Here is a 56,603-nt window from a genome sequence, read left to right as displayed (position 1 = left end):
GACTTGATGGAGCGGCCTACGGCTTCTTCGTTGCCGTAGGCGGCGGCGGTGTCCAGCAGTCGGTAGCCGGCGGCCAGGGCCTCGGAGACGGCGCGCTCGGTGTCCTCAGCGGGGATCTGGTAGACGCCGAAGCCGAGGAGCGGCATCTGGACGCCGTTGTTGAGGGTGACGGTCTGCATGAGGGAGATGTCCTTCGCTGCGCGGGGGTCAGGGGCGGATGAGGGCCTTGAGGACCTGGCGGTCGGCCATGGCCCGGTAGGCGTCCGAGGTCTGGGCGAGGGGGAAGGTCTGGTCGAAGACGCGGCCGGGGGTGATGGTGCCGTCCAGGACGTCGGCGAGCAGTTCCGGGATGTAGGCGCGGGCGGGGCTGGCGCCGCCGGTCAGGGTGACGTTGCGCATGAACTCCGCCGGGCCGATCGGACCCTGCTCGTACTGGGGAACGCCCAGGCGGCTGATGGTGCCGCCGTCCAGGACCGCGCCGAGTGCGGTGTCCAGGGCCTGGCGGGTGCCGACGGCCTCGATGACCTTGTCCACTCCGCCGGTCAGCTCGCGGATGCGGGCGATGCCCTCCTCGCCGCGCTCGGCGATCACGTCCGTGGCGCCGAACTCGCGGCCCAGGCCGGTGCGGGCTACGTGGCGGCCGGCGAGCACGATCCGCTCGGCGCCGAGCCGCTTGGCGGCGATGACCGCGCACAGGCCGACCGCGCCGTCCCCGACGACCAGTACCGCATCGCCGGTGCCGACGCCTGCGGTGACGGCGCCGTGGTGGCCGGTGGTCATCACGTCAGAGAGGGCCAGCAGCGACGGCAGCAGCGCCGAGTCGGCGGCCACCGGCAGTTTCACCAAGGTGCCGTCCGCGTAAGGGACGCGAACAGCTTCGCCCTGGCCACCGTCGACACCGTCGAAGCCGTACCGGCCGCCGTTGCGGCACGAGATGTGCAGGCCCTTGGCACAGTAGTCGCAGGTGTTGTCGCTGTAGGTGAACGGGGCGACGACCAGATCACCGGCCTTCAGGCCGGTCACGTGCGCGCCGGTCTCCTTGATGACGCCGAGGAACTCGTGGCCCATGGGGCGACCGGCGTCGGTGGCGGGCATGGACGCGTAGGGGCCACAGGTCGCTGCCGCACACGCACGCGGCGAGCGTGCGCACGACCGCGTCGTCCGGTTGGGCGATCTTCGGGGCAGGCCGGTTCGCGACGCGGACGTCGCCGGCTCCGTACATCACTGCTGCACGCATGAGGGTGCTACTCCAAGCGAGGATCGTGCTGGGGTCGGTACGACGGGTTCAGCGTTCGAGCATGCGGGCCTGGGCCTCGGTGTGGGTGTCGCCGTAGGCAGGCGGCAGACTGCTCAGCCTGTCGAGCTGCTTGGCGGTCAGCGTGACGGCGTCGGCGGCGGTGTTCTCCTCGACCCGGGTCACGCGCTTGGTGCCGGGGATCGGAGCGATGTTGTCGCCCTGGGCGAGCAGCCAGGCCAGCGCCACCTGGGCGGGCGTGGCGCCGACCTCGGTGGCCAGGGCCTTGACCTCGTCAGCGAGCGCCAGGTTGCGCTGGAAGTTCTCGCCCGTGAAGCGCGGGTTGTCGCGCCGGAAGTCGCCTTCGTCGAACTGGTCGGTGGAGCGGATGGTGCCGGTCAGGAAGCCGCGTCCGAGTGGGGAGAACGGCACGAGGCCGATGTTCAGCTCCCGCAGGACGGGCAGCACGTGCCCCTCGATCCCGCGAGTGAACAGGGAGTACTCGGACTGCACCGCGGTGACCGGCTGCACTGTGTGGGCGCGGCGGATTGTGTCCGGGCCCGCCTCGGAGAGGCCAAAAGCCCGTATCTTGCCCTCGGTGATCAGCTCGCCCACCGCGCCGGCGGCCTCCTCGATCGGTGTGTTCGGGTCCACCCGGTGCTGGTAGTACAGGTCGATGTGGTCGGTGCCCAGCCGCTTGAGGGAGCCCTCGACCGCGGTGCGGATGTTGGCCGGGCCGGAGTCCAGGTTCCAGGCACCGTCGCCGGCGTGCGAGACCAGGCCGAACTTGGTGGCGAGCACCACCTTGTCCCGGCGACCCTTCAGTGCCCGCCCGAGCAATTCCTCGTTGGTGTAGGGGCCGTAGATCTCGGCGGTGTCGATGAGCGTGACGCCCAGCTCCAGCGCCCGGTGCACGGTCCTGATCGACTCCTCGTCATCGGCGCCCGAGCCGGTGTAGCCGTGGGACATGCCCATCGCGCCCAGCCCGATCCGGGAAACCTCCAGGTCACGCAGCTTGATGTACCGCATCTCGCCCTCTTCCGATCATGGGTCTCGCCTGGTCTCTCACTCTCGCCCGGCCCAGCAGGTCGTGCCCGTCGCAGTTCGGGCGACGAGAGGGTCCGGCGTCTTCCTCTTTCACCTTCGCCTTGATTGCTCCGGTGTGGCAGGGCGGGCTCTTCGGGGGTAATGACAGGGCCCCTCTCCCGCCCGCGAAACAGGTGCCCGGCGGGTGAGACTGGAGTCATGGCATCGACGAGCGCGCGCAGCGAGGGCGCCGAGCTGGGACGTTTCCTGCGTGCCCGCCGCACCCAGACCAATCCCGAACACGTCGGCCTCACCGTCGGCGCCGGCATCCGCCGCACCCCCGGCCTGCGCCGCGAGGAGCTGGCCACCCTCGCCGGGATCAGCATCGACTACTACGTACGCCTGGAACGCGGCAAGGAGACCCGCCCCAGTCCCGCAGTGCTCGACTCACTCGCCCGCGCTCTGCACATGGACGACCAGGAGCACCAGCATCTGCGTGAGCTCGCCGCACGTGCCGCCCGCTACGCGCCCGAGCCGCCTTCGGCCCCGAGCCGCACTGTGCGCCCCCACCTGAAACTGCTGCTGGAGTCACTGCGGCCGAACCCGGCCTACGTCATCAGCCGCAGCATGGACATGCTCGCCTGGAACCCGGGCGGTCTCGCCCTGTACGCGGGCCTGGAGGACTGGCCGGCCAAGCACCGCAACCTGGCCCGCTACATCTTCCTCCACCCGGCCGCGCGAGATCTCTTCGGTGACTGGGACCGCCAGATCACCGGCTGCGTCGCCCGGCTGCGCGCTGTCGCCGGCACCGCCCCTGACGCTCCTGACCTGACCAACCTTGTTGGCGAGCTCCTTCTCAAGAGCTCCGACTTCGCCCGGCTGTGGGAGCGTTACGAAGTGACCGGCCGCAAGCCCGCGCAGAAAACCTTCCAGCACCCCCGCGTCGGCACGGTCACGCTCACCTCCCAGTCCATGCACCTGGAAGGCACCCCCGGCCAACGCATCGGCGTCTACACCGCCGAACCCGGCACACCTGACCACGACGCCATGCTGCTGCTCGACATGACTGCGCCCGTGGCCGCACCCAGCACGGATATTCCGCACACGTCACCCTGACCGGCGACAGGCGAGGAACGCGGGGCCCGCTGCGCGCCGGCTGCTGCGCTGCGGCATGAGGGAGAGCGTTCCATGCTGCCCGCCCGCCAGATACGCGGGCGCGCAGGTTGCCACACGGAACTGCGACTGAGGCCCGCGTTGCACGGCTGTACTGGGCAGACACCCGAGTACCTGCACTGCGAGCGGGCGTCATTGCAATCTGAGCTTTCTGCGATGGCCGTCCGATCCGTGCCCGCATGGCGGAGCGTGGCGAGGAAGGCGAAAATGGGATGGCCGGACAGGAGATGCCCGACCAGCGGGCACGGCACTCGCTCTCAGCGCGGGGATAGCGCCAACCCATCCCCAGCGCCGTTGAAGCAGTCCCGGCAGGGAGCGTTGGCGTAGCAGACAGTGACCGGCGACTCGATGAAAACTCCGGAAACCGGGTGCGGGCCGTCAACGTATTTCCGCGTGTGGCAGGTACAGGTAGGACAGGTGGTCGCTCATGTGCCGATGGCTTGCATACTCGGGAACGCCCTTGCTGCTCGACACCATCCTGTACAAACCGGCCCACTCGCTGATCGATCAGAGCCTCCACTCAAGACTGGGTGTCGAGACGACGAACGGCGACGGTTTCGGCATCGGTTGGTACCCGGCGGGAAGCATCGACACCCCGGCCCTGCTCAGGGACCTCGGCCCCGCCTGGAACAACCGCAACCTGCGGGAGATCGCGGATCATGTCCGCTCCCCGTTGTTCTTCGCCCACATACGGGCGTCGACCGGCACGGCGGTGCAGCAGACGAATTGCCACCCGTTTCGGCACGGCCGCTGGATGTGGATGCACAACGGTGCCATCACAGGTTTCCACGTCATGCGACGCGAGCTGTCGCTGCTTGTCGACCCTGAGATGTACCCCGACATCGAAGGAACGACGGACTCGGAGGTGATGTTCTACCTGGCGCTCACCTTCGGCCTGGACCAGGATCCGCCGGGGGCCGTGGCCCGGATGGTGGGAGTGGTGGAGCGCAGCGGCCGCGACCACGGTGTGGAGTTCCCGCTCCAGATGACGATCGCCGTCACTGACGGCGAACGCGTATGGGCCTTCCGCTACTCGAGCCAGGGCGCTTCCCGGTCATTGTTCTACAGCACTCGCGTGGACGCGCTGCGCAAGCTGCACCCCGACATGGCATTCCTGCAGGAAGTGTCCGACGAGACCCGCCTCATCGTGTCCGAACCTCTCGGTGATCTGCCTGGTGCCTGGAACGAGGTACCCGAGAGCAGCTATGGCGTCGTACATGCAGGCGGAGCGGCCGACGAACTGCATCCCTTCGCTCCAGAACCGGCCTGACACGCCGGCTGTCTCTCAGTCGTGGCACTTCCAGGGGGCCGCAGACTACGACGGGGGGTGCCCCTAGGTCTTTGGTCAGATAAACGGGGGTGCGTTGCCGCTGGGGGCCGGGCAGCATGGCGGGGTGGCTGATCTGCTGTGGGCTGACGTGCGCGGCTTCTTCGACCCGGACTTGATGGGGGCGCCGCCGGACGTGCGTGTCCCGAATACATCGGTGGCGGACTGGCAGTTGGTCCTCGATCTTGTCGCGGAGAAGGGCTGGAAGAGCCAGTACTCCGAGGGAGAGACGGTGTTTCCGGTGCCCCGGGCTGAGGCTGTGCTGTCTCGTCCGGCGGATGCCGAGTGCTCGGACCTGCAGGTCTGGCTGCCTGCCGATGTAGTGGCGATCTTCCGCTTCCATACCCACGATGAAGTCGACGTCGACCTGCGGGAGTTGCAGGGTCAGGAGCGACTTGATGTGTTCTGCGGCTTCCTTCGGGAGATCGGGCGGCGGCTGGGCAAGCCGGTGCTGATGGATCCGGAAGGCGACTATGGCCGTCCGGTGCTTGGCTTCGACGTCGAGGCCGACCGAGTCGTTCTCTTCGCAGACTCGCAGACTCGCAGACTCGCAGACTCGCAGACTCGCAGACTCGCAGACTCGCAGACTCGCAGACTCGCAGACCCCCGCAGGTCAGGTGACGAGGGCTGACGGCTGCGGTTTGTAAAAGGTTCCGTCACGGAGCATCGCGAGCACGTCGGCCGCCACCTGCGTGGTGGGTGTACACCCTGACCGCAGGCCCGACCACGTGCCGCATCCCCCCGGACCATGCAGGTCAGTGCACCGTCGAGCCGACCCGCATCTGCGTGCCTCGCAAGACCGAAACACGACCAACTCGCCCTGCCCGCCACCAGCTTCGTCCGGTCCCTGCGGCGACGGAGAGTTGGTGCCTCAGCTGAGCACAAGGTTTTGCCGTTCCGTGACGAGAGAAGCGGGCTGCAGGCAATGCCGTTGCATTACGGGTCTGCGGGTTGGGGTCGTTTGATGCGGATGGCTCGGGTGCCGGTGCGGGTGGGCTGCGGCCACGCGTGGTGCTCGGCCCGTTTGAGCCAGTAGTTGGACATTTTGCACTTCACGACAAGGACCCATCTGGCACTACGCCGCAAACTGCCAAGAGAGTTAATCGGATTCCTCCGAGACGCGCACGAGAACCGCGGTGTGCTGCGACAAGTCGGATCGGTGTATCAGTTCCGGCATATCGACCTGCAACGTCACCTCGCGCAGCCCGTAAGGGCGCGTAACACGATCTGGTGACGTCAGATGCTGCATCGCCGACACACGGCTGCCTACTCGCTCGCGATACTTGAACTATGGACAGTTGCGAGGGCACCGCGACGCTTGAGTGGTGGGCCAACTGATCGACGTGTCTGGGCAGGCTTCGTGTGGAGGTCGCATTCTGTGTCGCCAGAGACAACTGGATGTCCGAGGCGACCTTTGAATCCACCCTGGCCGCGGAGCACAGGGAGAGCTTGGACTTCCTGATGCAGCTCGATCCGCACTTCACCCTGCGTTTTGACGACGCGAGCACGCTGCTGGTCAAGGTCGTCGAAACAGGAGTCGGGGGACGGCTCATCTTCACCGCGGCCGAGGCAGACGCTGCAGAGCCAACCGGAACCAGGAACGCACCGCACCGGTAGTCCCAGGGCCTTGCGAGGTGCTGCACTGCCCGTGATCGATTGGGGGCGGGATCAGGAGTGGGTCTTCTTGAGGCGTGTCCAGCAGATGCGGCTGCAGGCCAGGGAAACGAAAGGTGGCGTGGAGTTCGATGCGGCGTCCCCAGCGAACGGCGAGCCGGCGAACTTATGGAACAGGGCGAAAGTCTGCTGCACGACGTAGCGGAGCTTGCCCATGCCTTTGATGTTCGGTGATCCCTTGCGCGAGATGGCAGGCAGGATCCGCCGTTGTCGCAGCTCGTTGCGGTGGGCATCGGAGGCGTAGCCCTAGAGCGCTAGATCCTTTGCCACGTCCGAGCCGGGCAAAGGGGACTGCCGGCTGACTGCCATGCCCGCATTATGGCCGCCCGCGCAGGGTGGGGCCGGCGGTTGTCCGGGGCTGTTGAGGAGAGTGACGTCGGCGGGGAGGGGGCGGTACGCCGTCAGGACTGCCGCTGCGGCGGGTAGGCACCCGTCCGTCCGTTTGCTAGTCACTGATACCGCTACCTAGCTATGGTGGTAGGTATGGCGAAGCAGACGAACATCAGACTGGACGACGCTGTCAAGGCGGCTGCCGAGGACCGGGCCAAGCGTCGGGGTCTGAGCTTGCAGGGATACGTTGCCGACTTGATCAAGGCCGATGTGGACCAGACACGTGCCGCCTTCATGGCCGGCGCCACGACGTTCCTTGCCGGGTACGCGGACGCGTTCGAGGCGGAGGTCGGTGAGGACAGGTACCCCGGTCTTCCGGAGGGACTGGCGGAGAGCGAGCCGAGGGACGCCGCGTGAATCTCCGTGTCGATCTCGCCTGGATCCTGGCGGTGGCGCAGCAGATCCCGGGCGATCCCCAGGTCGTCGACTACGGCGTACCGGTCGCTGCGGAAGCGCGTCATCGCGCGGAGGTCCTGGACCATGAGGTGTATCCCGAACCGCATCACAAGGCCGCGGCGCTGTTGTGCGAGCTGGCGAGGAACCCCAGTCTGGAGGTGAGGAATCTGCTGTTCGCGGCCACGGTGGCTGCGGCCTACCTCTCGGCGTGCGGCCTCGCGGTGAGCCCCGGTTTGGACACCGTTCTTCCCTTGGCGCGCGCGGCCCGGGATGGGCTCCCGGTGCGGGAGGTCGCCGCTCAGATCAAGACCTGGACGAGCTGATCCAGCAGGCTCTTCCCACCGTGCCGTGTCAGGGTTCCGGGTCGTCAGCGAGCGCCGGTCGATCCAGCCGGAACGATGTGGCGTTCTACCAGGCCCAGCAGGGGCCCAATAGGGCCGGCCGCGGTCTGCGGAGCCGGGTAGCCGTGCCAGCCCATCACTTCCGGAACCGGGCCGCACGCCACCGGTAGCGTGAAACCAGGTGACTCGGCTCCGCTCTGCTCGGAGCACTCCCGAGTCTCGCTCAAATTCGGAACGGTTCAATGATGATGTGAGTCCGGTTGCCCGGGAGCGAGTTTGTTGAGTTCAAGGGTGATCTCGAAGGGGACGGTTTGCTGGAGTGTGTGGCGGAAGATCCGTGCCGGTGCGTATGAGCCGGACCCCGCTGGGGGGGGCCTCTACGTCTTTCGTCAAGCGAGGCGTGGGGTTCGGGGTTCGTAGAGGGTGCCGACGCGGAGCATCGCGAACAGCACGTTGATCCGTTGTCGGGCCAGGCGGAGAAGCGCCTGGGTGTGGGTCCTCCCTCGGGCCCGGCATTTGTCGTAGTAGGTGCGGGAGGCGGGATCGTGCAGGGCGGCGAACGCGGACAGGAACATCGCGCGTTTGAGTTGCCGGTTGCCGTCTCTGGGTGCGTGTTCGCCGTGGATGGAGGTTCCCGAGGACTTCGTGGTCGGGGCGAGGCCGGCATAGGAGGCGAGGTGGGCGGCGGTGGGGAAGCTGGTGCCGTCGCCGACGCTGACCAGCAGTGTTGCGGCGGTCCTGACCGCGACCCCAGGCATCGAGGTCAGGACCTTGGCAAGAAAGTGGTCCTCCAGCAGAGCACTGATCTGGGCTTCTGTCGCCCTGCGTTGTTCGTGGACGGCGTCGGGATCACGATGTCGAGCGTGCCGGTTCCCGGAACGACGACGGTCTGCTCGTCGAGCGCGGTCAAAGACATCGTCGATCAGCCGCTTCGCCACGCGCGGGGCCTTCGGGCGGATCACCTCAACCAGCCTGCGGCGTCCGGCCTTTCGCAGCGCGTCCGGGGATCCGTAGTGTTCCAGCGACGGGTGGAACTGGGTGAGCAGGCCGCGGATCCGGTTGGAGGTGTGGGTGGCCTCGGCCGCCAGGTCCTGGTCGAAGGCGACGAGCACGGTCAACTCGGCGGTGATCTCGTCGGTCAGCTTTAGCGACCGCAGGGTGTGAGGCATGGTGTGGGCCGCGTCCGCGATCACCGCGGCGTCCTTCGCGTCGGTTTTCGCCTCGCCGGGGTAGAGGTCGGCGATCCGCGGTGCCCCGGCCCTGCTCGGTCCCGAGGCGGCTCCCATCCTCAACTGGCCCGGGAGTGTCGGTGGGTCCCTGGACACCGGCTGGCGTTGGTGGTCGTCTACGCGCGGCCGGCCTCCTGCGCCTGTGTCACCCAGCGTGCGAGGAGTGCCCGTTGGGCTTCCTCGTCCTCGCGGAGAACACCTGTGATGGCCATGCCTCGCAGCAGCGCGAGGAGTGTCTCCAGGTCGTCGCGTTCGAGTCGGAGGGCGGCCGGTTCGTCAGTCGCTTCGCTGAGGACCGCACGCAGGTGCTGGCCGAGTTTGCGTTCGGCGGGGACGAGCTGGTCGCGCAGGACTGGGTCGGTGCGTGCGGCCATCCACAGTTCGAGCCCCGCGGCGAACAAGGACCCGGACATGAACCGGTAGAGCGTGCTGACCAGGCTCTCGATATCGACGGGGGCCTCGTCGGCACTGACCATCTTGGTGAGCTCGCGTAGCTGGCCCTCGGCGACGTGGTGCACGGCGGCGACGATCAGTTCCTGCATAGAGGCGAAGTGATGGGTGAGCGTGCCACGGGAGACGCCGGCCCGGGCCTGTACCCGCTGCATCGTCGTGCCGGCGTAACCGTCTGTGACGAGTGTCTTCACGGTCGCGTCGAGTAGAGCGGCCCGCGTCACCAGCCATCGGTCCTGCTTCTTGTGTGTCTGCACATTCCACAGTCTAATAAGACCGATCAGGCGGTCTGTTTTGGGGGTGCTGTGGTTGTAGCTGCTGACCTTGTGCGGCGTGGTGCGGGACATCACGCGGCACGAACAGCTGTGGTCTTCGGAGATCGCTCCCTGACGTTCGCCGAAGTGGACGAAGCGGCCAACCGCTTCGCCAATGTTCTGCTCGGTGCCGGGATGGTGAAGGGCGACCACCTGGGCATGCTGGTCGACAACGGCCTGTGATCCCTGCCGCTCGGCTTCGCGTACCTCAAGTCGGGAATCGTCCGTGTGCCGATGAACCCCCGGCTCTCGGTCGCCGAGCACCGGCGGATGCTGGAAGGGACCGGGACGTCCTGGCTCCTGCACCAGCGCGAGCTGGCCGAGGCGGCCGGCGAACTGGCCGCGGGTGTGAAGGGGCTGCGCACCGTGGGGCTGGGCGGGCCGGGGGCGGCGGGCGGGATCGACCTGCTCGCCCGGGCCGACGGGGCGAGCCCCGCTGATCCCCATGTGCCGCTGCGCGAGTCCGACCCGACGCTGCTGCTGCACACGTCCGGTACCACCGGGGTGCTGAAGGCCGCCACCCACACCCAGGGCTCCTATGCCGCGATCACCACGAACATCCTCGCGAACTTGCTGTCACCCGGTCCGGATTCCGTGATGCTGCACGCCGCGTCGCTGATCCATGCCAGCGGCACCTTCGTGCTTCCCTACTGGATCCGGGGTGCCACCTCCGTCGTCCTGCCCGGATTCGACCCGCGGCGGTTTCTCGAAGCGATCCCACGCCACCGGGTGACCGAGGTCAACCTGGTGCCTACGATGCTCGGCATGCTCTTTGCCGGCGACGGCATCGAGGACGCCGACCTCTCCTCGCTGCGCACGGTCGTCTACAGGGCGAGCCCCATGCCGCGCCCGCTGCTTGAGCGTGCCGTGAGCCGGTTGGGTCCGATCGTCAAGCAGTACCACGGGCAGACCGAGGTGCCCTGGCCATCACGATGCTCGACGAGAAGGATCACCTCGACCCCGCTCACCGGTTCCTGCGGCAGGCCGTCGGTCGACATGGACGTGCGGCTGGCCGACGAGCACGGACGGCCGGTCGGCCGCGGCGAGATCGGCGAGGTGCAGGTGAAGTCTGAAGGACGGACACACGGTCACGCCGGAGGAGCTGAGGCATCTCGTGCGCTCCCGGCTGGCCGGCTACAAGGTGCCCAAGCGCATCGAGTTCATCCCGGCACTGCCGAAGTCGCCGGTCGGCAAGATCCTGCGCAGAGCGCTGCGGGAACCCTTGTGGAAGGGGGAGCAGACGTGACGAACACCGAAGCGAAGTACGAGTCGATCCGGGTGGAGACCGTCGACCGTGTTACGACGGTCATCCTGGACCGTCCCGAACGGCGCAACGCTGTGGACGGGCCGATGGCGGCGGAACTCGCCGATGCCTTCAGGGCCTTCGACGAGGACACGGACGCCGACGTGGCCGTCCTGTGGGGCGATGGCGGGCACTTCTGCGCCGGCGCCGACCTCAAAGCCGTGGGCACCGAACGCGGAAACACCGTCGCGGTGTCGGGCGACGGCCCCATGGGGCCGACGCGGCTGCGGCTGGCTAAACCCGTGATCGCGGCAGTGGAGGGGTACGCGGTCGCGGGCGGCCTGGAACTCGCCATCTGGTGCGACCTGCGAGTCGCGGCCACCGACGCCACTTTCGGTGTCTTCTGCCGGCGCTGGGGCGTCCCCCTCATCGACGGGGGTACGCTCCGTCTGCCCCGGCTGATCGGCATGAGCCGGGCCATGGACATGATCCTCACAGGCCGAGCCGTCGATGCCCAGGAGGCTGCCTCCTTCGGGCTGGCGAACCGGGTCGTCGGCCCTGGCACCGCCAGGGCCGAAGCCGAAGCGCTCGCCCGCCAGATCTCCGGTTCTCCCCAGACCTGCCTGCGCAACGACAGAAGCTCGGTGTACGAACAGAGCGGTCTGTCGGAGGCGGACGCCCTCCGTTTCGAAATCGGAGTCGGCCTGACATCCCTGCGGGTCGACGGCATCTCCGGGTCCGCCCGGTTCTCCAACGGGGCCGGACGACACGGCTCCTCCGCCGACTGAGCCGTCGCACGGCGCAACGGGCAGGAGCCTCCACCGTCCTGCCGCGCCATGCTCCACGCTCCACGGAAATCCGGGAGAACGGTCGGACCGCGGCCGCGGACAGCCGCGGGGGAGGACACGGCCGAGGACCCGTGGCGCGACTCGACCCGGCCGTCACCCTCCCGACCGTACCGAGGTCATGCGCGGCGAGGCCGGCCTTGTTCACCGCCTCCGCATGCATCCCGCAGGACACACCTCACCGAAAGGCACGGCAGCACCATGGCACTGGACTCGAAGGTCGCCCTCGTCACGGGGGCCGGCCGCGGCATCGGGCGCGGCATCGCGACCAAGCTCGCCGCCGAAGGGGCGGCCGTCGTCGTCAACGACCTCGACGACACCCTCGTGAAGGAAACCGTCGATGCCATCACGCGGGCAGGCGGCCGCGCGGTGGGAGCCGCGGGGTCGGTGACCGATCCCGCCTTCCCGGAGCGGCTCGTCACCCACGGGCTGGACGGCTTCGGTGGCCTCCACATCATCGTCAACAACGCCGGCTACACCTGGGACAACGTCGTCCAGAAGACCACCGACGACCAGTGGGAGGCGATGCTCGACATCCACCTCACCGCGCCCTTCCGTCTCCTCAGGGCCGCCCAGCCCCACATCAGCGCTGCCGCGAAGCGCGAGCGGGAGCAGGGAACACCCGTCTGCCGCAAGGTCGTCAACGTGTCCTCCATCGCCGGCCTGAGCGGCAACCCCGGCCAGGCGGGCTACTCCGCCGGGAAGGCGGGCATCCTCGGCCTCACCCGGACGATCGCCAAGGATGGGGCCGCTACAACACCACGGTCAACGCCGTCGCCTTCGGCCTGATCCGCACCCGCCTGATCGAACCCGCCGGCGCCGGTGCCATCGCCGACATCGAAGGCAGGCAGATCCCTCTCGGGGCCAACCCCCAGCTGCTCGACGCCGCCACCCACATGATCCCGCTCGGCCGCATCGGCACGCCCGAGGAAGCGGCAGGCGCCGTCTACCTGATGTGCGCTCCCGAGTCCGACTACATCACCGGGCAGGTCCTCGTCTGCTCCGGCGGACTGGCCGGGTGACAACCATGCAGAGCACTCCCGCACCCTGGTACGACCAGGAATGCCAGGACGTCGCAGCCCTCGCCGCGACCTTCTTCGCCAAGGAGGTCCTGCCGCACCAGGAACGGTTCGAAGCTCAGCAGCACGTCGACCGCGACGTCTGGCTGAAGGCCGGGCGGCAAGGGCTGCTGTGCTGCTCGGTCCCGGCCGAGTACGGAGGCGGTGGCGGCACGATCGCGCATGACATAGCCACCCTCCAGGAACAGATCCGGTCCTTGGACACCGGCCTCGGCCTGATCGTCCACAGCGGCATGGTGGCCCACTACCTGCTCGCCTACGGCACCGACGAACAGAAACGGCGGTGGCTGCCGGACATGGCCGCCGGCCGCCTGGTCGGGGCCATCGCCATGACCGAGCCGGACGCCGGATCGGACCTGAAGAACCTCGCCACCCGCGCCACCCGCGACGGCGACCACTATGTCCTCAGCGGCGCCAAGACGTTCATCAGCAACGGAGGCACCGCCGACCTGATCATCGTCGCCTGCAAGACCGACCCCGCGGCGAAGGCCCGAGGCATCTCCCTTCTCGTCGTGGAGACCGACCAGGCGCCAGGATTCCGCCGCGGGCGCATCCTGCAGAAACTCGGTATGCACGCCCAGGACACCAGCGAACTCTTCTTCGACGACGTACCGGTCTCCACGGCGAACCTGCTCGGCGCCGAAGGCCAGGGCTTCGCCATGCTCATGGAGCAGCTGCCACAGGAACGCCTGCTGATCGGAGTCCTCGCCGTCGCGGCCATGGAACGCGCCCTGGACGAAGCAGTCCGCCACACCAAGACACGCAAGGCGTTCGACGGAGTCCTCTTCGACCTGCAGAGCGTGCGCCTGCGACTGGCCGAATGCGCGACACTCCTGCGCGTGGCCCGGGTCTTCCTCGACGACTCGATCGACAAACACCTGAGAGGACAGCTCGACGCCGCCACCGCGTCGATGGCCAAATGGTGGCTCACCGAGACACAGAGCCAGGTCATCGACCACTGCCTGCAACTGTTCGGCGGCTATGGCTACATGCGCGAATACCCCATCGCACGGCTGTACGCCGACGCACGCGGACAGCGGATCTACGGCGGCTCGAACGAGATCATGAAGGAACTCATCGCCCGCTCGCCGTAACTCCCCGCCGTGTTCGGCCGGGGTGGCTGGAGTAGGCACGCGATGACGAGGCTCCCCGAGCCTGCTCCGCGAAGGTGAGCAGCTCCTCGCTGTCGTCGTAGCGCCCGCCGGTGTACACGAACTCATTGGCGTGCTGATGGCTGTCCCAGTACCCGTACCACTGGTCGCCCTCTGACGCGGGCGGCCAGCCGGCGCCGCCGTGGTGGATAAGGCTGGGGACGCTGCTGGTCGCGCCGGTCCGGATCACGTCGTGCCGGTCGGTCTGGTGGTTGGCCCAGAAGTCCGCGGCCCGGACAGCGTTGTCCCACTGATGGTCGGATAGGGCTGCATCCTCGTACGGGACCCCACTCTTGTTGCCGGCGTGCCATTCGTCCGAGGCGATGGTCGGCAGCGGGCTCATCGTGGAGCCGCAGGCGACGCAGAACCGGGCGGTGGGATCGGTGATGCCCTACAGGGGCCAGCCACCGACCTTCCAACCGGGGGCGATGGACAGCTCGTGTGCGTAGAACTCCTCCGGAGCGATCTCATACAACTGCGCTCTCCGTGCGGCTCCCCTTCGGCCCCCTACGACCGGACTCTCTCCAAAGCCTCGTTCAGCAGCGTGACCAACTCGTTGATGACGGGGAGGCGGGTTCCTGGTCTGCTCACGGCGAGGACCTCGCGGTGGAGGGGCACGGCTCCGGACGGAAGGACAACCCGTTCGACTCCGGACCGGTCGCTCTCTCCGCTGATGAGAGTGGCCGGCATCAGACCCACCGCCAAACCGGATCTGATCATGGCCAGCATGCTGTGCAGGTCCTCTGTTTCCAGCGTGACGTCAGGAGAGACACCCAGTTCTCCGGCCCAGCGATGCAGGAGCCGCCGGTCGGGGCTGTGCGTATGGCCCGAGGTCCATTCCATCTCAAGGCATTCCGCCAGTTCCATCGGGCGACGTTCCGGCCGTGTGCCCGTGACGAGGACCAGCGGCTCGTGCCCCACAGAAGTGACGGTCCACTCACCGGAGGCGGTCGGTGGGTCCTCGGGCAGGTACCGGTAGGCGATGAGCAGGTCCAGATCGCCCGATCTGATCATGGGCAACCCTTTGTCCGTCTCCACGATGACGAGGCGGATGCGGGGGCCGCGGTCGCGGGACTTGAGAACGGACAGGATCCCGGGGAGCAGGTGGCTCATCGCGCTGGGATAGGCGCCGACGCGCAGTTCGGCGATTTCACGGTTCGAGATGCCGTTGGCGGCGTCCTGGAAACGGGCAGTCGCGTCGAAGAGTGTCTCGGCCGCTTGCGCGAGGGAGCGGCCGGCCGCTGTGAGGATCAGCCGGCTGCCCGGGCGGCGGATGACCAGCTCGATGCCCATGTCGCGCTCCAGCGCGGCGATGTGCTGGGACACCGCGGAGGGTACGTAGCCGAGGGCTGCCGCGGCCTCGGCCATGGAGCCACGGTTCACCACGGCCATGAAGGTGGACAGGAGCTTCAGATCCGGCTGAGACTTCACGAATCGTGAACTCTCCCTTCTCGATCCATCGCTTTACGTGTTCATCCACCGGTGCCAGAGTCTAGGCAACGGGCCGGAAGGGCGCGCCCCGCCCGCCCTGTCGTCCTCGCCGACCGCCGACCGCAGCAGCCGTTCGCCGTTCGCCGGGTCGGTCCCCCACTTCTGTAGAAAGCCGAGGCCATGGCCATCGACCTGACCGCGCTCCGGGCCCACTTCCCCTCCCTCGACCACGGCCTCGCCTTCTTCGACGGCCCGGGCGGGACCCAGACCCCCCGCCCCGTTGCCGACGCCATTATCGCGACGCTGACCGGCCCCCTCTCCAACCGGGGTGTTGTCAGCCCGTCCGAGCTGAACGCCGAGCGTGCCGTCGCGGAGTTCCGCGCTGCCTACGCCGACCTGCTCAGCATGCCCGCCGACGGCATCGTCCACGGGCGCAGTGCCACCCAGCTCACGTACGACTTCTCCCGTCACCTGGCCGAGGGCTGGAAGGCGGGCGACGAGATCGTCCTCAGCCGCCTGGACCACGACTGCAACGTCCGCCCCTGGGTCCAGGCGGCCGAGCGCGCCGGAGTGGCGGTCCGCTGGATCGAGATCGACGCCGGGACGACGGAGCTGGACCTCGATTCGTTCGAGCGGGCGCTGTCGCCCCGGACGCGGCTGGTCGCGGTCACGGCGGCCTCGAACGTGCTGGGCACCAAGCCGCCCGTACGCCGGATCGCCGACCGGGCGTACGAGGTCGGCGCCCTGGTGTACGTGGACGGGGTGCACTACGCCGCCCACCACTTGGTGGACGTGCCCGCGCTGGGTGCGGACTTGTTCGTCTGCTCGCCGTACAAGCTCCTCGGACCGCACTGCGGCGTGCTCGCGGGGGCGCCCGAACTCCTCGAAAGCCTCCAGCCGGACAAGCTCCTGCCGTCTCCCGACACCGTGCCGGAACGCTTCGAGTTCGGCACGCTCCCTTACGAGATCCTGGCGGGCGCCACGGCCTCCGTGGAGTTCCTCGCTGCGATCGACCCGGGCGCAGGAGGCACGCGCAGGGAGCGGCTCGCACATTCGCTGGGTTCTCTGCACGACCACGAGCAGGCGCTGCGTACGAGGCTGCAGGACGGTCTGCGCGCTCTCAGCGATCTCGTCACACTGCACTCGAAGGCGGCCGACCGCACCCCGACCCTGCTGATGACTCTCGAAGGCCGCGACGCCCGCGAGGCCCAGGCGCACCTGGCCGCACGCGGCGTCCTGGCCCCCGCCGGGTCGTTCTACGCGTACGAGACCTTCGCCACCTTGAAGCTGGAGGACCCCGCCCTGCGGGTGGGCCTGGCCCCGTACAACACCGCCGACGACGTGGACAGGCTCCTCGACGGTCTCTCCTCCTTTCTCTGAAGCCTGTCCCGAAGATGGCCGACCGAGTGCCGAGCCGCCGGTCAACAGCCGGATGCCCTCCCTCCCAGCCCTTTCGGAGCGTGGAGACGTCGCCCTCGAGCCCGCCGCGTAATGGTTGTAGTGCCCAGCACAGTTACATCAGTCTGTCCGCATGCCTGTTTCGATACTCGGTTCCCGCGGGCGTCTGCCTCTGTGGCACAGAATGCCCTTGCCCTCCGGCCGTGCGCAGCTGTTGCTCCCCCGTGGGAGGGATGCGCGGTGACCGGTCGTCCGGGGACGCCTGCAGGATCGCCCATCCTCGAGATGGCCCGCCGCGTGCTGGGCTACAGCCCCGTAGGCGGCCTGCCCGAACTGCGCCGGGCCGTGCGGCACGCGGCGGACCGGGATCCCGGACTGGAGTGCGCCCAGGTGGCGGTGGGGTGCGGCGCGAAGCAGGTCATCTTCAACGCGTTCCTCGCCACCCTGCTCCCGGGGAACGAGGTGATCGTCCCGGCGCCGTACCGGGCGAGCTGGTCCGCCATGATCCGCATGTGCGGCGGGCTGCCGGTGGTCGTCGACTGCCCCGCCGAGTCGGGCTTCAGGCTTACCCCGGAAGCGCTGCGGGAGGCCACCACCGGACGGACGCGCTGGGTCGTGCTCAACGCTCCCGGTAATCCTTCCGGCGCCACGTTCAGCCATGACGAACTGGCGGCCGTCGCCGAGGTGTTGCGGCGCCACCCCACCGTCACGGTCCTGTCCGACGAGATCTACGCCCACATCCGCTACGACGACCGGGAGTACGCCGGCCTCGCGCAGGTCGCACCGGATCTGCGGGAGCGGATCCTGCTCGTCGACGGCGTCTCCAAGACGTACGCGATGACCGGCTGGCGCGTCGGCTGGGGTCTGGGCCCGCCCGGCCTCGTGCGCGCCATCACCGCCGTGCAGACGCAGAACTGCACGCAGACGGCGGCCGTGAGCCAGTTGGCGGCCGTCGCCGCGCTGGAGGGGCCTCAGGGAATCCTGGCGGAGCGGCGGGCGGTCTACCACCGCCGCCGGGACGCCGCGCTGGCGATCCTGCGCCGGAGCCCACACCTGGACACGATGGCTCTCGACGGCGCGTTCTACCTCTTCCCGCGCCATGCGACTGGTGACGATCTCGCGGTGGCGGACGCACTCCCGGAGGCGGGATGCGCAACGGTGCCGGGCAGCGCGTTCGGCGCGCCAGGTCATCTGCGGCTCTCCTTCGCCACCGACATCACCACGCTGGAAGCGGGCTGCCGCACCGTCGTCGACGTCCTGGACGGCCTGGGCGTCCTCGACGAGGTCGCCTCATGATCACGCTGACACTCAAGGCCCTGATACCGGTCGTCCTGCTGACCGGGCTCGGCTTCGTGGTCAAGCGGTGGATGATCCGTGGCGAGAGCTTCTGGTCCGGGGCCGAGAGCCTCGGTTACCGGGTGCTGTTGCCGGCGTTGTTCCTGCACAGTCTCGCGACGGCCGACACCCATGAGCTTCCGGTGAGAGCCCTGACAGCCGTCCTGGTCGCTTCCACCGTGGTGGTCGCCGCGCTGGTCATCGCTCTGAGGCCCCTGATGCGGCTGCCCGGCGACGGCTTCACCTCGGTCTTCCAGGGCAGCATCCGGTTCAACAACTACATCGGCGTGACCATCGCCTCCGGCCTGTACGGCACACAGGGTGTGGCCATGGCCGCGGTCTGCAACGCGGCGATCGTGCCCACGGCCAACGTGCTGTGCGTGCTGGTCTTCGCCCGGTTCGGCGGCGCCCGCCTGAGCCTGACGGGCGTCGCCCGGCAACTGGCGGCCAACCCGCTCATCCTCGCCTGCGCGGCAGGCGGCCTCCTTCGGACCCTGAACCTGGGTCTGCCACCGGGCATCGAACCCGCCCTGCAGTCGCTGGGAGCCGCTTCGATGCCGCTGGGACTGCTGTGCATCGGCGCCGCGCTGCGCTTCGGCCGTGCGCGCGCATGGACGGGCCCGATCCTCACGTCCTCGGCCATGAAGTTCGTCCTCATGCCGACCGTGACCTACCTGCTGGCCCTGCCTCTCGGCCTCGGGGCGTCGGCACTGCTCGTCGCCGTGCTCTTCCAGGCCCTGCCCACGGCATCGTCGTCGTACATCATGGCCCGCCAGCTCGGCGGGGACGCGCCGATGATGGCCGGCATCACCGCGGCACAGACCCTCATGGGCATCGCCGCCGTCCCGCTCGTCGCGGCCCTCATCCCCACCTGACCACCGGGCCCGCGGCCACCGTCAGCCCTGCTTCGTACGATGGCGGCGGACCGCATCCGTGTTGGCGCAGCGAGCACTGCAGTAGGCGCGGCGACCATTGCGGCTGGTGTCGGCGAAAGCCGTCCGGCATGAATCCAACGCGCACACCCCCAGCCGCCGGCCCTCCGCCTCCAGGGCGAAGATGGCCAGCCCGCCCGCGGTCACGGCCCGCACACGGCTCTGCACGTCCTTGCCGTCCGGCGCGAAGTGCAGATGCGGCCGCAACCCGTCGTGCGTGGTCAGAAAGACCCTTCCGGCACCGTCGGCGAGCAGGGCGTTGACCGTCTCGCACCGTTCGTCCTGCGAGACAGCCTCGAAAACGGGCCGCAATCGCCGCGACCACACCCGGATCTCCTCGCCGGCCGAACCGGTCACCCGGGCACGCCGAATCGCATGACGCTCAAGCACCTGCTCCAACGCCTCGGCCCGCCACGAACCACCCGCCTCAAGGTTCACCAGCGAAACAGCCAGGCGGACACCGGCCATGTTGTCATGCTCAAACTTCACTCACCCATTGCAGCACATATCCGCTCATGTATCCGCCGTGATCGCTTGCCCTTGCGGGGCCTGTTCGGGTTCACCGCGCTCTCGGCGGTCATCCTCAACAAGGCGATGAGCCCGTATAGGGGGCTGCCGTTCGCAAGGGCTGCCCGCCCCGGCACAGGGGTGTGTGCCGAGGCGGGCGGGCCGCTGTCCGGACTGTGGCGTGTTACTTGATGCCGATCTCGGCGAGCTGCAACCGGAACTTGGTGGTCTCGTCGGAGGCCGGGGTACCGAGTTTGGTTGCCGTCAGGCGCAGGTAGCGGCCGGTGGTGGAGGTGAGGGTGTAGGTCTGGGCGGCTCCGCTCGGGTTGGCCTGGCCGGTGACGGTGCGGGCGGTGGTGTAGGTGCTGGATCCGTCGGGGCGCGTCTGGATCGCGAAGTCGACGGGGAAGTTTGCCGAGCCGCCGCCGGCTCCGGTGGCGTCGGTGCGCGGGTGGAGGGTGACGGAGCCGATGGACCGGTCGGCGCCGAGGTCGACCTCGATCCATACGGGGGTGTCGCTGACGTCGGCGGCGGGGAAGTCGATGCTGGTGAAGCCCTTGGCGCCGGTGACGCTGGTGGTGGTGCCGTCCAGGAGCCGGGTCTTGCCCCAGTCGCTGTTCTCCAGCGTGTAGTTGGCCTTCACGGCCGTCGCGGCGGTCGGCACGGTGAGTTCGGCGAGCTGGAGGCGGAACTTGGCGGACTCGTCGGACGCGGGGGTGCCGAGTTTGGTGGCCTGCAGCCGGACGTGGCGGGCGGTGGTGGTCTTGAAGCCGTACGTCTGGACCTTACCGTCGGGGTTGGCCTGGCCGGTGACGGTACGGGCGGTGGTGTAGGTGCTGGATCCGTCGGGGCGCGTCTGGATCGTGAAGTCGACGGGGAAGCCCGCCGTACCGCCGCCCGCTCCCGCGGTGTCGGTGCGGGGGAAGAGGCGTACGGCGTCCAGGTCGGTGTCGGCGCCGAGGTCGATCTCCACCCAGACGGGGTTCGCGCTGACGTCGGCGGAGGTGAACTCGTTGCTGGTGTAGCCCCGGGCGCCGCTGACGCTGGTGAGTTTGCCGTCGGTGAGCCGGTTCCTGCCCCAACTGCTGTTTTCCAGGCTGTTGTTGCTGGTCACCGTCCGGCCCAGGGCGAGGTTGTCGAGGCGGCCGGTGCCCGTCGCCGCGAACGTCCACGTGCCCGGCTGGACCTTGAAGTAGGCGTACGAGGAGTCCTTGCCGTCGTAGCTCAGACCGCTGACGCTGCCCGTCGAGGAGCCGCCGGTGAAGACGGTGGTGCCGTTCGCCTTGACCACGGGCTGGGAGCCGCCATAGGTGGGTACGCCCACCCGGGCGGTCGTCCCGCTCGGCGAGGTGAGCGTCAGGGTCACCTGGGCGCCGTCGCGGGTGATGCCGAAGCGGATGTCACCCTCGACGGTGGGCACGACGGTGTTGATCTTTGTGAGGGTGCCGGTCTGAGGGATCACCTCGTACGACTCCCAGCCCGCCGTGGTGGGGCGCACCCCTGCGGCGTAGGCGGACAGGGCGTACAGCGGACCGCCGTTCCAGGCATGGTTGTCGGTGCCCTGCGACTTGACCCACACCTCCCACAGGGTGTGGCAGGCGGGGTCGGCGACCTGGGCGGCGAAACGGTTGCGCATCCGCTCCTCGGCGACCGTGGCCGCGCCCATCAGATACAGCGCCTCCAGGACGTAGAACTCCATGTAAGGGCTGGCGTTGAGGTGGGTGCGCAGCACGCTGGTGATCGCCGGGTAGTGGGCGGGGGCGGACAGTCCCGCGACCACGGCAAGGGCGTTCGCCCGGTCGTCGGTGTCGCCGGTGTAGGAGGGAGAGCGGTACTCGTTCTTCGTGGAGTTCCACAGCAGGGAGTCAAAGTTGGCCTTGATGCTGGTGCGCTGAGCCTGCCAGCCGGCCACGTCGCCGGTGTTGCCGCTGAGGGCCGCCAGCTTCGCCGCGGTGTCCAAGGCCAGGTAGTACCAGCAGTTGTTCAGGATCCGGGTGTCGATGTTGCTGCCCCAGTCCTGCCAGTCCCAGTCCCCGGCGCGGTGGGCCACCAGGCCGTCGCTGCCCAGGCTCCACAGGTCCAGGTACTTCTTCACCGCCGGGTAGGCGCCGGTGACCGTGCTCGTGTCGCCGGTGTAGAGGTGGAACGTCCAGAACGACCACACCGAGGCGAGCATCTGGTTGGGCAGCTCGGCGGTCCAGATGGTCGAGGGCATCGGGGAGTAGAGCGCCCCGTTGTCCTTCTGCCAGGAGGCCAGCTGCGCGATGGCCTTCTTGCCGAGGGCGTGGGAGTTGGTGTCGAAGGTGTAGAAACCTTCCTTCAACTGGTTGACCACATCCCCCCACCACTGGGCACGCTCGCGGGTCGGGCAGTCCATGTAGTTGTCCCGCATGTTGACGTACATGGTGCGGGCGGCCTTGGTCCACACGGTGTCGAGGAAGGCGTCGCTGCTGGTGAACGACCCGTCGAAGTCGGTGTCGTAGCCGGACTCCCGGTACTTGAGCTCGACGATGGTCACGCCCGCCGGGATGGTGTAGCGCACGGCGGTGCCACTCACCCAGGACAGCGCCTCGAACTCCTGGACACCGCCGGTGCAGACGTAGGTGGCGCGGACGTTGAAGATGGTCTTCTGGTCGATACCGACCAGGCCCTTGCCGTCGTCGTAGTGGTCGGTCTGGATACCGATCACCGCGCCGGCCGGGGCGTCGACCTTCAGGTACGGGGTGACCTGGATGTTGGACGGCAAAGTGGCCCAGATCGCGGTGGAACCCTGGCCGGTGGCCGGGAGCGAGGCGTTGTTGGTGTAGCTCTTCAGGCCGGAGTAGCGGAACTGCGGGATCGGGCGCTCGACGAGGCCGTTCCAGGGGGCGGCGCCGGCGGCGCCGAAGTCGGTGGGGGCGCTCCAGGCGCTGTCGTCGAAGCCGGCGGACTGCCAGTCGGCCATGGCGGTGGCGTTGCGGGCGTCGTAGTAGACGTTCGACTCCGGCAGCCGGAAGTTGACCTGGGTGCCGCTGGTGTTGTTCGCGTAGCCCGGGTGGACCCTGTGCTTCCATTCGGTGTTGCTGACCAGCCGGGTGGTGGTCGAACCGGTCTCGATGTCGGACTGGAACAGCAGGCCGCCCTTGCCGCTGCTGCTGTGCGAGAAGCCCTGCTTGCCGAAGTAGGTGACCAGCAGTGCCACCGTGTTGGTGCCGCTGGTCAGGTACGGGGCCAGGTCGATCTCGTCGTAGTAGGTGTCCGTACGGTTCGGGCCGCGCTTGAGGCCGCCCTCGAAGACCACGAGGGTGCCGTTGACCCACAGCCAGTACTTCGAGTCCGCCGCGATCTGCGTCACGGCCTTCGAGGGCGCGGAGCCCAGGGTGAACGATCTGCGGAACGCCACCCACTGGTTCGTCGAACTGGCGGGCGCCCAGATCCACTTCGCGGTCCACGAGACCGCCGCGGACGCCATCGGCGCGAGCCCCGGAAGGATCAAGGAACCCAGGGTGGGGGCGAGGGCCACGGCTATGGCCGAGCGCAGAGCGGACCGGCGCGTTACATCGTGCATCGCGGGACTCCTAGGAGATGTGCGGAGAGCGGAGAAGGCGGCAAACGCGGTGGCAGCCCGGGGGCGAGAAGGGCTGAATGGTCACTTCCGAGAATTTTGAATCGTTTCATTCATGGTTTGCAGACGTGATCCTGAGCCCGGTGCAGGTTCCGTGTCAATGGCTGTGCAGCCGGAATTCCCGCGAGCGGCCCAAGTCGCGTTGGGAGGTCTGCGCAGTTCAAGGGGGTGGAGCGCCGAGGGTTCCACCGCGGCGAGCGGTCAGGTCCCGGAGATCGGAGACCGTACCGGCCGGTTCCATTGACGAACTCTCAGCTGACATTTATGTCTGCACGAACTTGCGAACGGCGTTCGATTTCTCGAACCATGGCTGTCAGGAAGGGCAGCCCATGTTGTGCATCCGTCGCCGTCGCACTCCTGTGACAGCCCTGCCGGCCCCCACCGCTGTCTCGTCACCCGGCCCGCCATCACGGGTTCCGGTCGCTGCCGCGCCCACGCGAAAACCGCGACGCCTCGGCGCTGACCGCGCACCGCGCGAGGTTCCACCCCACGGAGCCGATATCTCCTCAACAGCACGGACGCCGGGCCTCACCCTCCACCTCACCTGCACCTGATCACGGCTCTGCCCTGCCCTCCTCCAAGAACAGGAACGCATATGCCCGCAGTTCTCTCCCGGCTGGCGGCGGTATTCGTCGCCGCCTGCCTGCTCTTCACCGCCCAGGTCGTGACCACACCCCAGCGGGCCGCCGCCGCCGATCCGGGGTATCTGATGACGCACTTCATCGGCGAGGGAGCGGCCGGTCAGCAGATGTACTTCTCGTACAGCGCGGACGGCCTGAACTGGTCCGACCTCAACGGCGGCGGGATGACCCTGCGTTCCACGGTGGGCACCCGAGGTGTGCGTGACCCCGCCCTGGTCCGCTCTCCCGACGGGAGCAAGTACTGGATCATCGCGACCGACCTGTGCATCGGCTGCGGACAGTCGTGGTCGGACTCCACGTCCAACGGCAGCCGCAACCTCGTGGTGTGGGAGTCGAGCGACCTGGTCACCTGGTCCCAGCCGTGGCTGCTCAATGTCGCCGGCGCCATTCCTGACGGGCGCAACGCCTGGGCCCCGGAGGCGATCTGGGACCCGGCCACCGACGACTACGTCATGTACTGGGCGACCAACGCCACCCTCAACGGCGTACAGAAGCATCGCATCTATTACGCCCGCACCTCCGACTTCCACACCATCACGACCCCGCAGGTCTACATCGACCGCCCCGGCACCCAGGGCATCATCGACACCCAGATCGTCGAGGTCCCCTCCGGCACCGGCAACTACCGCTACGTACGGGCCTCCGGCGACGGCCAGATCACCCTCGAAGGCAGCAACTCGATCCTCGGCACCTGGACCACCATCGGCAACCTCTCCGGCATCGGCCTCACCGGCTCCCAGGTCGAGGGCCCGATGTGGATGAAGTTCCGCGACCGCAACGAGTGGACCCTCTACCTCGACCAGTACGCCGCCGGAAAGGGATACATGCCGGTCGCGACGACCAACCCGTCCACCGTCGGCACCTACCACCTCCCGACGTCGGGCACCTACTCCATGGGCGGCACCAAGAAGCGCCACGGCTCGATCCTGAACCTGACGGCCGCCGAGGACACCCGCATCCAGGCCCGCTGGGCGAACACCCCGGCCAAGCGGCTGCAGTCGTTCAACTTCCAGGACCGTTACGTGCGGCACACCAACTTCGACGTACGCATCGACCAGAACGTCACCAGCCAGGACGCCCAGTTCAGGCCCCGCCCCGGCCTCACGGGCACCGGCACCGTCTCCTTCGAGTCGGTCAACTTCCCCAACTACTACCTGCGCAGCGACGGAGCCGACTTCCAGCTCGTGCACAACGACGGCACCACCGCCTTCGCCGAGGACGCCACCTTCCGGCAGGTCGCCGGACTCGCCGACTCGACCTGGTCGTCGTTCCAGTCGTACAACCACCCCGACCGCTACATCCGCCACTACGCCTTCCAGCTGAAGCTCGAAACGATCACCACCAGCACGGCACGCGGCGACGCCACCTTCCGCCTGACGAGCTGATCCGACGGGCTGCCGGCGCCCTCGGGCGACGCCCCACCCACCGCCCGCCCCCGAGCGGGAAATCCGCCGGCAGCCCACCTGCGAGCCCAACGCGACACCAGATCTGTTCCGGCGGGACGCGGCGCCTCGGCCGAGGCGCCGCGTCCCCTCCTCAGGCGTGTCTTCTTCACGGGATGTGAACCATGCACAGCGTGAGAACTCAGGGCCTCCGGAGATTCCGGCCGGGCGCTCTGGCCGCCGTGGCCGTCGCCTCACTCCTCATGGGCCTTGCCGGCCCGGTGGCCCCCGCCCATGCGGCGGAGATCACCGACGGCCTGGCTCTCTGGTACAAACTCGACGCCACCTCGGGCACCGTGGCGGTGGACGCCTCCGGCAACGGACGCAACGGCACCGTCAACGGCACCGCGAGCTGGTCGGGCAACGGTGAGGGGCTCACGTTCAACGGGTCCAGCACCTGCGTCAAGGTGCCGGACAACATCATGAGCGGCATGAACTCGATCACCGTCTCGATGGACGTGCAGATCGACGCCACCCAGGCCACGCCGTACTTCCTCTACGGCTTCGGCAACACGGCCACCAGCGGCACCGGCAACGGGTACCTGTTCACCACCGGCGACTCGTTCCGGACCGCGATCGCGTCGGGAACTCGTCCACCGAGCAGAACACCCGGACGCCCGCCGTCTCGGCGCTCGAACTGCCCACCGTCGAAAAGGAGTTCCACGGCACTGCCTTCCGGTCCGCGGCCAAGGCCACGCTGTGGCGGGGAGACATCACCACCCTGGCTGCGGACGCCGTGGTCAACGCCGCCAACAGTCATCTGCTCGGCTGCTTCCGCCCTCAGCATCTCTGTATCGACAACGCCCTCCACAGCGTTGCCGGACCCCACCTGCGCGAAGACTGCCACACGATCTTCACGACACAGGGAGCCCCCGAACCCACCGGTACGGCCAAGATCACCCGGGGCTACCACCTGCCGGCCCGGCACGTCCTGCACACCGTCGGCCCTGTCGTCCAGGGCCGCCCGCACGCGCACGACGCACAGGCGCTCGCCTCCTCCTACCGGGCGTGCCTGGACCTCGCCGCCGAGGTGGAGACCATCCGCACTCTCGCCTTCTGTGCCGTGAGCACCGGCGTCTTCGGCCATCCCAAGGAGGAGGCCGCACCGGTCGCGCTGCGCACTGTCGATGCCTGGATCGCGGCGCATCCCGGCCGGTTCGACCGCGTCGTCTTCACCGTGTTCGAGGACGACGACGAACTGGCCTACCAGCACGCCCTCGGCGTGGTTGCCCGCCCCTGACACGACTCGTGCGACCCGACCAGCGAGGATCGCCAGCGTTCCGCAGTGGGCTCGCCCACGCCGACCTGCCAGATCCCGGAAGTTGAGCGTAGTGCCTGCGTCCATCGCAGATCTCCGGAGTGCGGACACGAGTGCCAGGACGCGAGCACGCCTGCCGTCGCCAGTTGGTCGAGCAGCGCCGACAGAGCGAAGAGGTTGCCGTGCGCGGCGACGGCGCACGGTTGCGGATGGCCATGGCACGGGTACGCAGCCCGCACACCCCAGCCCCCGAAAGCGCGTCACCGCCCTGCTACCAGGCTGCCGTTAAATTGACACACCCACTACGGAACAGAGCCGAACATCCTACATTGCCCGGCGAGGGCCGCTTTTGCAGGACAGTAGCGGTGCTACTGGTTCCGCTCAGGCTCGCGCTGCTGGTAGTCGCGCGGAGACAGTCCGTGGAAGCGGGAGAAGGCGGCGCTGAATGTGGGGAGGTGGGCGTACCCGATCCGGCGCGCGACGGCGCTGGGCGGCGCGCCCCCGGCGAGCAGGTCACGAGCGATGCGCATGCGGGCGGCATAGCGCCAACGACCCAGTGTCATACCTGTCTCGTCACGGAAGGCACGGTGGATCTCAGCACCGACATCGACATTGTGCGTCCCGCCAGGCTCGCCGATGCGACGCAAGCACTCCATCGCGACAGCACGCGCGCGCGGGTTCGTGGGCATCGGCACCGACAACGCTCGCTGCGCGGCAACCTGTTCCGCGAACAAGTCGAGGATGTGGCGGGGGTTGTGGTCGTCAGGACGCAGTCCGGACCGGGCGCTGATCGAGCAGAACATCAAGTAGTCGTCCCACGCAGGCGAGAACCGCACCTGCATCGGCTCTGTCAGTTGGAGGTCGCCGGTGCTCACGTTGCCCAGGGGCAGGGAGACGGAGTTCTCGCGGAGGCCGGTGACATGCTCCATGTCGGCGGGGATCCAGGTCGCCACCCCTCGCTCCCGCTCGTAGCGGCGGTCGCCGATGTCCAGGTACCCGCTGCCCCGGTACATCCAGCTGAGGACGTGGATGTCGTTGGTGTGCGACGGCGTGCTGGCCGCGGGCAGCATCTCGGGCGCGGCCGGAGTGTCCGTCCTGCGCATCATCCGGATCAGGTCGTCGGTCTGCCGTGCCGCCGCTGCCCGTTGTGTCAGCCCGCCGGCGGCGGGTCGGGCGGAGAACTTCCGGCCGAACTCGTGGGGGGTCAGTCCGAACCGTCCTTTGAAGGCCCGCGTGAGGCCGTTGCGGCTGGCGAAGCCCACTCGGGCGGCCACCTGGTCCACGTCGTAACCGGCGGCGAGGAACTCCACGGCGGCGCTGAGTCGGCAGAGCAGCCGCCACTGCTCGAACGTGAGCCCGGTGTCGGCGAGGAAGTCGCGGCGGAGGGTGCGTGCGCTGGAGAGCACCCGCGCAGCCCATTGCTCGACCGTGAGGTCAAGCGCGGGGTCGCGCATCAGTTCCTCGGCGACTGCTCTGGCGCCGAGCGCTCGCGGCATCGCCGGCGGGGTGAGCCCTTCCGGGTGCGGATTTCGCCCGGCCGCGACGGGTGCCGGCGGGCGTGAGCCAGGACGCCGTAGGAGCTCCTCGATCGTCTCGGGGGAGTAGCCGCGGCCGCTGAACGGGGTGACCTGCAGGTTGAAGAGCTGGATCAACCAGTCCTGCCAGCCGCGGGGAACGTCGAATCGCGTCAGTTCCGACAGCCCCCGAGCGCCGATGCCGGCGTGGGGCCACAGCGGGAAGGCGACAGTGCCTGGCTCAGTGATGATCGCCCGCTCTGTCCAGCCATCCGCGGGAATCCAGGCGCCTTCGCCGGCCCTGAGGCGGAGCACCGGTCCGCTGTCGAGGCGCACCTGCGCCGCGCCGGTGCGAACCCAGAGCAACAGCGGTCGGACGGGCGCATCTTCCGAACCCAGCCGCGCGGTCGGAATCGGCGGCGGGTCGCCGACGCCCGCGGCGAACGATGAGGGAACCACCATGTCCTAACCATGCGGCAGTCTGCGCACACCATTGAAGGTAAGGTCTGCCTAACTTTAGCAGTGCGCGCCCTCCCGATGCCGGAGCGCGACTCCTGCCCTCGAAGCGACCGGAAAGGTCGGCTCCCGCATGCCCAAGACCTCGCGCCGACTCACCGTGCGCCCGCCGACCCTGCGTGAAGTCGAGGTGGTCCGGACCGCCGACATCACCCCGGGAATGCGGCGGGTCACGCTGGGCGGCGAGCAGTTGCGTGCGTTCACCACCGCGGACGGCTTCGTGCGGCGGGCCTTCGAGTCCCCGGGCTTCGACGACGACCTCGTGCTCTACTTCCCGTACCCAGGTCAGCAGGGTCCGGTGCTCCCGGTCCAGGGCGCGACCAAGTTGATCGTGCCCAAGGATCCTCGACCGCTGTCGAGGGCCTACACGGTCCGCCGGTGGGACCCCGAGACCGGCGAGCTGGATGTGGACTTCGTCCGGCACGGGGTGGGCGCGGGAACGACGTGGGCTTGTCGCACCCGGCCGGGAGACCGGATCCACCTCAGCGGCCCGAGCACGTCCAAGGCGTTCCCGACGGGCGCCGACTGGTTGCTCGTGGCAGGCGACGACACCGCACTCCCCGCGATCGGCCGGCTGCTCGACGAGCTCCCGCCCGACGCCCGCGCGCAGGTGTTCATCGAGATCGCCGAGGACGCCCACCGCCAGAAGCTGCGCGAGCCGCCCGGGGTCGACGTGACGTGGCTGGTCCGCAGCGAGGCGACGGCCGGGACCGTGTCGCTGCTCACCGAGGCCGTCCGCAGTGCGAAGTGGTGGTCCGGCCAGGCGTTCGTGTGGCTGGCCGGCGAGCACAAGGCCGTCCGGGACATCCGCCAGCACCTGGTCGAGGACCGTGGCGTGCCCAAGGAGGACATCGACTTCGCGGGCTACTGGCGTCGCTCCGAGGTCGTCGCTCTGGAGTCCGACGGGGCGGTACCCGACCCGGACAGGACGGTCACCCCGTTCCAGAAGCTCCACGACCTGACCGAGCTTGTCGCGCCGATCGCGATCCGCACCGCCGTCGAGCTGGGTGTTCCCGACCTGCTCTCCCGAGGCGTGACCGACGTGACCGAGCTGGCCGCCAAGGCCGGCGCCGACGAGCGCGCTCTGGGCAAGCTGCTGCGATACCTGCACACCCTGGGCGTGGTGGCCGAGACGGAACCGTGCCACTACGCCCTCACGCCGGTCGGTGACGTCCTCACTCTCGAGTTCATCGCCGACCGGCTGCACTCCGCCGGGGTGGTAGGCCGCGAGATGCTCGGGATCCACGGCCTCACGGAGTCGGTTCGCACCGGCCGGCCCGCCTATGCCTCGGTCACCGGCCAGACCTTCACCGACGTGCGAGCCGAGCAGGACTACGAGGACCGTCACCTGGAGCGCCTGGCGAAGTTCCAGCCCGCACTGGCCGAACCGATCTCCACGTCCGACCTGCTCGCCGGAGTCCAGCACCTGGTGATCCACTCCGGTGGTGCCGGCGCCCACGCCCGTGAGTACGTCGCAGCCCACGAAAGCCTGCGCGTGACGATCTGCGCCCTGCCCGCCCAGGCCGACTGGCTGCGCCGCGACCTGCCCGCCACGATTCCCGACGAGCAGCAACGCACGCGGGTCGGCGTGCTGGAGCAGTCCGTCTTCGAGCCCAGCCCAGCAGCCGACGCCGTGCTCATCAGCCGCGCCTTCAAGACCCTGGCCGACGCCGACGCCGCTCACGCACTGCGCCGGGCAGCAGAGAACCTCCTCCCCGGCGGACGGGTGCTCCTGATCGAGGAGGTCTTCGACACCGACGGGCTCGACGAGCACGACGGCGAGGAAGACCTGATCGGCCTGGTCTGCCACGGATCCGGCCTTCGCACCGCAGCGGAGCTGGACGCCGTCATCGCCCGGGCCGGCCTCACGCGCAGGGCGGCGCACACCGTCGGCCTGGGCGCCACCGTCCATGAGCTCCTCCGCTCCACCGCTGACTGACCCCCTCCACTCCGAGAAGAAGAGAACGCCCATGCGCAACACGCCCCGGATGAGACGCGGCGCAGCCCTTGCCGCCTCGCTCATGAGCGCGTCGCTCGTCCTCACCGCCTGCGGCGGTGACGGCGACGACACCGGCGACAAGGCCGCCGCGACCCGCAGCACCAACGCCGCCGAAACCCGCAGCGTCAAGGCCGAGAACGGCACCGTCGAGATCCCCGTCGCCCCCCGGCGCATCGTCACGATCGGCAACACGAACCTCCCCTTCATCGATCTGGGCGGCAAACCGGTGGGTGTCACCGAGGCGTCCGGGTCCGAGCTCGACGTGCTGCCGGAGGAACACAGGACTGTCTATGAGGCAGCCGAGATCATCGGCACCAGCGGTGGTGAGGTGGACCTCGAGAAGCTCGCCGCCCTCAAGCCGGACCTCATCCTGGTCCAGTTCTCCTCGGACGACTGGGACAAGGTCGGCAAGCAGCTTGAGGCCATCGCCCCGACCGTGTCCTGGGGGCTCGACACCGAGTGGAAGGCCTTCGCCGACGCGATCGCGGGGGCCGGCAACGTCGCGGATGCGCTCAAGCAGCAGAAGGCGGAGTTCAAGGAGAAGGTCGCCAAGATCCAGAAGACCTACGGCAAGATCATCAAGGACACCTCGTTCGTCGACGTCTCCCGCGGAGACTGGAGCGATCCCGGAACGTTCTACATCGCGGACATCGGCTGCTCCGAGATCGCCCGTGACGACATCGGCCTGGACCTCCCCGAGGCGGCCGAGGGCAAGGACCCCCTGGCCTACGAGTCCCTGCCGTTCGAGCAGATCAGCGAGCTGTCCGAGTACGACGTGATCACCTACCCCGTCGACGCCGACAGCAAGCCGACAGAACCCTTCAAACCGGTGGTCGAGACCAACACCTGGAAGGCGCTGCCCGCAGTGAGCTCCGGTCGGGCGCTGGGAGTCTTCTGCCCCGGCAACAACTCCTACGGGCCCGTCAACCGGTACCTGGACTCGCTCGACAGCGCACTGGCGACCCTCCCCGGCAAGCAGTGACAGCCCTCGCCCTGCGGCAGGACGGTCCGGGCACCGAAACGGTGCCCGGACCGCGTCGTCGTCTGCTCGGCCTGGTCGTCGCGCTGGTGGTGCTGGTGGTCCTGCTGGTGCTCAGTGTCATGATCGGTTCGACGGCGATCGCGCCGTCAGTGGTGTGGGACGCGCTGTTCCACCCCTCGGCCGACACCGACCAGTTCGCGATCCGCGACTTCCGTCTGCCGCACACGATCGTGGGCCTGGTCGTCGGCGTCGCCCTCGGTCTGTCGGGCGCGTTGATCCAGGCGCTCACCCGCAACCCCCTGGCCGATCCGGGTGTCCTCGGCGTCCATGCCGGCGCCTCCTTCGCGGTGACGGTCGCCGTGGGCCTGCTCGGCGTCCGCGACGTCCAGGGCTACATGTGGTTCGCGTTCGCGGGGGCACTGATCGTCACACTCCTGGTGCTCACCCTCGGGTCGACACGACAAGGCTCCTCGCCGGTGGTCATGGTGCTCGCCGGAGTCTGCGTCGGCGCCGTGCTCGGCGGCGCCAGAGAGGCGCTCCAGTTGACCGACCCGGACGCCTTCGACGCGATGCGGAACTGGAACGCCGGGTCGATCGCGGGCCGCCCGCTCGAGGTCGTGTGGCCGGTCGTGCCGTTCTTCGCGGTGGCACTCGTCCTGGCCTTCGCGGTGTCGGGCCCGCTCAACGCTCTGGCCCTGGGCGACGAGCTGGCGATCGCCCAAGGGGTCCGGCTGGCACGCACCCGGGTGCTCGCGGTGATCGCACTGACCCTCCTCGCCGGCGGCGCCACCGCGATCGCCGGACCCATCGCATTCGTCGGCCTCATGGTGCCGCACGTGGCCCGTTGGATGGTTGGCCCGGACCAGCGCTGGATCTTCGCTTACAGCATCCTCCTGGCCCCGAGCCTGCTGCTGGTCTCCGACATCCTCGGCCGCGTCGTGATGAGACCCGGCGAGATCCCCGTGGGTATCGTCACCGCCTTCGTCGGCGCCCCCGTTCTCGTCGCGCTGGCGCGGCGGAAGAAATCGAGCGGACTATGAACACGCACGTTCCGCCGGTGGATTTCGGCCGGCGGGTGCTGGTGCTGCGGCACCGGCGGATCGCGATACTGCTGCGGTGGCGCTCGGTCGTCGTCTGCGCGGTGCTTGCGGTCGCGATCACCGGTACGGCGGTGCTCGCGCTGATGACCGGCTCGTACGCGCTGAGCCCCGGGCAGGTGCTCTCCGCGCTGACCGGTCGGGAGACCGGCATCGTCCACGACATCGTGGTCGAGTGGCGGCTGCCCCGAGTGGCCGCGGCGGTGGTGTTCGGCGCGGCCCTGGGGGTGAGCGGGGCGCTCTTCCAGTCGCTGCTGCGCAACCCTCTCGCCGACCCCGGCATCATCGGGCTCTCCGAAGGCTCCTACACCGGCGCACTGATCGTGATCCTGGTCGTCAACGGCACCTACGTGCAGCTGGTCGGCGGGGCGCTGCTGGGCGGCATGGCCACCGCGGTGGCCGTGTACGTGCTCGCCCACCGGCGAGGGGTGCAGGGGTTCCGGCTGATCGTCGTCGGTATCGGCGTCTCGGCGATGCTCGGGTCGCTCAACACCTGGCTGATCCTCAAGGCCGACCTGAACCAGGCGATGTCCGCGGCCGCGTGGCGTGCCGGGTCGCTCAACGGCGTGTCCTGGGGCCAGGTCGTCGTCGGCGGCGCCTGCGTCGCCGTACTCCTGCTGCTGGCCGGGATGTTGAGCCGGCCGATGCGGCAGATGGAGCTGGGTGACGACGCGGCCGCCTCGCAAGGGGTACGGGTCGCGCCCGTACGCCTCGGCCTGATCCTGGTGGGAGTGGCGTTGACGGCGACGGTCACGGCCGCGTCGGGGCCGATCGTGTTCATCTCCCTGGTCGCCCCGCAGATCGGACGACGGCTCGCCCGCACGGCCGGGATCACCCTCGCCCCCGCCGCCTTCGTCGGCGCGCTGTTGTGTCTGGTGTCGGACTATCTCGCCCAGCACGTCGCCCCCACCCCGATGCCGGTCGGCATCATCACCGTCGTGCTCGGCGGCGGCTATCTCGGATACCTGCTGTTCACCGAAGCCAGGAGACGCCTGTGAGCGCGACCCCGCCCGACACCGCGCGCCTCCGTGTGGAGTCGGCGACGATCGGCTACGACGGGCGGATCATCTCCGAGCACCTCTCGGTGGTGATCCCCGACGAGTCGTTCACGGTCATCGTCGGCCCGAACGCGTGCGGCAAGTCCACCCTGCTGCGCAGCCTGTCCCGACTGCTGAAGCCGTCGGCCGGGCAGGTCGTCCTCGACGGTGCCGACATCAACTCCTACCGGACCAAAGAGGTGGCGCGGCGGGTCGGACTGCTGCCGCAGGCCTCGATCGCCCCGGAGGGGATCACCGTCGCCGACCTCGTGGCCCGGGGACGGTACCCCCATCAGGGGTTCATCCGGCAGTGGACCGAGGACGACGAGCGGGCCGTGCTGAGGGCGATGCACCAGACCTCGGTCGCCGACCTGTCCGGGCGCCCGGTGGACGAGCTGTCGGGCGGGCAGCGCCAGCGCGTGTGGGTGGCGATGGCGCTTGCGCAGCGCACCGACATCATGCTGCTCGACGAACCGACCACCTTCCTCGACATCACCCACCAGATCGAGCTGATGGAGCTGTTCACCGACCTGCACGATGTCGGCCACACCCTGGTCGCCGTCCTGCACGACCTGAACCAGGCTGCCCGCTACGGCACCCACCTGATCGCCATGAAGGACGGCGGCGTGGTCGCCGAGGGTCCTCCGGACGAGGTCGTCACGGCCGAGCTGGTCGAGGAGGTGTTCGGTCTGCGCTGCCTGGTGGTGCCCGATCCGGTGGCCGGCAGCCCCCAGGTGGTACCGCTCGGCCGCGAGCGAACCCGACGAAGGCCGGCTGACAACACCGACATGGAGAGCGCGAAAAATGGCTGATCCGTTGGTCGAGAAGCTGGCGACCGGTGAGTGGAGCCCGGAAAGGTTCCGACGACATCTCAAGGAGACGGGCGCACCGCTGGTCGAACGGGTCTCCGCGGACGAGGTGGAGGTGACGTTCGTCGACGAGCCCAAAGACGGCACGACGGTCACCCTCGCGGTGGTGATCGGCCCCAGAATCGGCTTCAACCCGATCGAGGGGGAGTTCACCCCGGTCGCGGGGACGGCGTTCCGCGTTCGTACCCTGCGGATGCGTTCCGACCTGCGCTTCTCGTACGTGTTCGTACGACGTTCGGCGACAGGTGAGGACGAACGGGTCCCGGACCCGTTCAACCCCCCGCCGCGGTTCTCGAAGTGCTCGGTGCAGCGGTTCTCCGGAGCCTCGGTGGCAGTGCTGCCCGACGCGGTGCCGTTGCCCTGGCTCGATCAGGCCGAAGCGCGGCCGGCCCCGGCAGTGGAAACTGCCGTGCTGGCGAGCGAGCTACTGGGAGACGAACGCCGCATCTGGGTCTCGATGCCCCCTTCAGGGTTCTCGGACGAGAGCGCGCTGCCCTTCGTGATCCACCTGGACGGGACACCGGACCACAGCGCGCCGAGCGTTCGTGACGCACTGGTCCGGGCGGGACTGATCCGGCCCTGCGTGGTGGTCCTCGTCGATCAGCCCGCACCGCGGCGCGACAAGGAGCTGCTCTGCAACCCGGCGTTCTCGCACATGCTGGTCCAGGAACTGCTGCCGTGGCTCCACCACCGGTATCCGCTCTCGCGGAACCCCGGTGACGTCGCGCTGGCCGGCGAGAGCTTCGGCGGTCTGTGCGCCGGCTGGACAGCGCTCCACCACCCGACGACGTTCGGCCACGCCATCCTCCAGTCCCCGTCGTGCGGATACCACCCTGACCTCACGTGGGGCACCGGGTCGGGCGAACTGCTGCGCCGCACCCCCGTACCGACACTGATCGCCGACTACCTGGCCGCCGAAGCGGCACCGGTCCGCATCTTCCACGACGTCGGTGAGCTGGAGAGCTCGAACACCCACAGCCGCTGGCTGGACCACGTACTCACCCGGAAGGGCTACGACACCCGCTACCAGGAGTTCGCCGGCGGACACGACTACGCGTGGTGGCGCGGAATCTTCGCCGATGCCCTGCTCTGGTGCTTCCCGCTCAGGAGCCCGGATCGGAGCCAGGCATGAGGAACTCCCCGCGTTCCTCCGGCGCCGACACTGCGGGACTGGGGCGAGGACCGCTGACCCGCCGGCTGCCCGTGCTCCTGCTGGATCCCGCCGAGCCGCTCGATGCACCGCCGTTCGAGTCCGGGCCGGGTACCACGCCGGGCCGGTTCCTGCTGCGCGTGATCTTCTCGGCGAGGCGGGTCAGCGTTCCCGCGATGCTGCTGGCGATCGTGTGGCAGGTGGGCGAGTCCGCGGTCCCGGTGGTGATGGGACTCGCGATCGACCGGGCCGTCGCGACCGGGGACGCGGGACAACTGGCCCTGTGGCTCGGCGTGCTGGTGGCCCTCTACGTCGCGCTGACATCGGCGGCGAGGCTCTCGCTGCGGCTGACCGCCCACGCGGTGCAGGTACTGCAGCACCGACTCCGCGGCACCCTCTCCGCGGGCGTGCTGCACCCGGTCGGTGGCACCGGCCGTGCGCCGGGCGGCAACGTGGTCTCGGTGATGACCAGCGACGTCGCGCGCCTGTCCAACGCGGTGATCCTGACGATCATCCCGGTCTCCAGGGTCACGGCCATCGCATTCATCGCGGTATCACTGCTGGCGACGCACTGGCTGCTCGGACTCGTGGTGCTCTTCGGGGCGCCGGTCGCGGTCTGGTCGATGGGCGTGCTCAGCGAGCGGCTCTCCCGGGACACCCGCGAGTACCAGGAACTGCTGGCCTCCACGGTCGGACAGGCCACGGACCTGGTCGCCGGCTACCGGGTGGTCAAGGGGATGCGTGCCGAGGCCGAGGCGACCAGCCGGTACCGGCAGGCAAGCCAGGAGACCCTTGCCGGCGCCAGGCGCAACGCGGGCCTGCTGGGAAGGTTCCTTGCGAGCTCGGGCGTGGTCAGCGGCACGTTCGTCGCCGCTGTGGTGGGGCTGGCGGGCTGGTTCACCGTGGACGGACAGCTCAGCATCGGCGAGCTGATCACCGCCGTCGGCCTCGCCCAGGCACTGCTGCCGCAGATCCAGGCGATCGCGAGCACGTCCATCCCCAACCTCGCCGGCGCCCGCGCCTCGTCCGTGCGTGTCCTCGACGTGCTGCGGGACAACGCCACGTCGACGGCTGGGCCCGATGACGCGATCCGCCGGGAGGTCACCGCGCTGCCGGAGCTGGACGTGGTCGTGCCGAGCATCTCAGGGCCCGGCGTGTCGATCCGGGTCGAGCCCGGCGAGCTCGTGGGCATGCGCGCCGACGACCGGACCGCCGCCCGCGTCGTCGAGGCGCTGCTGGACCCGCAGGCCGAAGGGGAGGTCGAGGCACGGCTCGACGGGATCCCGGCGCGGGAGCTGTCCCCGGTCGAGTACCGCTCCCAGGTCACCGTCGCGCCGCACCGCGCAACGCTGTTCAGCGGCACCCTCCGCGACAACGTCGCCGTGATCGCGGGCGCACCGGAGCGGGTGGACGCCGCGGTGCGAGCCGCCGCTTGCGACGACTTCGCGGCCGACCTAGACGTCCCGGTCGGCGAGGGCGGCAACCGGCTCTCGGGCGGCCAACGCCAGCGGGTCGCGCTTGCCCGCGCCCTGGCGAGCGACGCGCCGGTACTCGTGCTGCACGACCCGACCACCGCGGTCGACTCCGTCACAGAGCACACGATCGCGGGCCGGCTGCGTAGTGCGCGGGCAGGCCGCTCGACGCTGCTGATCGCCTCGACCCAGGCGCTGCTCGCTGCCTGCGACCGCGTCGTCGAACTACCTGACGACGTACCCACGCCCTCAAGGACGGCGCAGTGAGCGGCACCTCCGGCGCGCCCGAGACCGAGGCTCCCGATGCCGGGCTGCCGGTCGCGAGCGGCCGCGAGACGGTCAGGGAGGTGTGGCGGCTCAGCCACGGGTACCGGCTCCGGCTCGCCGCGACCGGGGTGCTGGGGATCGTCAGCACCGGCGTCGACCTGATCGTTCCCGTGGCGATCGGATTCCTCGTCGACCGCGTGCAGGCCGACACCGCGGACCTCGCCACCGTGCTGACGGTCACGGCCGTCATGGCGCTGTCGGCAGTCCTCGGTGCCGCGGGCACCGCGCTGACGATCGTGCTCGCCACCCGCGTCTACCACTCCATCCTCGCCGCGCTGCGCGAACAGCTCGTGGGTCACGCGATGGCCCTCCCACAGCACCTTGTCGAGCGCGCCGGGACCGGGGACCTGATATCTCGGTCCAGCGACGACGTCACCGCCGTCGCCGACGCAGCACCCGCAGTAATCCCCGCGCTCACCGTCACCGCGTTCACCATCGTCGTGTCGCTGGGCGGGCTCGCGGCTCTGGAATGGCCCTACGCGGCCGCCTTCGCCGTCGTGCTGCCGGTCTACGTGCTGGCTGTGCGGTGGTACCTGCGCATCGGACTAGGGGTCTACCGCGCCGAGCGCACGGCGATGAGCGCGCGCGCCCAGCAGATCCTCGAGTCCCAGCGCGGCTACGCCACCGTGCTCGGCTTCGGGCTCGCCGAGCAACGACACCGGGCTGTGATGACCGACTCCTGGCGCGTCGCGGGGCAGTCGCTACGCGCACGCACCGTGCTGAGCATGCTCAATGCCCGGCTCAACCTCGGGGAGTGCCTGAGCCTGGCCGCCGTACTCGTCGTCGGCTTCGTCCTCATCGACCACAACGCATCGACCGTCGGCGGCGCCACCACCGCCATGCTGCTCGTGCTACGCCTGCTCGGACCGGTCAACCAGCTGCTGCTGGTCATCGACACCCTCCAGTCCGCCCTCGCATCGCTGAGCCGCATGATCGGGGTCGTCACGATTCCGTTCAGCTGGCCGGATGTCCCAGCGCAGGCCGCGAACACAGCAGTACAGCTCGACGAGGTCTCATTCCGTTACGGCGAGGGGCCACGGGTGCTCGACGACATCACCCTCGACATCCCGCCCGGTCAGCGCGTCGCCATTGTCGGCGTGTCCGGGGCAGGCAAGACCACGCTCGCCGGCGTGGTCGCCGGTACCCACCTGCCTGAGGCCGGGAGGGTGACTCGCCCCAGCCGTAGCGCGATGATCACCCAGGAGGTCCACATCTTCGCGGGCACCCTGCGCGACAATCTCACCCTCGCCGCGCCCGGGGCCACCGACCGCGACCTCCATACAGCGCTGGAAGCCACCGGCGCTGCATCGATCCTCGATGTCCTCCCCGATCGGTTGGACACCCTGCTAGGTGTCGGCGGACACCCGCTCACGGACGCACAGGCGCAGCAACTCGCCCTGGCCCGCCTGCTGCTCACCGACGCTGATCTGGTGATCCTCGACGAAGCGACCGCCGAGGCGGGCTCCACCTACGCCGGACAGCTCGACCGCGCTGCTGATGCTGTCCTCGCCGGGCGCACCGCAGTTGTAGTCGCGCACCGTCTCTCCCAAGCAGCAACCTGCGACCGGATCATGGTGATGGAGCGCGGCCGGATCATCGAAACCGGCACCCACGGAGAGCTGCTTGATGCCGGTGGTGTGTACGCCGGACTGTGGACGGCCTGGGAGGCCGCTCGGTGACAACAGCATGACCAGGCCAGGACTCGCCGTGGTCCGCGGAGCGCTGCCCTTCTTCACGCCGCGGGTCTCGTCGACCACGAGTACTGCCTGGTCGTCGTGCAGATGCTCGACCACGTATACGCGTAGGTCGTCACGGACGGCATCGGCGTCCCACCTGGCACGGTTCAGCCGGTGCTGCATGGCGTCGGGGGCCGCGTCCCCGGCCCGTTCGGCGATGGTCCAGCAGTTCTTCCGCGGCAGGTCCGCGAACAGTCCCGGTTCCTGGTGCCGTATGCGGCGACGAGGTTCGACCCGGGCGAACCTGTCTGCTACGCGGTCCGTACGCACAGAGCAAGCACACCGCTCCGACGACGTCTTCGGATCGGCCGGCGCAGCAGCTGCCGCATGACAGCTGGCGCGCCCTGTTCGCGAAGGACGATTTGCCTGGCCTTGCTTTCGGGGTGATGACTGTCTGGAACAGGGGTGACGAGCACGCAAGGTCGGCATCAACCGCGGCGCCGGGGGAAGGGATTGCGCCAGGTGCGTTGAGCGTCGGAGAGTTCAGCGGTGGCGTAGACCTGTTCGGGGATCATTTGACGGTTTTCGTCGGCGACTTCTGCCAAATCGAGGTACATCAGGGCCGCCAGGTCCGTGCCCAGATGGCGGCCGTGTCCTTCCAAGCCCCAGCGGACAAGTTGCCGCGCTGCGTTGTCCAGGCCTTCCTCCGTGGCGGTAGTGAAGGTGTGCCGCAGCGCTGCTCGGGCGATTTCTACGGCGCTTCGTGTCTGCATAAGAGATCTTTTCCCTCACGTTCCCTGGCCACGGACGGCGCAGACCAGGCAGATGTCTTTGAATGCGGGCAGCAACACAAGCTGTCGAGAGATGCTCTCGGCCGCTTCCAGGGCATCGGCACGGTGCAGGTCTGCCAACTCGGCTGTGCACATGATGTCCCGGACCAGAACCTCCCAGTGCTCTTGCGCGGTCTTCCAGTTCCCTCTGTGGAGGATTCGCACATACGTGTCCAGCACTTGCTGGTCTTCCAGAGACTTATTGAACAAGTCCCCAAGAAGGGTGATGAGCCTGGGGGGCCGCAACCGTTGGCTCATAGGCCTTACCGTGAAAAGATTGTTGGTCGCAATGTCTTTGACCCGTTGAATCCGAGTGGCAATGACGTGACCGGCGACACCACCGATGAGCGCGGGCACGAGCAGCCATCCGATTAGGGAAGCGATCCAAGCCGTCAGGTGATTCGGCGGTTCATCAATGAGGGTGAAGACCTCATAGACCTTCCGGCCGCCCAGACCGCTGCGCACGGCGGAGTAGGTCCAGACGAGGAGCACGCCCGCACCGATAGGGATCCCCCAGTCGATGAAGAATTGCATGACACCGGAGAGCGCCTTGCGGGAACGGAAGGCGCGCCGAATCTTCGCGGCGAGGGACTGACCACGCGGCGAGGTGAGAGCCGGGGGAAGAGGGGGAATCGGGGACAGAGATGACAAGCGGACAGCCCTTCAAGAAGGCACAGACATCGTCGTGGTAGAGCACGCATCCGTGTCTGCTGTGGTTGCAGTTGGCGCGCCGAGAAGTTCGAACACTCCGACACGGACGATCCCGAAACACCACACGGTTCTGCGGGACTGCAGCCCTCGCAGCCTGCTGCGTGTGGGCCCGAGCGGCCGCTGCCGCCGGTGTGGCAACCGCATCGACTTCTATCCGCGTGCCGACCAGCGGCCCTTCGCCGTGCACCCCGCCGAACTGGCCATCGCCCACGTGCCCGCTGCCTGGCGCTGGCACCTGAGCTGCGGCATCGCCCACCCGTACGGCGACGGCAGCGCCTGGTGCCGCATCCCGCACACGATGCTCTGCCCCGACGGCACGCCGTCCGCCCCTCCGGCCGCCCCTCCGGCCTGCACCTCGAGGCGATGCACCGCCAACTTGCCGTCCGTACCCGCCGCTTGACCGACACAGGCGCCTTCACCCCCGCCTGCGAGAACCCGTCGGCACGACGGGCCGTCCCGCCCGTCGTGCCACTGCTACTGGGCCCCTGCCTCGCCGAGACAGCCATCGAGGACATCCGATGCGTAGCCCAGACCCGCCAGTGCCCCCGCTGCCCGCACCCTGTCCTCGCCCCCAACACCCCCCAAGGCGTATGGACGCTGCTGCCCGCGAGCCCGCAACGCGGCCAACTCGCCCTGCCTGCAACCAGCGTCGTCCGGTCCCTGCGGCGACGGAGAGTTGGTGTCTCAGCTGGGCGCAAGGTTTTGCCGTTCCGGGAGCAGAGAGGTGGGCTAAAAGCAATGGAATTGGGTCCGAGCTTGTTCTCAAGGGTGTCGCTTTTGTGTTTCCGTGTCACCCCGCGAACATTGGCGTCAAAGCGCGCCCTCCCGGTGGACTGGGCGCCACCGGGACAGGGTCGGCGCGTGACCGCTTCCTGCACCAGGTCGACCCAGTCGCTGTGCCGGTCGTAGTCGATCGGGAGGCCCTTTTGCCAGTCGACGAAGACCGGGCCCTTGGGGTGTAGAGGTCACGCATCTCCAGGTGCACGGCGGAGTGCTTGGACTGCGCGATCAGTTCGGCGAAGGCCGGGAAGTTGCTCGACATGCGAATCCGAGAACAGATCAGGCCCCGGTTGAGTCGTCGAACGACTGTGTGGAGCCGATTCCAGGCCTTGCCCCCAGTTGAACGCTCCGGCCTCGAACCGGGCTCGAGGACCACTCCGGCAGCAACCGCACGGCCCGCACACCCACCGCACCAGAAGTATGCGTCTTACACATTCACCATGCGCCAAGCGTGACAGAATGCCCGTCATGAGTATGGCTCTTGAAGGGCTGGTGCGGTCAGCTGTCGCCGCCCTCCTGCACGCGAGTGGCGAGTCGCAGACCGACCTCGCCGCCGCATTGGGGGTGAGCCAGGCACAGGTGAGTCGGCGTCAGTCCGGGACCGCCGCATGGAGCCTGGCCGACTGTGACGCGGTCGCCGCGCACTACGGCATCTCCGTGCACGATCTGGTGGCCGGCCCGACCCGGGCCGCCGAAGCCCTCCCCGCCCCACGCCGCCGCGTGCCCGGCCGCCCGGCCACCGGTGGCCGCTCCGCGGGCGCGGACGGGGGAGCGCGATGACCGACTTCGGCGCGATCGACGCCCTGCTCGCCGCAGCCAGGCAGGAAGTCCCGCTGCCGCCCGCCGCCGAGCGGCGCTCCCTGCGTGAAGGGCTGCATCTGTCGCGGGCCCAGCTCGCGCAGGCTCTGGGGGTGGGCCCGTCCACCATCGGGGGCTGGGAGACAGGGCGGGACCCCGGCGGTGAAGTACGGGAGAAATACGCCTACTTCCTTGAGGGAGCCCGCACGAAACTCGCCGCCGAGGCCGAGGCCGCCGACGCGACCGCCGGCAGTGAGCTCGGAGGCGGCGAGCCAGGGGACGGCGAGCCGGCGGAAGCCGGACAGAGCGCCGCTCCCCACGCCGCCGACGGTGAGGACGACGTCCTGGCCGACCCGCAGCCGTGCGTGCTGTGCGGACAGCCCGCCCGGCACCAGGTGGAGGGATTCCCGCAGCACCTGGACCTGGCCGAGTGCGGCACGGCCGGCCCCGCGCAGCCACCGCAGCCCGTACCACCGGCCGGACCACAGCAGCCGCCGCCCGCCGAGCAGCCGCCGTCCGTCGGGAAGCCGCTGCCTGCCGTGCAGCCGGGCAGGGTGCCTGGCGTGAAGGTGATGCCGGTGGGCCGCCGGGCGCAGACGGCCTCCGAGACCCCGGATCTGATCGGCGCGGCAGTCACGGCCGCACTCGCCGGCCACACCGGTGACGTCGAAGCAGCGACCGCCGCGTTGGTGAAGCGGGCGATCCCGGACGCGATGGCACTGCTGGACCACACCCGCAGGGGCGGCCGCTACGACGTCGTCGCCCACCCGTGGCTGCCCGACATCCTGCGCAAGCAAAGTGCCCGCGGCGCTGACCACGTCTGGGAGGCCCGCCCGAAATGGACGCGCCCCCACCTGCCCACGGGCCGGCACGAGGTGACCGCCCTCGACATCAACGGCGCCTACCTGTCCGCCCTCAAGACCCACCTGCCGCTCGGCCAGCTCGAACACACCACCGGCAACCATCACGACCGGCGCCGCGCCGGCCTACACCTGATCACCCCGCCCGTGTGGGAGCACGAGGCGGTGCTGCCGAACCCGGTCGGCAACCGCGACGAGCCGGGCCCCCTGTGGGTCACCGAACCCACCCTGCGCCTGCTGCTGCGCCTGTCCGGCCCGAAGTACGGGCTGTGCGACCCGCCTGAGATCCACGAGTCGTGGACGTCGGGTGCCACGGAGGGCCTGCTGGAGAAGTTCCGCATCGCGTTGAAGGACGCCCGGGACCGGGCGATCGCCGAGGGCGACGAGGTGACACTGGAGTACGTGAAGGCGATGTACTCCAAGTTCGTCTCCACGCTGGGGGAGTCGAACTACAACCGGGAGCTCTACCGCACCGACTGGATGCACCTGATCCGCTCCCAGGCCTTCGCGAACCTGTGGTGGAAGGCCCACCGCGCCTACGACGACGGCCTGATGGTGGTCCGTGCGATGGGCACCGACGAACTCCACGTCACCGGCGACTGGCGCGCGGTGTTCTCCGAAGGCCGCGGCGTCACCGAAGTGAAGGTCAAGGACGTCTACACCGTCGGCACCGGTCCCAGCACCTGCGCGGAGCCCTCCGAGGGCACCTCCTAGCGCCGGCTGGCTGCCCCGGCGAGACCCGCTCCGGCCGGTCGGTCGACCTGCTGAAGACCGACGCCTCGCAGTGGCAGGCCAAGGACCACACCGGCCGCACCGCCGTCTTCGACCTCGACCCGTCCGGCAACCTGGCCAAGACCACCGACACCGAGGGCAAGCCCACCGCCTTCGGCCACGACTCCTCCGGCCGGATCAACAAGATCACCACCGCCGAAGGGCGCGTCACCGCCTTCACCTACGACGACGCCAACCGCGTCACCTCCATGCTGCGCGCCACCGAGTTCAACGGCTCCGTCCACACCGGCCCCACCTGGACCTACCACTACGACACCACCGCGCCTTCCGCCGCGGGCACGACGAAGGCAACCGACCCCGAGTCCCACAGCACCTCGTACAAGCACAACGCCGACGGCGGGGTGTCCGAGGTGACGGACGCGCTGACCCACAAGCGGTCCACGAAGTTCGACGCGAACCACAACATCGACACCGCCACCGACGCCATGGGCTCGGGCACCACGCCGGGCAACGAGACCGACTGTGAATCGGCCGCAATGCCTCTTCCACTCCTGCAAAGCCCGCTACCGTCAGGACGTCGGACTTGATGGAGGGGGACTTCATGCCACACGGATGCGGCCACGGCCCGGACAACGGCAGCGCAGACTGCGGCCACGACGGCGACAGCGGCTGGGGCTGGTCCGGCGGAGAAGCCACCCGCGACAGCACCCACCGCATCACCATCCGCCCCAAGCACCCAGACAGCGACTTCTACTTCATGCTCGTCGTCGCAGTCGGCGTGCTCGGCTTCCTCGCCTGGATTCTGTCCCCCATCTACATGTAGGGGCGCCGGTAAGAACCGTGGCACCAGTGACCATGGCCGTTCTCAGCGCCAACCGCCCGATGTTCCCAGCGACCCCGCAGAATGTCCGGCGTCCCTTCGCCAGCTCCGCGCGATCGCCTCGTCCGTGAGCCGGTCAAACCGGCCAGGGTCAGCGAGCTGGGCCGCCGCGATCGCAAACACAGGCCCGAACACCCGGGCCACTTCCCAATCTCCCGCGCCCCACAAGACCGCCCCACCCCTGGCCGCCCCCGTCCGACGGACGCGCGTGCGCGCTGCGGGGATCGGTCCGCGATCCCGGGTAGGACGGTAGCCGTGAACTGGATTGACAGAACGAAAGCCCAGAACCGGACCCTGTCTCCGGGGCGTCCAGTTCTCCGGTGAGGGCACGGTGCAGGCAGCTGATGCTGTAAGCACCGGTGTACCGCGGAGACCGCGGCTATGGGCCGCACCCGGACCGCGACGGTGACGGAGTCGGCTGCGAACCGTACTTCGGGCGGTGAAGGCCGACCGCTCCCTACCCACCGTGCCTGAGAGAAGCGCACCTCGAGCTGCCCATGCGTAGGGGGGTGCGCCTCTTGTCTTTGATCATTGATCCCTGCTCTGACCTGCGGTCGGGCATGCTGGATGATGCGTCCGTCTTGTGACGGGGACGGGAGCATCCCCGGGGCGCCCGGCCCGCCTCCTAGCCGATGCTGCGGCCGCCCCGGGGCCCCTTAAACGGTCATCGCCTCGCCGGGCCGCTGAGGCCGATGCGGCGCTGAAGATTCCGCGGGTGGCCCACCAGCCGCTGGCTGACAGGCCTCACGTAAGAGACACAACTCCTGTGCAACCGGGCCGCTATCTCGCGCGTATGAACCAGTGACCGCTCAAGCGGCACCGAATTTCCGGCAAACGCAGGAGGACATGCAATGCGCAAAGCCCTGCTCGGCTTGTTCGTAGCACTCGCGGCAGTACTCGCAGCAGCACCGCTCACCAGCGCCGACCACACCGAAACCGTCGCCTGCTGCGGCCATAACCCGAAGTAGCGGGATCCCACACTCCTGTGCAACCAGACCGCCACTGCGCGCACAGGATTCCGTCAAACACCGGAGGACAAGCAATGCGCAAAGCCGTACTCGGCTTGTTCGTAGCACTCGCAGCGGTACTCGCGGTAGTACCGCTTGCCAGCGCCGACCACACCGAAACAGTCGCCTGCTGCGGCCACGTACCGAAGTAGTGGACCGCTAGATCGATTGCGTCGGGGCCCGTCAGCTCGTCTCGCTGGCGGGCCCTTCCGTCGAGGTGGTCAGCGGCGGCCGTTCAGCAGAGGAGCCGGCTGGACGCTTCGGCAGTCCGGCGCTTCATCGTCGTGCACGGAGCGGCCGTGAGTGGGCCGGAGCTCCGCGAGGACCTCCATGAGGTCTTCTTCCGTGTCGAGGACGATGTCGGTGTAGCCGTGGCCGCAGGTGCACGGCAGGACCAGCGTCAGCACGTCGCTCGCGCCGTCGGCCTCCGTGGTGCGCAGCGTGTGGTGCAGCCACAGGCCGCCGTCCAGCCACGCCGCCGCGCTCGGCTCGAACGAATCGGCGCTGGTGTCCCGGAGGGCCGGGTGGCCCTGCCAGTCCAGCGCGTTGACCACCGCGGCGAGGGTGTCCGTGTAGGAGCCGTGTAGACATGGTGGGCCGCGGTGGTGACGGCGTCCTCGCACTGCTTGTCTGCGTCGGGTGCGCCGATGGCCTGCGCCATGTCGAGCAGGTGCGCCAGCGGGGGAGTCCGCCGCGTAACGGCGTGCGGGCGAAGTCAGGGTGTTGGGCATGTGGAGCTCCCTCCGGGTGTGCGGGGCCGGGCTGTCCGGTCCTGCGTCCCGTCCCGCACCGGCCGCCGGAGTGGGCGGGGTGCGGGGCGGGACGCAGGACCGTCAGGCCAGGGCGCCGATCGCGGCCAGAAGTAGCAGAACCAGGGCCGCCAGGATCAGATCCACCGCACGCCGGAGGTAGCGGTACTTGCCGAGGGCGATCTGGGACAGGACCCGGATACGGGCGGCACGGGTGTCGCCGTGCATGCACGCGCGGATCTCGGCTTCGGTCAGGCGTGCCCAGTACGGGAACGAGGCCCGGTCACTGCCGCCGATACGGGGCCGGACGACCAGGAGCAGCAGCACGGAAGCGGCGGCCAGGGCGAGGACGCCGGCTGCGCCGAAGGCCTGCGTGACGGCGGGCAGTTGGCGGTCGGTGAGCGAGGTGAGCCCGGCGAGGACTGCGCCGTTGGAGGCGAGCAGCAGGCTGGACCTGCCCTCTGACCGGACCCCTCAGCGCGTGCTACTCCTCGCTAGGCCGCTTGGCCCGCCGGGTGGAAGTTGATGCGTTCACTGATGACAGGGAAGCCGGCCCTGGTGAAGTTCGCGGCCATGGGGAAGTTGCCGCGGTCCGTGGCTCCGCTGACGAACTCCGCGCCCTGCTCGACGAGGAGGTGGGTGCACTCCGCGAGGAGGTCGTAGGCGTAGCCGCGACCGCGCTGTTCCGGGACGACTCCGATGAAGCCGATGGTCGGGCCGGAGGGGTTGTGGGCGGGGATGTGGATGCCGGCCAGGTCGCCCTCCGGCGTGTGCGCGATCTGCCACCACTCCCGTGGGGAGGGGCACCAGTGGAAGAAGTCGAGTTCCTCCTGGGCGGCCTGGTCGAGGCCGCCCTCCTCGACGGCCCTGAGCGCGTGGGCGTCCAGGGTGACGGAGTGGATGCGGCGCAACGCGTCGAAGAACACGGTGTCGTCGGGTTCGGCGCTGAAGCGCAGGCGTCCGGGCCGCTCGGGCAGACCTCGCTCCGGGGTCCAGCGGTACAGGAAGCGTTCCACGAGGAGTTCGTACCCTGCGGCTCGTGCGGCGGCGAAGCGCGCCTCGGCGGCGGCGCGCAGGTCGGTCTTTTCCCGCCAGCCGCCGGGCAGGTTGATCTCGAGTTCGACCTGCCAGGGAGCGGAGCGCAGGAGCTCGGCCCCGGCCTCCTCCTCACCCTCGGCCACGTCGAACCAGTTGATGTTGACGGGTTCCGAGTCGTCGGGGCCGCCCCACCACGCGCCGCGTGCGACGACCTCGCCGTCGCGAAGGGCGACGCGCTTCCACTCGGGGCGGAACTGGGTACGCCGATGGCCTTCACGGGCGCCCAGGGGGTCGGGGAGTGCGTCGAAGAGATGGGCGTCGCTCGCGGAGAGCGCGCAGATGACCACATCGGTCATGAATTCCTCCGGGATACAGGCTGCTTGGAGCGCTCCCGGTCAGAACTCACAAACCACGCCGGGACAGCGGAAAGAGGGAGCGCTGGAAAGGTGTGAACCGCACGGCACTCGCCTCCTTCCATCCATCTCAGGGCGTGGAGCCACACACTAAGTGATCTACCGCGGGCCCGTCCACGGATTTCCTTACGCCCTGACCCGCGATTGATGTGGTCAAGCATTCCCGTGGCGGTTGAGTTCGAGCGCCGTGCCATGCACCGGATTCCCCTGACCATGCACGACCCCAGGGCCTCGGCGTAGTCGCGTGATGCCCGGGTTGTGTTCGTGAGGTCCCGGGAGGTGCGGGGCGCTGAACGTCGCAGGCCCCACGAACTCGCGTGCTGATAGCTTCTCGTCCGTGATCGTGTATCCGCTGTGGCATGTCGGCCACCAGAACGAAGCTGGCAACGACGGCTCGACAGTGCACGTCGAGGAGAGCGGTGTGTTCTGCGACGAGTCGGACGGCGACGACGTAAAGCTGCTCGGTATCTACTCAACCCTTGAACGGGTTGAAGAGCGTGTGCGTCAGGCTCGACTGCTACCGGGCTTCCGCGATGAACCTGAGTGCTTCTACTTCGACGCCTGCGAGCTCGATGAGGACGATTGGACCGAGGGCTTCGTTCGAGTTCCGCCAGGCGAGTAGGCCGGTGGGCAGAGTCCCCGGTGGGATGCCGTGCCGTGGTCACGTAAGCCCCAGGGGGCTTCGGCGCAGTTGCATGACATTCGGTTCGTGATCACCCGAGGCCGAGGAGTGCGAGGGGGGCGGCGAGGGTCGCGGGCGTAGCGGCGGAGGCCGGCCGCGATGTTCTTCACTCCGGCCGTGCGTAGGGCTCCGATGGCGAGGTTGCGCCAGGTGGCCATCGCGCGGGGTGCGTTGCCGGTCCGCAGCTGGGAGGCGTCCTCGGCGAAGGTGGTGTCGCGGACGTGGTGCAGGGCCTCGATCTTCCAGTGGTCGCGGACGAGTTGGGCGGGCTGGGACGGGCTGGTCTGCTCGGCGGTCAGGCTGGTGACGGCGTAGACGGTCTTGACGGTGGTCTTGCCGGTCTTGCGGTCGGTGCGCCGGCGCTTGATCTGGGCGGCCTGTCGGGCTCCGGGGAAGAGGAGGCTGTTGACAGTGGCGGCCTTGATCCGGCGGATTTCCGAGCGGTCGTGGCCGACGCCCTTGGTGCGTCCTTGAAGCGGGATGACCTTCCAGGGAAGGGACTTGAGCTGTCGGCGCAGCTTCTTGTGGTTGCCTTTGACTATCACGATGTAGTGGGCGCCCCGGCCGAGGAGGTAGTCAGCGTGTTCGCGCTGGGTGTGCATGGCGTCGCTGGTGACGACGGTTCCTGCCAGGTCGGCGACGGTGTCCAGCAGCGGGTTGAAGCAGGTGATCTCGTTCGTCTTCTCGCCGACGTCCATCTGGGCCAGGACCAGGCCGGTGGTGTGCTCCAGTGCGGCAAGCAGGTGGACCTTGCGGCCGTTCGCTTTTGCCGCGCCACGCAGGCTTTTGCCGTCCACCGCGAGGCCGCGCAGCCCGGTCGCCTTCGGGCGGCGGTGGGCGAGCCAGCGTCCGACCGCCCGGTCCAGCGCGTCGCCATCGAGGCGGGCCAGTAGCCGCCGGATCGTCGTTTCCGCAGGCAGGAACCGCTTCGGGAATAGTGGATCGAGGCGTATGCCGAGGCGTTGAAGGATGTGCGGCGGGGCATCGGCGATCCACTCGCTGACTGCCAGCACAGAAGTCGCCCCCGCCAGAACTGCGCACGCGGTCAGCGCGAGCACGGCAACCAGAGCGTGCCGTACGCCGCGTGGGTCTCGTGGGTCGGGCACCTCGGCCAGCCGCTCCAGCAGGCGCGGCACCTCGGCCAATACGACCTCGGGATGCTCGCGTAGCTGGTCAAGGGCAGGCGGGATCAGGGATGATGCGTCGGCAGGCACGGTCTTCCACTCGGATCACGGGGCGTAGAGAACTTCCCAATGACGTTGTCAAGCCGTTGCCGTGACTGGTGGTGTGGCTTGGTAGCACGCTCCGTCGCGGATCATGGCCCACAGGACGTTGGCCCGGCGGCGGGCGAGTGCCAGCAGCGCCTGTTTGTGCCCCTTGCCCTCGGTCCGCTTGCGCTCATAGAACTGTTTCGAGGCGGGACAGTTCCGCAGGCTGGCGAAGGCCGAGAGGAAGAAGGCGCGGAGCAGGCCGCGGTGGTAGCGGCGTGGGCGGCGGAGGTTGCCGCTGACGCGTCCGGAGTCGCGGGGGACGGGTGCGAGGCCGGCGTAGCCGGCCAGGCGGTCGGCTGTGCCGAAGGTGTCCATGTCGCCGCCGGTCGCCGCGAGGAACTCCGCGCTCAGCATGGTGCCCATGCCAGGCAGGCTCTGAATCACCTCGGCGTGCGGGTGCTCGCGAAACCGGGTCTCGATCAGGGCTTCGAGCTCGGTGATCTCCTCATCGAGGGCCATCACCCCCTTTGCCAGGCGGGCCACCATGGTGGCCGCGAGTTTCTCGCCGGGCAGTGCGGTGAACTGGGCCTCGGCGGCCTCCACAACGGTCCGGGCCAGGGCCGCGCTGTTGCGGACCTTGCGGTTCTTCAGCCACGTCGCGATCCGGGAGGCGCCGGCGCGACGGATCGCGGCCGGGGTCTGATAGCCGGTCAGCAACAGGACCGGCCCCTTCTTCGTCAGGTCCAGCGAGCGTTCCAACGCAGGGAAGATTTCCAGGAGTTGGGCGCGCAGGCGGTTGATCTGCCGGGTCCGGTCGCAGACCAGATCGGTGCGGCGGGTGACCAGCGTGCGCAGGTCGACCGATATCTCGTCGCCGGGCCGCAGCACGCCGAGGTCGGTGCGCATGTGGGCCTGGTCGGCGATGACGAACGCGTCCTTCGCGTCGGTCTTGGCCTGGCTCCGGTAGCCGGCCGAGGCGCGGTGGACGGCCAGGCCTGTGATGTAGGTGACATGTTGGTCGTGACTGACCAGCAGACCGAGCAGGAGCGCGGCCCCGCCGTGGTTGATGTCCACCGCCCACAGCACATCCCGCGACAGCTCCAGTACGTCAGCGATGAGCTGGAGCAGCTCAGCCTCGTCGTTCAGGATCCGACGCGACAGCAGCCGCTTGCCCTGGGCGTCGATCACCACGCAGTGGTGATGTTCCTTGCCGATGTCCACTCCGGCCCAGATCTCGGGCACGGCCACCTCCGTCAGCTCGTCGTACATGAACCCAGCAGACGACCTCGCCGACGTTGTCCTACAAAGCGATCGCGTCGCGTCTCCCAATTAGCGGTCGAGTCGTCGCGGGGTTCCGGGCGGCCAAGTTCTCTGAGCCATCCAGCGGCGACTCCATGACAGCCATATCCGGAACCCCTGGGCCCCGCCGATCTTACGAATGACCAGCTCAGACCCACATCAAGAAAGGTAGGACTCCATGATCTTGGAAGCCGCGTGCCTGTCACGTTCCGGTGGCACCGTCGAGCTGACAGATCCTCACGAACCAGGCGTCACGCGACTACGCCGAAGCCTTGTGCACGACCCAGCGGGACTTCGCCAGCGTTCACCGGCCCAGCAGATCCATGGACCTCCGGCCGAGCCAGTCCGCGAACGACACAACTCGGCCGTCCAGGTTCGGTGGCAGGACCTGGACGCAGGCGGCCCGGGCGTCGAACCACATCGAGCCCCGGTGCGGGCCAGTGACAATGAGGCCACCGGTGGTCATCGGTGTGTGAAGGCAGAAGATCAGTCGGTGGCCGCAGGCCACAGCCTGGATCCTGCCCGCTGGCAGGAAGCGTTCGAGGTCCTGATGGGCCGTATTGCGGGACGGTTCGCACGGGTGGAACCACGGCGCCGGGCAGGGGCGTTCGTGCTCGGGTTGGTGTCGGACCTGCCGCGCAGGAACTGCTGGACGCTTGCCGAGCATCCCCCGGCAACACGATTGAGGGGCCGCTTTGCGATCATCGGAAGGGTGCGGGCTTCCTACGCTGCAACTTCCGCTCCCGACCTGGAGCGAACTCCGGGCGGCTTGCCTGGTCGTGGGCCGCCCGCCGGTGGCACCATCTGGGAGATGCCCCCTTCGATCAAAGTCGGCCCGTACACCGTCATCGCACTCGCCGACGGCGCGGGCCCTTTCTTCTCCCCCAGGCCGGAGGCGTTTCCCGATGCCACCGCCGAGCAGTGGGCGGCGGCCGACCAGTTCGATCCCGGCGCACTCGACGCAGACGGGCGCTGGCGGCTCCAGTTCCGCGCGTTCGCGATCCGCAGCGACCAGGGTGTGACGCTGGTCGACGCGGGGATCGGCCCGGCTGACAGCCCGGCAGCCTCGTGGGCGCCCGTGCCCGGGGCTCTCCCGGCTTCGCTGGCCGCCGCAGGTATCGAGCCGTCCGACGTGGACACCGTGGTGCTCACACACCTCCACACCGACCACGTGGGCTGGGCCGTCGTCGGCGGCGAGCACGCGCGGCCGTTCTTCCCGAACGCCGAATACCTGTTGCAGCAGGCCGAACTCGACGTGATCGAGGAGGTCAACCCGCAGTTGCGTTCCACGGTGATCGCCCCGCTCCAAAAGACCGATCAGCTACGTCTGCTCGACGGCGACACCTCCCTGCGCAGAGGCGAGCGCGCGGTCGCCACGCCCGGTCACACTCCCGGGCACCAGAGCGTGCTCGTCACGTCCGGGCACGAGCTGGTCGCCGTCACCGGTGACCTGCTCGTGCACGCGATCCAGTTGCTCCACCCCGAACTCGCCTACTCCCACGAGATGGACCCCGAGCAGGCAAGGACCGCAAGACAGCAGGTGCTCCACAGCCGGCCCGCCGGTACCCTCCACCTCGCGACCCCGCACCTGACAGAGCCGTTCATCACCCGCTGACCGCAGCACGTCGAATCTTGGGCAGGCGGGCGGCGACGAGCAGGCAGGAGTCGGTGACGAGTTCCCTGGTGAGCTCCTTGCCGACGTCCCGCCCTCCGGCGTGATCCAGTGCTTCTTGTTCGTGTGGTGGTCGGGTGATGTGGCTGTTGTGTTCCCGGAGAGCGTGGGCCTTGCCCGGGTCTGCTTTGAGGCTCACGACGGGGCGTCCGGGGACCCCGGTCCGCGTGCCCCTTTCCGCCTGCGGTGCGGCGTACGCGGCCTGGGGGTGCACACCGGCACCGGCAAGTCACCCGGACTCTTCTTCCGGCAGCGCGCGGCCGCTGATCGCCTCGGTGATGGCGTACGCGGTCGTGACGAAGGACTCGGCCTGCTGGTCCGACAGATTCCGCGCGGAGGTCTCCTCCAGGGCCTGCCACAGGGCCGCGATGGGCTCGCGCATGGCACGCCCCTTGTCGGTGAGGTGGACCACCATGACGCGCCGGTCATGTGCGGCGGGCTCGCGGACGACCAGGCCGGCGTCCTGCATGCGGCGCAGCGCCTTGGAGATGGTGGAGTGGTCCACGCCCAGGCATTCGAGCAGCTCGGACTGGGACTGGCCGTCCCGGTCGAGAAGGTGCATCAGCAGCAGTTCCTGTCCGGGATGCAGGTCCATCTCCCGCAGCAGGGTGGCGGCGTAGGCGCGGTGGGTGCGGGCGAGCTGGAAGATCGCGTAGCTCATCGGTCCGCCGCCGGCGGTCGTGGGGATGCGGGGTTCGGGCGTGGGCATGGTCCGGTTCCTCAGCGTGTGTGGGTGGGGTAGTCGGTGTAGCCGGCCGCTCCGCCGCCGTAGAAGGTGGCCGGGTCGGGGGTGTTGAGGGGTGCGCCGGCGCGGAGCCGCTCGACCAGGTCGGGGTTGGCGAGCGCGAGGGCGCCGACGGAGACGAGGTCGGCCGTGCCGTTGGTGATGTCCTGGGCGCGGGCGGGCAGGTCGGTGCCGCCCCGGTTGAGGATCAGCGTGGCCGGCCACTGCGCGCGCAGGGCGTCGAGGAGGGCCTCGTCGCCGGCGTGCATCACGTGGAGGTAGGCCAGGTCCAGGGGGCGCAGGGCCTCCAGGAGCGCCGGATACAGCTCGGCGGTGTCGGACTCGGCGATGTCGTTGTAGGGGTTCGCGGGGGAGATACGGATACCGGCGCGCTCGGCGCCGATCTCGTCGGCCACCGCGGCTGCGACCTCGACGGCGAAGCGGATACGGCCCTCGATCGAGCCGCCGTAGCCATCGGTGCGCCGGTTGGTGTTGTCGGACAGGAACTGGTGCACCAGGTAGCCGTTGGCGCCGTGGATCTCCACACCGTAGGCGCCTGCCGCGATGGCAGCCGCTGCGGCGCGCCGGAAGTCGTCGACGGTCGCCGCGACCTCCTGCGCCGACAGCGCACGGGGGATCGGCATCTCCTGGGGCCCCGACGCGGTGAACATCACGCCCGCTGGCCGGATCGCGGAGGGGGCGACCGGCTGGCGCCCGTGGGGGGTGTTGTCGGGGTGGGCGATGCGGCCGGTGTGCATCAGCTGGATGACGATCCGGCCGTCGGCCGCGTGCACGGCGTCGGTGACCTTGCGCCACCCGGCGATCTGCTCGTCGTTGTGGATGCCGGGGGTCAGGAGGTAGCCCTGGCCGTCGGCGGAGGGCTGGGTTCCCTCGGTGATGACGAGCGCGTGCGAGGCCCGCTGGGCGTAGTACTCGGCGTTCAGTTCGGTCGGTATGCCTTCTGGTGTGGAGCGGTCACGGGTCATGGGGGCCATGACCAGGCGGTGCGGCAAAGAGATGCTGCCAAGAGCGGTCGGCGTCCACAGGGAATCCAGCATGAGGGGTCCTTCGATAGGGCGGTGACCGGCTGGTCACCGTAAAGGGCAGGGGGTGGTCGTGGGGAGGAGGCGGGCGGGCGTGTTCAGCCGATGCTCAGGACGAGCTTGCCCCGCACGTGCCCGGCGTCGCTGACCTGCTGGGCCTTGGCCGCCTGGTCGAGCGGGTAGGCGGTGACGGTGGTGAGGAGCTTGCCGGTTGCGGCGTCCTGGGCCAGGGCGGCCAGGCGGGCGGCCGAGCGCTCCGGGGAACCCTGGGAGAAGGTGATGCCCAGCTGCCGTGCTCCGAAGTCGGCGATGGTGACGATGCGCCCGGTGCCGCCCCGCAGGGTGACGGAGTCCTCCAGGGCGCCCTTGCCGGCCAGGTCGAACACCGCGTCCACGCCGTCGGGGGCCAGCGCCCGCACCCGCTCGACCAGGCCCTCGCCGTACACGGTCGCGGTGGCGCCGAGCGAGGTGAGGTAGTCCTGGTTGGAGGGGCCCGCGGTGGCGATCACGCGTGCTCCGCGGGCCGCGGCGAGCTGCACCGCCACGGTGCCCACCGCTCCGGACGCGCCGTGCATCAGCACGGTCTCCCCGGCGGCGACCCCCAGCAGGTCCAGGACCCGCTCGGCCGTCTCCCCGGCCACCGGCAGCGCCGCCGCGTGCTGCCAGTCGAGGCCGGCGGGCTTGGGTGCCACGGTGGTGGCCAGCGCGTACTGGGCGTACGAGCCGGTGTCCGACCAGCCCAGCACCTCATCACCGACCTGCACATTCCGCACGCCCTCACCTAGGGCGTCCACCACGCCGGCGAGCTCACCACCGGGGACGGCGGGGAAGACCGTCGGGCGGACGGCCTCCAGCATCCCGGCGCGGATCTTGCCGTCCAGCGCGTTCAGCCCGGCGGCCTTCACCCGGACCCGGACCTGGCCGGGGCCGGGCTGCGGGACCTCGATGTCCGCCTCGTGCAGCACGTCCGTGCCACCGAAACGGTCGAAAACGATTGCTTTCATCATGACTCCATCCCTTCGGCCGCCAAAAGAGTGGCTGGCCACATAATTAAGGTAGCAGTAATCGTGTGGCTGGCCAAGTAATGCGGGACGCGGGGGTGCAGCCGGCCGCCCCGGCTCCCTGGAGAGGCGGCCCTTCGGGCCTGGTTCGCGATGACCCCTGCCTTTTCGCCTGCGTCCGGTCGTACCGGCCTGGTGTCTGTGTCCTGGTTGCGGTGGCCGGGGGGCCTGCTCCTGTGTTGCCTGTCCGGGGGTGGTAAACCCACTGTCGGATGCACGAAAATCTATGTTGGCCAGAGTAGACATTGGGTGGCTGTGTGGGTATGGTTTCTCTCGTAGCCGAGGTCGGGCAAGTCTGGCAGAGATGAACTGCCGGTCAGCAGTACGTAGTTCGCAGGACGGTGCGGTGGTGGAGTTCCGAAGCCAGAGCGGTTGCAGGACGGCGACGGGACTGACGGCCGGACCGGGCGGCCCGCAGTGATCAGGGGCCGCCATGAGCAGGACCGCAGGAGCAGTACCTGTCAGTGCAGTTCGCAGGATCCAGCAGTGCAGTAGGAGAGCAGCACCTCGGTGAAGGCGCCGGCTGCGGGCGCGCGCACCGGGAAGTTCGGCAGTGGGGTTCTAAGCCAGAGCAGACGCAGGACGGGCGACGGGGCTGGCTGCCGGAGCGCGGCGCTGTCACAGGCCGCCAGCAGTTCGCATCACCAGCAGTACCAGCATCACCGGCAGTAACAGCAGTACGCAGTGCCGGCAGTTCGCAGTGCCAGCAGTTCGCAGTCCCCGTTGGGAACGGTTGTTCAGGAGGGATGAACGGAGGAGCTTCGGCCATCAGGATCGCCCGGGCGGAGGATGTGAGCCCGGGTACCGCAGGACATCGATAGTGAGGTGGTCTCCGGTCCAGCAACCGCGATCCCCGCATGCCCGGCCGCATCACAGTCGGGTCTGCGGAAACAGAAGGCCGGCGCAGCACTGAGGCCGGCAGATGGTGAAGCAGTTCCTTCGGGGCCTTGGTGCCATACGGCACCAGGGCCCCTCAGCCTGTTGTACAGAGAGGTGAGATGACAGCAGACGATTCATTCGGCCGTCTCGATGACGACGACTACCCCGCCTACAC

48 protein-coding genes and 9 pseudogenes (1 of these 57 running past the window's edge) are annotated in these 56,603 nt (G+C 68.9%); 34 read left to right on the top strand and 23 right to left on the bottom strand.

The window, feature by feature from the left end:
- The 3 genes and pseudogenes from KUF83_RS38610 to KUF83_RS38600 form a co-directional block, all read right to left on the bottom strand.
- On the bottom strand, positions 1–179 hold the 5' portion of the coding sequence (locus KUF83_RS38610) for an aldo/keto reductase (protein ID WP_217459750.1). Its footprint begins 673 nt before the window's first position; only the first 179 of its 852 coding nucleotides appear in the window; it begins with the start codon at positions 177–179; its stop codon lies off the left edge, out of view.
- Positions 180–207: 28 nt separating this feature from the next.
- A pseudogene (locus KUF83_RS38605) lies at positions 208–1,237 on the bottom strand (zinc-binding dehydrogenase).
- A gap of 48 nt (positions 1,238–1,285) precedes the next feature.
- Entirely contained in the window at positions 1,286–2,263 is a 978-nt protein-coding gene (locus KUF83_RS38600) for an aldo/keto reductase (RefSeq protein WP_217459748.1), read from the bottom strand.
- Positions 2,264–2,479: 216 nt separating this feature from the next.
- Between KUF83_RS38600 and KUF83_RS38595 the strand changes: the two genes are divergently transcribed.
- From KUF83_RS38595 to KUF83_RS38580, 4 genes and pseudogenes are all read left to right on the top strand, one after another.
- The gene (locus KUF83_RS38595) at positions 2,480–3,376 is read left to right on the top strand and encodes a helix-turn-helix transcriptional regulator (RefSeq protein WP_217459747.1); all 897 of its coding nucleotides are present in this window, start codon (positions 2,480–2,482) and stop codon (positions 3,374–3,376) included.
- 484 nt (positions 3,377–3,860) lie between these two features.
- Positions 3,861–4,703 carry a class II glutamine amidotransferase gene (locus KUF83_RS38590; protein ID WP_217459746.1) on the top strand — a complete coding sequence of 281 codons (843 nt, stop codon included), beginning with the start codon at positions 3,861–3,863 and terminating at the stop codon, positions 4,701–4,703.
- Positions 4,704–4,827: 124 nt separating this feature from the next.
- Positions 4,828–5,304: pseudogene (locus KUF83_RS38585) on the top strand (hypothetical protein); the annotation flags it as partial.
- 854 nt (positions 5,305–6,158) lie between these two features.
- Complete coding sequence (locus tag KUF83_RS38580) at positions 6,159–6,377, top strand: hypothetical protein (RefSeq protein WP_254645001.1); 219 nt, start codon at positions 6,159–6,161, stop codon at positions 6,375–6,377.
- 51 nt (positions 6,378–6,428) lie between these two features.
- On the opposite strand, the gene KUF83_RS38575 is transcribed toward KUF83_RS38580, so the two are convergent.
- Positions 6,429–6,590, bottom strand: coding sequence for a hypothetical protein (locus tag KUF83_RS38575; protein WP_217459745.1), 162 nt, complete (start codon positions 6,588–6,590; stop codon positions 6,429–6,431).
- 327 nt (positions 6,591–6,917) lie between these two features.
- Between KUF83_RS38575 and KUF83_RS38570 the strand changes: the two genes are divergently transcribed.
- Positions 6,918–7,181, top strand: coding sequence for a hypothetical protein (locus tag KUF83_RS38570; RefSeq protein WP_217459744.1), 264 nt, complete (start codon positions 6,918–6,920; stop codon positions 7,179–7,181).
- Entirely contained in the window at positions 7,178–7,543 is a 366-nt protein-coding gene (locus KUF83_RS38565) for a hypothetical protein (protein WP_217459743.1), read from the top strand. The genes KUF83_RS38570 and KUF83_RS38565 overlap by 4 nt, the downstream gene beginning before the upstream one ends.
- Positions 7,544–7,950: 407 nt before the next feature.
- Here KUF83_RS38565 and KUF83_RS38560 read toward each other — a convergent pair whose 3' ends face one another.
- Both KUF83_RS38560 and KUF83_RS38555 read right to left on the bottom strand, forming a co-directional pair.
- Positions 7,951–8,847, bottom strand: a complete 897-nt coding sequence (locus KUF83_RS38560) for an IS110 family transposase (protein WP_254645013.1) — start codon at positions 8,845–8,847, stop codon at positions 7,951–7,953.
- A 59-nt stretch (positions 8,848–8,906) separates the two neighbouring features.
- A complete protein-coding gene (locus KUF83_RS38555) occupies positions 8,907–9,587 on the bottom strand; it encodes a TetR/AcrR family transcriptional regulator (protein ID WP_217459741.1) in 681 nt (226 codons plus the stop codon).
- Between KUF83_RS38555 and KUF83_RS42380 the strand changes: the two are divergent.
- The 5 genes and pseudogenes from KUF83_RS42380 to KUF83_RS38535 all read left to right on the top strand — a co-directional run.
- Positions 9,486–10,577: pseudogene (locus KUF83_RS42380) on the top strand (AMP-binding protein); the annotation flags it as partial. The gene KUF83_RS38555 and the pseudogene KUF83_RS42380 overlap by 102 nt on opposite strands.
- Positions 10,578–10,668: 91 nt before the next feature.
- Entirely contained in the window at positions 10,669–10,800 is a 132-nt protein-coding gene (locus KUF83_RS43150; RefSeq protein WP_374106246.1) for a hypothetical protein, read from the top strand.
- 26 nt (positions 10,801–10,826) lie between these two features.
- Positions 10,827–11,585, top strand: coding sequence for a crotonase/enoyl-CoA hydratase family protein (locus KUF83_RS42375; protein ID WP_374106245.1), 759 nt, complete (start codon positions 10,827–10,829; stop codon positions 11,583–11,585).
- 48 nt (positions 11,586–11,633) lie between these two features.
- Positions 11,634–12,664 (top strand): annotated as a pseudogene (locus KUF83_RS43145) (SDR family NAD(P)-dependent oxidoreductase).
- Positions 12,665–12,669: 5 nt separating this feature from the next.
- Entirely contained in the window at positions 12,670–13,815 is a 1,146-nt protein-coding gene (locus KUF83_RS38535) for an acyl-CoA dehydrogenase family protein (protein ID WP_217459737.1), read from the top strand.
- Here KUF83_RS38535 and KUF83_RS38530 read toward each other — a convergent pair.
- Complete coding sequence (locus KUF83_RS38530) at positions 13,796–14,215, bottom strand: hypothetical protein (RefSeq protein WP_217459735.1); 420 nt, start codon at positions 14,213–14,215, stop codon at positions 13,796–13,798. The genes KUF83_RS38535 and KUF83_RS38530 overlap by 20 nt on opposite strands.
- Positions 14,216–14,379: 164 nt before the next feature.
- On the bottom strand, positions 14,380–15,303 hold the full coding sequence (locus tag KUF83_RS38525; protein ID WP_217459734.1) for a LysR family transcriptional regulator: 924 nt from the start codon (positions 15,301–15,303) through the stop codon (positions 14,380–14,382).
- A 180-nt stretch (positions 15,304–15,483) separates the two neighbouring features.
- On the opposite strand from KUF83_RS38525, the gene KUF83_RS38520 reads away from it, so the two are divergent.
- The 3 genes from KUF83_RS38520 (at position 15,484) to KUF83_RS38510 (ending at position 18,911) form a co-directional block, all read left to right on the top strand.
- Positions 15,484–16,683: a cysteine desulfurase-like protein gene (locus KUF83_RS38520; RefSeq protein ID WP_217459733.1), complete on the top strand. Its 1,200-nt coding sequence runs from the start codon at positions 15,484–15,486 to the stop codon at positions 16,681–16,683.
- Positions 16,684–16,986: 303 nt separating this feature from the next.
- Positions 16,987–17,997 carry an aminotransferase class I/II-fold pyridoxal phosphate-dependent enzyme gene (locus KUF83_RS38515; RefSeq protein WP_217459732.1) on the top strand — a complete coding sequence of 337 codons (1,011 nt, stop codon included), beginning with the start codon at positions 16,987–16,989 and terminating at the stop codon, positions 17,995–17,997.
- Positions 17,994–18,911 carry an AEC family transporter gene (locus KUF83_RS38510; protein ID WP_217459730.1) on the top strand — a complete coding sequence of 306 codons (918 nt, stop codon included), beginning with the start codon at positions 17,994–17,996 and terminating at the stop codon, positions 18,909–18,911. The genes KUF83_RS38515 and KUF83_RS38510 overlap by 4 nt, the downstream gene beginning before the upstream one ends.
- A 21-nt stretch (positions 18,912–18,932) precedes the next feature.
- Here the strand turns inward: KUF83_RS38510 and KUF83_RS38505 are convergent, their stop codons facing one another.
- Positions 18,933–19,436, bottom strand: coding sequence for a CGNR zinc finger domain-containing protein (locus KUF83_RS38505; RefSeq protein WP_217459729.1), 504 nt, complete (start codon positions 19,434–19,436; stop codon positions 18,933–18,935).
- Between the two features lie 223 nt (positions 19,437–19,659).
- Complete coding sequence (locus KUF83_RS38500) at positions 19,660–23,022, bottom strand: discoidin domain-containing protein (RefSeq protein WP_217459727.1); 3,363 nt, start codon at positions 23,020–23,022, stop codon at positions 19,660–19,662.
- Between the two features lie 652 nt (positions 23,023–23,674).
- Here KUF83_RS38500 and KUF83_RS38495 point away from each other — a divergent pair.
- From KUF83_RS38495 to KUF83_RS38485, 3 genes and pseudogenes are all read left to right on the top strand, one after another.
- Positions 23,675–25,105, top strand: coding sequence for a glycoside hydrolase family 43 protein (locus KUF83_RS38495; protein WP_217459726.1), 1,431 nt, complete (start codon positions 23,675–23,677; stop codon positions 25,103–25,105).
- Between the two features lie 182 nt (positions 25,106–25,287).
- Positions 25,288–25,775: pseudogene (locus tag KUF83_RS42365) on the top strand (hypothetical protein); the annotation flags it as partial.
- Positions 25,776–25,898: 123 nt separating this feature from the next.
- The gene (locus KUF83_RS38485) at positions 25,899–26,402 is read left to right on the top strand and encodes a macro domain-containing protein (protein ID WP_308403341.1); all 504 of its coding nucleotides are present in this window, start codon (positions 25,899–25,901) and stop codon (positions 26,400–26,402) included.
- 386 nt (positions 26,403–26,788) lie between these two features.
- On the opposite strand, the gene KUF83_RS38480 is transcribed toward KUF83_RS38485, so the two are convergent.
- Positions 26,789–28,396, bottom strand: coding sequence for an AraC family transcriptional regulator (locus KUF83_RS38480; protein ID WP_217459723.1), 1,608 nt, complete (start codon positions 28,394–28,396; stop codon positions 26,789–26,791).
- A 127-nt stretch (positions 28,397–28,523) separates the two neighbouring features.
- Between KUF83_RS38480 and KUF83_RS38475 the strand changes: the two genes are divergently transcribed.
- From KUF83_RS38475 to KUF83_RS38440, 8 genes are read left to right on the top strand one after another with little or no spacing between them, the layout of a single operon-like run.
- Positions 28,524–30,389 carry a siderophore-interacting protein gene (locus tag KUF83_RS38475; protein WP_217459721.1) on the top strand — a complete coding sequence of 622 codons (1,866 nt, stop codon included), beginning with the start codon at positions 28,524–28,526 and terminating at the stop codon, positions 30,387–30,389.
- A gap of 31 nt (positions 30,390–30,420) precedes the next feature.
- Complete coding sequence (locus tag KUF83_RS38470; protein ID WP_254644999.1) at positions 30,421–31,431, top strand: ABC transporter substrate-binding protein; 1,011 nt, start codon at positions 30,421–30,423, stop codon at positions 31,429–31,431.
- Positions 31,428–32,471, top strand: coding sequence for an iron ABC transporter permease (locus KUF83_RS38465; RefSeq protein ID WP_217459719.1), 1,044 nt, complete (start codon positions 31,428–31,430; stop codon positions 32,469–32,471). Before KUF83_RS38470 ends, KUF83_RS38465 begins: the two co-directional genes overlap by 4 nt.
- Positions 32,468–33,526: an iron chelate uptake ABC transporter family permease subunit gene (locus tag KUF83_RS38460; protein ID WP_217459717.1), complete on the top strand. Its 1,059-nt coding sequence runs from the start codon at positions 32,468–32,470 to the stop codon at positions 33,524–33,526. Before KUF83_RS38465 ends, KUF83_RS38460 begins: the two co-directional genes overlap by 4 nt.
- Positions 33,523–34,377 carry an ABC transporter ATP-binding protein gene (locus KUF83_RS38455; RefSeq protein ID WP_308403336.1) on the top strand — a complete coding sequence of 285 codons (855 nt, stop codon included), beginning with the start codon at positions 33,523–33,525 and terminating at the stop codon, positions 34,375–34,377. The genes KUF83_RS38460 and KUF83_RS38455 overlap by 4 nt, the downstream gene beginning before the upstream one ends.
- Positions 34,370–35,566 (top strand): esterase family protein, encoded by a 1,197-nt coding sequence (locus KUF83_RS38450; protein ID WP_217459715.1) that lies wholly within the window; start codon positions 34,370–34,372, stop codon positions 35,564–35,566. The genes KUF83_RS38455 and KUF83_RS38450 overlap by 8 nt, the downstream gene beginning before the upstream one ends.
- Entirely contained in the window at positions 35,563–37,323 is a 1,761-nt protein-coding gene (locus KUF83_RS38445) for an ABC transporter ATP-binding protein (RefSeq protein ID WP_254644998.1), read from the top strand. The genes KUF83_RS38450 and KUF83_RS38445 overlap by 4 nt, the downstream gene beginning before the upstream one ends.
- Positions 37,320–39,062, top strand: a complete 1,743-nt coding sequence (locus KUF83_RS38440) for an ABC transporter ATP-binding protein (RefSeq protein ID WP_308403335.1) — start codon at positions 37,320–37,322, stop codon at positions 39,060–39,062. The genes KUF83_RS38445 and KUF83_RS38440 overlap by 4 nt, the downstream gene beginning before the upstream one ends.
- A 42-nt stretch (positions 39,063–39,104) precedes the next feature.
- Here KUF83_RS38440 and KUF83_RS38435 read toward each other — a convergent pair.
- The 3 genes and pseudogenes from KUF83_RS38435 to KUF83_RS38425 form a co-directional block, all read right to left on the bottom strand.
- Positions 39,105–39,389, bottom strand: a pseudogene (locus KUF83_RS38435) (transposase); the annotation flags it as partial.
- A gap of 158 nt (positions 39,390–39,547) precedes the next feature.
- Positions 39,548–39,832, bottom strand: a complete 285-nt coding sequence (locus KUF83_RS38430; protein WP_217459713.1) for a hypothetical protein — start codon at positions 39,830–39,832, stop codon at positions 39,548–39,550.
- Positions 39,833–39,847: 15 nt separating this feature from the next.
- Complete coding sequence (locus KUF83_RS38425) at positions 39,848–40,423, bottom strand: DUF6313 family protein (RefSeq protein WP_254644997.1); 576 nt, start codon at positions 40,421–40,423, stop codon at positions 39,848–39,850.
- Positions 40,424–40,703: 280 nt separating this feature from the next.
- On the opposite strand from KUF83_RS38425, the gene KUF83_RS38420 reads away from it, so the two are divergent.
- The 6 genes and pseudogenes from KUF83_RS38420 to KUF83_RS42360 all read left to right on the top strand — a co-directional run bounded on the left by KUF83_RS38420 (position 40,704) and on the right by KUF83_RS42360 (position 45,093).
- Complete coding sequence (locus KUF83_RS38420; protein WP_217459712.1) at positions 40,704–41,000, top strand: DUF6083 domain-containing protein; 297 nt, start codon at positions 40,704–40,706, stop codon at positions 40,998–41,000.
- 848 nt (positions 41,001–41,848) lie between these two features.
- On the top strand, positions 41,849–42,160 hold the full coding sequence (locus tag KUF83_RS38415; RefSeq protein ID WP_254644996.1) for a helix-turn-helix transcriptional regulator: 312 nt from the start codon (positions 41,849–41,851) through the stop codon (positions 42,158–42,160).
- Complete coding sequence (locus tag KUF83_RS38410) at positions 42,157–43,752, top strand: DNA-binding transcriptional regulator (protein WP_217459711.1); 1,596 nt, start codon at positions 42,157–42,159, stop codon at positions 43,750–43,752. The genes KUF83_RS38415 and KUF83_RS38410 overlap by 4 nt, the downstream gene beginning before the upstream one ends.
- Positions 43,753–43,772: 20 nt before the next feature.
- A pseudogene (locus KUF83_RS38405) lies at positions 43,773–44,288 on the top strand (RHS repeat protein); the annotation flags it as partial.
- Positions 44,289–44,371: 83 nt separating this feature from the next.
- Complete coding sequence (locus KUF83_RS38400) at positions 44,372–44,593, top strand: hypothetical protein (protein WP_217459709.1); 222 nt, start codon at positions 44,372–44,374, stop codon at positions 44,591–44,593.
- A 416-nt stretch (positions 44,594–45,009) separates the two neighbouring features.
- Positions 45,010–45,093, top strand: a complete 84-nt coding sequence (locus KUF83_RS42360; protein ID WP_308403340.1) for an excalibur calcium-binding domain-containing protein — start codon at positions 45,010–45,012, stop codon at positions 45,091–45,093.
- Between the two features lie 785 nt (positions 45,094–45,878).
- On the opposite strand, the gene KUF83_RS38390 is transcribed toward KUF83_RS42360, so the two are convergent.
- From KUF83_RS38390 to KUF83_RS38380, 3 genes are all read right to left on the bottom strand, one after another.
- A complete protein-coding gene (locus tag KUF83_RS38390; protein WP_254644995.1) occupies positions 45,879–46,211 on the bottom strand; it encodes a hypothetical protein in 333 nt (110 codons plus the stop codon).
- A gap of 279 nt (positions 46,212–46,490) precedes the next feature.
- A complete protein-coding gene (locus tag KUF83_RS38385) occupies positions 46,491–46,793 on the bottom strand; it encodes a Pycsar system effector family protein (RefSeq protein WP_302828600.1) in 303 nt (100 codons plus the stop codon).
- Positions 46,794–46,900: 107 nt separating this feature from the next.
- Positions 46,901–47,800, bottom strand: coding sequence for a GNAT family N-acetyltransferase (locus KUF83_RS38380; protein WP_217459706.1), 900 nt, complete (start codon positions 47,798–47,800; stop codon positions 46,901–46,903).
- Between the two features lie 394 nt (positions 47,801–48,194).
- Between KUF83_RS38380 and KUF83_RS38375 the strand changes: the two genes are divergently transcribed.
- Positions 48,195–48,479 carry a hypothetical protein gene (locus tag KUF83_RS38375; RefSeq protein ID WP_217459705.1) on the top strand — a complete coding sequence of 95 codons (285 nt, stop codon included), beginning with the start codon at positions 48,195–48,197 and terminating at the stop codon, positions 48,477–48,479.
- A gap of 251 nt (positions 48,480–48,730) precedes the next feature.
- On the opposite strand, the pseudogene KUF83_RS38370 reads toward KUF83_RS38375, so the two are convergent.
- Positions 48,731–49,645, bottom strand: a pseudogene (locus tag KUF83_RS38370) (ISAs1 family transposase); the annotation flags it as partial.
- 156 nt (positions 49,646–49,801) lie between these two features.
- Complete coding sequence (locus KUF83_RS38365) at positions 49,802–50,998, bottom strand: IS110 family transposase (RefSeq protein WP_217459769.1); 1,197 nt, start codon at positions 50,996–50,998, stop codon at positions 49,802–49,804.
- A gap of 562 nt (positions 50,999–51,560) precedes the next feature.
- Here KUF83_RS38365 and KUF83_RS42355 point away from each other — a divergent pair.
- Positions 51,561–51,713: pseudogene (locus KUF83_RS42355) on the top strand (IS701 family transposase); the annotation flags it as partial.
- Between the two features lie 147 nt (positions 51,714–51,860).
- Positions 51,861–52,664 carry an MBL fold metallo-hydrolase gene (locus tag KUF83_RS38360; RefSeq protein WP_217459768.1) on the top strand — a complete coding sequence of 268 codons (804 nt, stop codon included), beginning with the start codon at positions 51,861–51,863 and terminating at the stop codon, positions 52,662–52,664.
- Here KUF83_RS38360 and KUF83_RS38355 read toward each other — a convergent pair.
- The 4 genes from KUF83_RS38355 to KUF83_RS38340 all read right to left on the bottom strand — a co-directional run bounded on the left by KUF83_RS38355 (position 52,654) and on the right by KUF83_RS38340 (position 55,492).
- Complete coding sequence (locus tag KUF83_RS38355; RefSeq protein WP_374106243.1) at positions 52,654–52,860, bottom strand: hypothetical protein; 207 nt, start codon at positions 52,858–52,860, stop codon at positions 52,654–52,656. The two genes, KUF83_RS38360 and KUF83_RS38355, sit on opposite strands and share 11 nt — an antisense overlap.
- A 90-nt stretch (positions 52,861–52,950) precedes the next feature.
- Positions 52,951–53,430 (bottom strand): MarR family winged helix-turn-helix transcriptional regulator, encoded by a 480-nt coding sequence (locus KUF83_RS38350; protein ID WP_217459703.1) that lies wholly within the window; start codon positions 53,428–53,430, stop codon positions 52,951–52,953.
- A gap of 11 nt (positions 53,431–53,441) precedes the next feature.
- Complete coding sequence (locus tag KUF83_RS38345) at positions 53,442–54,503, bottom strand: alkene reductase (RefSeq protein ID WP_217459701.1); 1,062 nt, start codon at positions 54,501–54,503, stop codon at positions 53,442–53,444.
- Between the two features lie 83 nt (positions 54,504–54,586).
- Positions 54,587–55,492 carry an NADP-dependent oxidoreductase gene (locus KUF83_RS38340; protein ID WP_217459700.1) on the bottom strand — a complete coding sequence of 302 codons (906 nt, stop codon included), beginning with the start codon at positions 55,490–55,492 and terminating at the stop codon, positions 54,587–54,589.
- Positions 55,493–56,603: the final 1,111 nt, after the last annotated feature.

This window comes from Streptomyces sp. BV286, assembly GCF_019090165.1.
Classification (GTDB): Bacteria; Actinomycetota; Actinomycetes; order Streptomycetales; family Streptomycetaceae; genus Streptomyces.
Note: the sequence above shows the minus strand (reverse complement) of the source record. Positions and strands in the feature narration are given on the sequence as shown.

Coding starts and splice junctions, on each gene's coding strand:
- KUF83_RS38600 (WP_217459748.1), bottom strand. CDS start 2,263: ATGCGGTACATCAAGCTGCGTGACCTGGAGGTTTCCCGGATCGGGCTG.
- KUF83_RS38595 (WP_217459747.1), top strand. CDS start 2,480: ATGGCATCGACGAGCGCGCGCAGCGAGGGCGCCGAGCTGGGACGTTTC.
- KUF83_RS38590 (WP_217459746.1), top strand. CDS start 3,861: ATGTGCCGATGGCTTGCATACTCGGGAACGCCCTTGCTGCTCGACACC.
- KUF83_RS38580 (WP_254645001.1), top strand. CDS start 6,159: ATGTCCGAGGCGACCTTTGAATCCACCCTGGCCGCGGAGCACAGGGAG.
- KUF83_RS38575 (WP_217459745.1), bottom strand. CDS start 6,590: ATGGGCAAGCTCCGCTACGTCGTGCAGCAGACTTTCGCCCTGTTCCAT.
- KUF83_RS38570 (WP_217459744.1), top strand. CDS start 6,918: ATGGCGAAGCAGACGAACATCAGACTGGACGACGCTGTCAAGGCGGCT.
- KUF83_RS38560 (WP_254645013.1), bottom strand. CDS start 8,847: ATGGGAGCCGCCTCGGGACCGAGCAGGGCCGGGGCACCGCGGATCGCC.
- KUF83_RS38555 (WP_217459741.1), bottom strand. CDS start 9,587: ATGTCCCGCACCACGCCGCACAAGGTCAGCAGCTACAACCACAGCACC.
- KUF83_RS38535 (WP_217459737.1), top strand. CDS start 12,670: ATGCAGAGCACTCCCGCACCCTGGTACGACCAGGAATGCCAGGACGTC.
- KUF83_RS38530 (WP_217459735.1), bottom strand. CDS start 14,215: ATGAGCCCGCTGCCGACCATCGCCTCGGACGAATGGCACGCCGGCAAC.
- KUF83_RS38520 (WP_217459733.1), top strand. CDS start 15,484: ATGGCCATCGACCTGACCGCGCTCCGGGCCCACTTCCCCTCCCTCGAC.
- KUF83_RS38515 (WP_217459732.1), top strand. CDS start 16,987: ATGGCCCGCCGCGTGCTGGGCTACAGCCCCGTAGGCGGCCTGCCCGAA.
- KUF83_RS38510 (WP_217459730.1), top strand. CDS start 17,994: ATGATCACGCTGACACTCAAGGCCCTGATACCGGTCGTCCTGCTGACC.
- KUF83_RS38505 (WP_217459729.1), bottom strand. CDS start 19,436: ATGGCCGGTGTCCGCCTGGCTGTTTCGCTGGTGAACCTTGAGGCGGGT.
- KUF83_RS38500 (WP_217459727.1), bottom strand. CDS start 23,022: ATGCACGATGTAACGCGCCGGTCCGCTCTGCGCTCGGCCATAGCCGTG.
- KUF83_RS38495 (WP_217459726.1), top strand. CDS start 23,675: ATGCCCGCAGTTCTCTCCCGGCTGGCGGCGGTATTCGTCGCCGCCTGC.
- KUF83_RS38480 (WP_217459723.1), bottom strand. CDS start 28,396: ATGGTGGTTCCCTCATCGTTCGCCGCGGGCGTCGGCGACCCGCCGCCG.
- KUF83_RS38475 (WP_217459721.1), top strand. CDS start 28,524: ATGCCCAAGACCTCGCGCCGACTCACCGTGCGCCCGCCGACCCTGCGT.
- KUF83_RS38470 (WP_254644999.1), top strand. CDS start 30,421: ATGCGCAACACGCCCCGGATGAGACGCGGCGCAGCCCTTGCCGCCTCG.
- KUF83_RS38460 (WP_217459717.1), top strand. CDS start 32,468: ATGAACACGCACGTTCCGCCGGTGGATTTCGGCCGGCGGGTGCTGGTG.
- KUF83_RS38450 (WP_217459715.1), top strand. CDS start 34,370: ATGGCTGATCCGTTGGTCGAGAAGCTGGCGACCGGTGAGTGGAGCCCG.
- KUF83_RS38445 (WP_254644998.1), top strand. CDS start 35,563: ATGAGGAACTCCCCGCGTTCCTCCGGCGCCGACACTGCGGGACTGGGG.
- KUF83_RS38430 (WP_217459713.1), bottom strand. CDS start 39,832: ATGCAGACACGAAGCGCCGTAGAAATCGCCCGAGCAGCGCTGCGGCAC.
- KUF83_RS38425 (WP_254644997.1), bottom strand. CDS start 40,423: ATGCAATTCTTCATCGACTGGGGGATCCCTATCGGTGCGGGCGTGCTC.
- KUF83_RS38415 (WP_254644996.1), top strand. CDS start 41,849: ATGAGTATGGCTCTTGAAGGGCTGGTGCGGTCAGCTGTCGCCGCCCTC.
- KUF83_RS38410 (WP_217459711.1), top strand. CDS start 42,157: ATGACCGACTTCGGCGCGATCGACGCCCTGCTCGCCGCAGCCAGGCAG.
- KUF83_RS38400 (WP_217459709.1), top strand. CDS start 44,372: ATGCCACACGGATGCGGCCACGGCCCGGACAACGGCAGCGCAGACTGC.
- KUF83_RS38380 (WP_217459706.1), bottom strand. CDS start 47,800: ATGACCGATGTGGTCATCTGCGCGCTCTCCGCGAGCGACGCCCATCTC.
- KUF83_RS38360 (WP_217459768.1), top strand. CDS start 51,861: ATGCCCCCTTCGATCAAAGTCGGCCCGTACACCGTCATCGCACTCGCC.
- KUF83_RS38350 (WP_217459703.1), bottom strand. CDS start 53,430: ATGCCCACGCCCGAACCCCGCATCCCCACGACCGCCGGCGGCGGACCG.
- KUF83_RS38345 (WP_217459701.1), bottom strand. CDS start 54,503: ATGCTGGATTCCCTGTGGACGCCGACCGCTCTTGGCAGCATCTCTTTG.
- KUF83_RS38340 (WP_217459700.1), bottom strand. CDS start 55,492: ATGAAAGCAATCGTTTTCGACCGTTTCGGTGGCACGGACGTGCTGCAC.